This is a genomic window from Gordonia sp. 11cp (assembly GCF_057767225.1).
The window spans coordinates 57,672-115,342 of the sequence record NZ_CM173437.1 but is presented as its reverse complement, the minus strand read 5'-3'; the positions used below and the strand labels follow the sequence as shown (position 1 = coordinate 115,342).

General features: G+C 68.4%; 53 protein-coding genes and 2 pseudogenes (2 of these 55 cut by a window edge). 30 read left to right on the top strand and 25 right to left on the bottom strand.

Translation table 11 applies throughout. The annotated features are described in order from the left end of the window. The 5 genes from AC3B6C_RS00520 to ahcY all read left to right on the top strand — a co-directional run. Positions 1-313, top strand: partial view of an ESX secretion-associated protein EspG gene (locus AC3B6C_RS00520; protein WP_488374548.1) — the end only. It extends 539 nt beyond the left edge of the window; 313 of the gene's 852 nt are visible here — the last part of the coding sequence; the start codon falls outside the window, past its left edge; its stop codon occupies positions 311-313. 118 nt (positions 314-431) lie between these two features. Continuing rightward, positions 432-755 (top strand): WXG100 family type VII secretion target, encoded by a 324-nt coding sequence (locus AC3B6C_RS00515; RefSeq protein WP_014927790.1) that lies wholly within the window; start codon positions 432-434, stop codon positions 753-755. Between the two features lie 45 nt (positions 756-800). Further along, positions 801-1,103 (top strand): WXG100 family type VII secretion target, encoded by a 303-nt coding sequence (locus AC3B6C_RS00510; RefSeq protein WP_010842179.1) that lies wholly within the window; start codon positions 801-803, stop codon positions 1,101-1,103. A gap of 312 nt (positions 1,104-1,415) precedes the next feature. Next, the gene (locus AC3B6C_RS00505) at positions 1,416-2,975 is read left to right on the top strand and encodes an amino acid permease (protein ID WP_488374547.1); all 1,560 of its coding nucleotides are present in this window, start codon (positions 1,416-1,418) and stop codon (positions 2,973-2,975) included. A 108-nt stretch (positions 2,976-3,083) separates the two neighbouring features. After that, the gene (ahcY, locus tag AC3B6C_RS00500; RefSeq protein WP_010842176.1) at positions 3,084-4,553 is read left to right on the top strand and encodes an adenosylhomocysteinase; all 1,470 of its coding nucleotides are present in this window, start codon (positions 3,084-3,086) and stop codon (positions 4,551-4,553) included. A 109-nt stretch (positions 4,554-4,662) separates the two neighbouring features. On the opposite strand, the gene AC3B6C_RS00495 is transcribed toward ahcY, so the two are convergent. Both AC3B6C_RS00495 and AC3B6C_RS00490 read right to left on the bottom strand, forming a co-directional pair. Beyond that, complete coding sequence (locus AC3B6C_RS00495) at positions 4,663-5,487, bottom strand: hypothetical protein (protein ID WP_488374546.1); 825 nt, start codon at positions 5,485-5,487, stop codon at positions 4,663-4,665. A 64-nt stretch (positions 5,488-5,551) separates the two neighbouring features. Next, the gene (locus AC3B6C_RS00490; protein ID WP_488374544.1) at positions 5,552-6,205 is read right to left on the bottom strand and encodes a dTMP kinase; all 654 of its coding nucleotides are present in this window, start codon (positions 6,203-6,205) and stop codon (positions 5,552-5,554) included. Positions 6,206-6,294: 89 nt separating this feature from the next. Between AC3B6C_RS00490 and mtrA the strand changes: the two genes are divergently transcribed. Genes mtrA through lpqB form a run of 3 tightly spaced genes read left to right on the top strand, consistent with a single transcriptional unit; the run spans position 6,295 to position 10,390 of the window. Continuing rightward, entirely contained in the window at positions 6,295-6,981 is a 687-nt protein-coding gene (gene mtrA / locus AC3B6C_RS00485) for an MtrAB system response regulator MtrA (protein WP_091344371.1), read from the top strand. Continuing rightward, positions 6,978-8,654, top strand: a complete 1,677-nt coding sequence (mtrB, locus tag AC3B6C_RS00480) for an MtrAB system histidine kinase MtrB (RefSeq protein WP_055475595.1) — start codon at positions 6,978-6,980, stop codon at positions 8,652-8,654. The genes mtrA and mtrB overlap by 4 nt, the downstream gene beginning before the upstream one ends. After that, positions 8,651-10,390: an MtrAB system accessory lipoprotein LpqB gene (lpqB, locus tag AC3B6C_RS00475; RefSeq protein ID WP_055475594.1), complete on the top strand. Its 1,740-nt coding sequence runs from the start codon at positions 8,651-8,653 to the stop codon at positions 10,388-10,390. Before mtrB ends, lpqB begins: the two co-directional genes overlap by 4 nt. 61 nt (positions 10,391-10,451) lie before the next feature. Here the strand turns inward: lpqB and AC3B6C_RS00470 are convergent, their stop codons facing one another. Next, positions 10,452-11,123 (bottom strand): ComF family protein, encoded by a 672-nt coding sequence (locus AC3B6C_RS00470; RefSeq protein WP_488358103.1) that lies wholly within the window; start codon positions 11,121-11,123, stop codon positions 10,452-10,454. 388 nt (positions 11,124-11,511) lie between these two features. Here AC3B6C_RS00470 and hpf point away from each other — a divergent pair, with 388 nt between their 5' ends. From hpf to AC3B6C_RS00425, 9 genes are all read left to right on the top strand, one after another. Further along, a complete protein-coding gene (gene hpf, locus AC3B6C_RS00465; protein ID WP_010842170.1) occupies positions 11,512-12,333 on the top strand; it encodes a ribosome hibernation-promoting factor, HPF/YfiA family in 822 nt (273 codons plus the stop codon). Positions 12,334-12,510: 177 nt separating this feature from the next. Then, positions 12,511-15,330, top strand: coding sequence for a preprotein translocase subunit SecA (gene secA / locus AC3B6C_RS00460; protein WP_488374541.1), 2,820 nt, complete (start codon positions 12,511-12,513; stop codon positions 15,328-15,330). 107 nt (positions 15,331-15,437) lie between these two features. Continuing rightward, on the top strand, positions 15,438-16,091 hold the full coding sequence (locus AC3B6C_RS00455) for an Rv3235 family protein (RefSeq protein WP_488374540.1): 654 nt from the start codon (positions 15,438-15,440) through the stop codon (positions 16,089-16,091). 84 nt (positions 16,092-16,175) lie between these two features. Then, positions 16,176-17,663, top strand: a complete 1,488-nt coding sequence (locus tag AC3B6C_RS00450) for a wax ester/triacylglycerol synthase domain-containing protein (protein WP_488374535.1) — start codon at positions 16,176-16,178, stop codon at positions 17,661-17,663. Then, entirely contained in the window at positions 17,660-18,226 is a 567-nt protein-coding gene (locus AC3B6C_RS00445) for a DUF6912 family protein (RefSeq protein WP_035717168.1), read from the top strand. Before AC3B6C_RS00450 ends, AC3B6C_RS00445 begins: the two co-directional genes overlap by 4 nt. Before the next feature lie 75 nt (positions 18,227-18,301). Further along, a complete protein-coding gene (locus tag AC3B6C_RS00440) occupies positions 18,302-19,417 on the top strand; it encodes a ferredoxin reductase (RefSeq protein WP_010842165.1) in 1,116 nt (371 codons plus the stop codon). A 163-nt stretch (positions 19,418-19,580) separates the two neighbouring features. Then, the gene (locus tag AC3B6C_RS00435) at positions 19,581-20,642 is read left to right on the top strand and encodes a GNAT family N-acetyltransferase (RefSeq protein WP_488374532.1); all 1,062 of its coding nucleotides are present in this window, start codon (positions 19,581-19,583) and stop codon (positions 20,640-20,642) included. A 280-nt stretch (positions 20,643-20,922) separates the two neighbouring features. Continuing rightward, a complete protein-coding gene (locus AC3B6C_RS00430; protein ID WP_488374529.1) occupies positions 20,923-22,272 on the top strand; it encodes a fatty acid desaturase family protein in 1,350 nt (449 codons plus the stop codon). A gap of 72 nt (positions 22,273-22,344) precedes the next feature. Further along, entirely contained in the window at positions 22,345-23,544 is a 1,200-nt protein-coding gene (locus tag AC3B6C_RS00425; RefSeq protein ID WP_014927773.1) for a fatty acid desaturase family protein, read from the top strand. Positions 23,545-23,556: 12 nt separating this feature from the next. Here AC3B6C_RS00425 and rsgA read toward each other — a convergent pair whose 3' ends face one another. The 4 genes from rsgA to AC3B6C_RS00405 form a co-directional block, all read right to left on the bottom strand. Further along, entirely contained in the window at positions 23,557-24,606 is a 1,050-nt protein-coding gene (gene rsgA / locus AC3B6C_RS00420) for a ribosome small subunit-dependent GTPase A (RefSeq protein WP_035718233.1), read from the bottom strand. 22 nt (positions 24,607-24,628) lie between these two features. Next, positions 24,629-25,927, bottom strand: coding sequence for a 3-phosphoshikimate 1-carboxyvinyltransferase (aroA, locus tag AC3B6C_RS00415; protein ID WP_488374524.1), 1,299 nt, complete (start codon positions 25,925-25,927; stop codon positions 24,629-24,631). A gap of 103 nt (positions 25,928-26,030) precedes the next feature. Next, the gene (locus AC3B6C_RS00410; RefSeq protein WP_014927770.1) at positions 26,031-26,414 is read right to left on the bottom strand and encodes a VOC family protein; all 384 of its coding nucleotides are present in this window, start codon (positions 26,412-26,414) and stop codon (positions 26,031-26,033) included. Beyond that, positions 26,415-26,648, bottom strand: a complete 234-nt coding sequence (locus tag AC3B6C_RS00405) for a hypothetical protein (RefSeq protein WP_010844631.1) — start codon at positions 26,646-26,648, stop codon at positions 26,415-26,417. Positions 26,649-26,802: 154 nt separating this feature from the next. Here AC3B6C_RS00405 and AC3B6C_RS00400 point away from each other — a divergent pair, with 154 nt between their 5' ends. Next, a complete protein-coding gene (locus tag AC3B6C_RS00400) occupies positions 26,803-27,180 on the top strand; it encodes a cupin domain-containing protein (RefSeq protein ID WP_488374521.1) in 378 nt (125 codons plus the stop codon). Positions 27,181-27,208: 28 nt separating this feature from the next. On the opposite strand, the gene AC3B6C_RS00395 is transcribed toward AC3B6C_RS00400, so the two are convergent. Beyond that, positions 27,209-28,918, bottom strand: coding sequence for a nucleobase:cation symporter-2 family protein (locus tag AC3B6C_RS00395; RefSeq protein WP_055475587.1), 1,710 nt, complete (start codon positions 28,916-28,918; stop codon positions 27,209-27,211). Positions 28,919-28,994: 76 nt separating this feature from the next. Here AC3B6C_RS00395 and AC3B6C_RS00390 point away from each other — a divergent pair, with 76 nt between their 5' ends. Next, on the top strand, positions 28,995-29,528 hold the full coding sequence (locus AC3B6C_RS00390; protein ID WP_010844628.1) for an NUDIX hydrolase: 534 nt from the start codon (positions 28,995-28,997) through the stop codon (positions 29,526-29,528). Between the two features lie 35 nt (positions 29,529-29,563). Here the strand turns inward: AC3B6C_RS00390 and AC3B6C_RS00385 are convergent. The 3 genes and pseudogenes from AC3B6C_RS00385 to AC3B6C_RS00375 all read right to left on the bottom strand — a co-directional run. Then, positions 29,564-30,175: pseudogene (locus tag AC3B6C_RS00385) on the bottom strand (TetR/AcrR family transcriptional regulator); the annotation flags it as partial. A gap of 41 nt (positions 30,176-30,216) precedes the next feature. Then, positions 30,217-32,049: a hydroxysqualene dehydroxylase gene (locus tag AC3B6C_RS00380; protein ID WP_488374517.1), complete on the bottom strand. Its 1,833-nt coding sequence runs from the start codon at positions 32,047-32,049 to the stop codon at positions 30,217-30,219. A gap of 161 nt (positions 32,050-32,210) precedes the next feature. Further along, positions 32,211-32,402, bottom strand: coding sequence for a hypothetical protein (locus AC3B6C_RS00375; protein ID WP_488374516.1), 192 nt, complete (start codon positions 32,400-32,402; stop codon positions 32,211-32,213). Between the two features lie 112 nt (positions 32,403-32,514). Between AC3B6C_RS00375 and AC3B6C_RS00370 the strand changes: the two genes are divergently transcribed. Next, positions 32,515-32,781, top strand: a complete 267-nt coding sequence (locus AC3B6C_RS00370; protein WP_010844625.1) for a hypothetical protein — start codon at positions 32,515-32,517, stop codon at positions 32,779-32,781. 57 nt (positions 32,782-32,838) lie between these two features. On the opposite strand, the gene AC3B6C_RS00365 is transcribed toward AC3B6C_RS00370, so the two are convergent. Then, positions 32,839-33,270: a chromate resistance protein ChrB domain-containing protein gene (locus tag AC3B6C_RS00365; RefSeq protein WP_055475583.1), complete on the bottom strand. Its 432-nt coding sequence runs from the start codon at positions 33,268-33,270 to the stop codon at positions 32,839-32,841. Next, positions 33,267-33,743, bottom strand: coding sequence for a Chromate resistance protein ChrB (locus AC3B6C_RS00360; protein WP_010844623.1), 477 nt, complete (start codon positions 33,741-33,743; stop codon positions 33,267-33,269). Before AC3B6C_RS00360 ends, AC3B6C_RS00365 begins: the two co-directional genes overlap by 4 nt. A 172-nt stretch (positions 33,744-33,915) precedes the next feature. On the opposite strand from AC3B6C_RS00360, the gene chrA reads away from it, so the two are divergent. Further along, entirely contained in the window at positions 33,916-35,376 is a 1,461-nt protein-coding gene (gene chrA / locus AC3B6C_RS00355) for a chromate efflux transporter (RefSeq protein ID WP_488358087.1), read from the top strand. 9 nt (positions 35,377-35,385) lie between these two features. On the opposite strand, the gene AC3B6C_RS00350 is transcribed toward chrA, so the two are convergent. The 6 genes from AC3B6C_RS00350 to AC3B6C_RS00325 form a co-directional block, all read right to left on the bottom strand. Then, the gene (locus AC3B6C_RS00350; protein ID WP_488374515.1) at positions 35,386-36,891 is read right to left on the bottom strand and encodes a PH domain-containing protein; all 1,506 of its coding nucleotides are present in this window, start codon (positions 36,889-36,891) and stop codon (positions 35,386-35,388) included. Next, on the bottom strand, positions 36,878-37,408 hold the full coding sequence (locus tag AC3B6C_RS00345) for a PH domain-containing protein (RefSeq protein ID WP_055475580.1): 531 nt from the start codon (positions 37,406-37,408) through the stop codon (positions 36,878-36,880). Before AC3B6C_RS00345 ends, AC3B6C_RS00350 begins: the two co-directional genes overlap by 14 nt. 53 nt (positions 37,409-37,461) lie before the next feature. Continuing rightward, positions 37,462-38,223: an SDR family NAD(P)-dependent oxidoreductase gene (locus tag AC3B6C_RS00340; protein ID WP_488374514.1), complete on the bottom strand. Its 762-nt coding sequence runs from the start codon at positions 38,221-38,223 to the stop codon at positions 37,462-37,464. 64 nt (positions 38,224-38,287) lie between these two features. Next, positions 38,288-40,066, bottom strand: a complete 1,779-nt coding sequence (locus AC3B6C_RS00335; protein WP_488374513.1) for an acyl-CoA dehydrogenase — start codon at positions 40,064-40,066, stop codon at positions 38,288-38,290. Between the two features lie 151 nt (positions 40,067-40,217). After that, positions 40,218-41,387, bottom strand: coding sequence for a helix-turn-helix transcriptional regulator (locus AC3B6C_RS00330; protein ID WP_488374512.1), 1,170 nt, complete (start codon positions 41,385-41,387; stop codon positions 40,218-40,220). A gap of 33 nt (positions 41,388-41,420) precedes the next feature. After that, the gene (locus AC3B6C_RS00325; protein WP_488374511.1) at positions 41,421-42,803 is read right to left on the bottom strand and encodes an FAD-binding oxidoreductase; all 1,383 of its coding nucleotides are present in this window, start codon (positions 42,801-42,803) and stop codon (positions 41,421-41,423) included. Between the two features lie 628 nt (positions 42,804-43,431). Between AC3B6C_RS00325 and AC3B6C_RS00320 the strand changes: the two are divergent. Next, a pseudogene (locus AC3B6C_RS00320) lies at positions 43,432-44,349 on the top strand (DUF222 domain-containing protein); the annotation flags it as partial. 145 nt (positions 44,350-44,494) lie between these two features. Here the strand turns inward: AC3B6C_RS00320 and acmB are convergent. Next, positions 44,495-45,706, bottom strand: a complete 1,212-nt coding sequence (gene acmB / locus AC3B6C_RS00315) for a methyl acetate hydrolase AcmB (RefSeq protein ID WP_488374509.1) — start codon at positions 45,704-45,706, stop codon at positions 44,495-44,497. 14 nt (positions 45,707-45,720) lie between these two features. Continuing rightward, positions 45,721-46,917: a pyridoxal phosphate-dependent aminotransferase gene (locus AC3B6C_RS00310; RefSeq protein ID WP_055475568.1), complete on the bottom strand. Its 1,197-nt coding sequence runs from the start codon at positions 46,915-46,917 to the stop codon at positions 45,721-45,723. An 83-nt stretch (positions 46,918-47,000) separates the two neighbouring features. Between AC3B6C_RS00310 and AC3B6C_RS00305 the strand changes: the two genes are divergently transcribed. Together AC3B6C_RS00305 and AC3B6C_RS00300 are read left to right on the top strand one after the other, a co-directional pair. Then, positions 47,001-47,474, top strand: a complete 474-nt coding sequence (locus AC3B6C_RS00305) for an NUDIX hydrolase (RefSeq protein ID WP_488374507.1) — start codon at positions 47,001-47,003, stop codon at positions 47,472-47,474. Between the two features lie 101 nt (positions 47,475-47,575). Next, a complete protein-coding gene (locus AC3B6C_RS00300; protein WP_010843904.1) occupies positions 47,576-47,773 on the top strand; it encodes a hypothetical protein in 198 nt (65 codons plus the stop codon). A gap of 8 nt (positions 47,774-47,781) precedes the next feature. On the opposite strand, the gene AC3B6C_RS00295 is transcribed toward AC3B6C_RS00300, so the two are convergent. From AC3B6C_RS00295 to AC3B6C_RS00280, 4 genes are all read right to left on the bottom strand, one after another. Further along, on the bottom strand, positions 47,782-49,131 hold the full coding sequence (locus AC3B6C_RS00295; RefSeq protein ID WP_488374505.1) for a hypothetical protein: 1,350 nt from the start codon (positions 49,129-49,131) through the stop codon (positions 47,782-47,784). After that, positions 49,106-49,366: a hypothetical protein gene (locus AC3B6C_RS00290; protein WP_488374504.1), complete on the bottom strand. Its 261-nt coding sequence runs from the start codon at positions 49,364-49,366 to the stop codon at positions 49,106-49,108. The genes AC3B6C_RS00295 and AC3B6C_RS00290 overlap by 26 nt, the downstream gene beginning before the upstream one ends. Continuing rightward, a complete protein-coding gene (locus AC3B6C_RS00285) occupies positions 49,363-51,198 on the bottom strand; it encodes a hypothetical protein (RefSeq protein ID WP_488374503.1) in 1,836 nt (611 codons plus the stop codon). The genes AC3B6C_RS00290 and AC3B6C_RS00285 overlap by 4 nt, the downstream gene beginning before the upstream one ends. A gap of 71 nt (positions 51,199-51,269) precedes the next feature. After that, positions 51,270-51,911 carry a hypothetical protein gene (locus AC3B6C_RS00280; protein WP_488374502.1) on the bottom strand — a complete coding sequence of 214 codons (642 nt, stop codon included), beginning with the start codon at positions 51,909-51,911 and terminating at the stop codon, positions 51,270-51,272. A gap of 388 nt (positions 51,912-52,299) precedes the next feature. Between AC3B6C_RS00280 and AC3B6C_RS00275 the strand changes: the two genes are divergently transcribed. The 6 genes from AC3B6C_RS00275 to malQ all read left to right on the top strand — a co-directional run. Continuing rightward, complete coding sequence (locus AC3B6C_RS00275; protein ID WP_055475563.1) at positions 52,300-53,220, top strand: ParA family protein; 921 nt, start codon at positions 52,300-52,302, stop codon at positions 53,218-53,220. A 58-nt stretch (positions 53,221-53,278) separates the two neighbouring features. Further along, on the top strand, positions 53,279-53,731 hold the full coding sequence (locus AC3B6C_RS00270) for a lipoprotein LpqH (protein ID WP_010843910.1): 453 nt from the start codon (positions 53,279-53,281) through the stop codon (positions 53,729-53,731). Positions 53,732-53,911: 180 nt separating this feature from the next. After that, a complete protein-coding gene (locus AC3B6C_RS00265) occupies positions 53,912-54,190 on the top strand; it encodes a GlsB/YeaQ/YmgE family stress response membrane protein (RefSeq protein WP_010843911.1) in 279 nt (92 codons plus the stop codon). Between the two features lie 161 nt (positions 54,191-54,351). Beyond that, positions 54,352-55,005 (top strand): SDR family oxidoreductase, encoded by a 654-nt coding sequence (locus tag AC3B6C_RS00260; protein ID WP_014927741.1) that lies wholly within the window; start codon positions 54,352-54,354, stop codon positions 55,003-55,005. Then, the gene (locus AC3B6C_RS00255) at positions 54,986-56,428 is read left to right on the top strand and encodes an FAD-binding oxidoreductase (RefSeq protein ID WP_488374500.1); all 1,443 of its coding nucleotides are present in this window, start codon (positions 54,986-54,988) and stop codon (positions 56,426-56,428) included. Before AC3B6C_RS00260 ends, AC3B6C_RS00255 begins: the two co-directional genes overlap by 20 nt. Positions 56,429-56,507: 79 nt before the next feature. Further along, a protein-coding gene (gene malQ, locus AC3B6C_RS00250) for a 4-alpha-glucanotransferase (RefSeq protein ID WP_488376196.1) crosses the window boundary here: on the top strand, positions 56,508-57,671 show its 5' portion. The gene runs 969 nt beyond the window's last position; the window shows 1,164 of its 2,133 coding nt (coding positions 1-1,164); its start codon is at positions 56,508-56,510; its stop codon lies beyond the right edge, outside the window.

Here is a 57,671-nt window from a genome sequence, read left to right as displayed (position 1 = left end):
CGGCGTCGAGACGACCGACGCCCTGCACGCGCTGGGCGCCAACCCGGCCGACGCCGCCATCGTGTCGGCCGCCTTCGCGTCCTGCCGGACGCGCACCGAGATCGTCGCCTCGATGAACGAGGATGGACGATTCGCTCAATCTTCTGGAGCTGTGGCAATTTTCGACACCGAACGGGGTCGAATCGTGTCCAGTCCCAGCAAGTCCCCGGACGGTCGGGTGTGGACCACCTTCTCGCCGGGAACGGGTCATCGAATCGCACAGGCGATCAGCCTGTTGATAGAGACCCTGCCCGACGGGAAATGGATGCCATGATCCGCATCGGGGGATTCCGCGGAACAGACCGCCGCGGGAATCAACTGTCAGGGGTATCTGTGTCACGGATACCAACGGGGGCATCGCCAAACGGTGCCGTTACACAGGAGGAGCACTCATGCTGAACTTGCCCGGAGCAGGCGGCGGCGCCGGCGTCACCGTGAACGTCGCGGACGGACAGGCCACCGCGGCCAAGGTAGGCAGTCTTGTCGAGGACATGAAGGCTGTCATCAACCAGATCGCCCAGCACGCCGGCAATGCGACGCCGACATGGCAGGGCTCGGCCGGTGTCGCGTTCGACGGTACGCACACCGACTGGAACAAGGCCGCGCTGACGATGAACCAGCTGCTGGAACAGATCAAGACCCAGCTCACCAACGGCTTCGCCGGGTACGAGGACCAGGACGCGGCGGCGGCGCGCGGACTGAACACCAGCGTCTGACACCGGCCCGCATCCCGCACTTCACGTTCTGCGAAAGGAACCACCATGAACGGCTCGATCAACTACGACTTCGCCGCTCTCGGCGATCTCAGTGGCGGCCTCCGGGCTGCCTTCACCCGGCTCGAGGACCTCAACACCCAGCTGAAGGCGCAGGTCGCCGCACTCGACGGGAACTGGAACTCGCAGCAGGCGAAAGCCGCCTACGTCGACGCGCAGGGCGCATTCGATCGGATCTTCACCCAGTCCCGTGACTCGCTGACCTCGCTCGAGCATGGTGTCACCAACGCCAGCCGCGTCATGCAGGACACCGACGCCGCGATCGGCACGGGTTTCCGCGGTCTCGTCTGATCGACGGACCATCCCACCGTTCGACGCCGGACGGGGACCCCTCAGTGCTCGATGCCGTGGGGTCCCCGTTCGCATCGGTACCCGTCCGGTTCGGCGGCGTGCCGCCCCGCCGGGCTGTCCGGGGAGTTTCCGGTGACGGGTTTCCGGTACCGGGTCGATGGGAACAGAACCCCACTGCCGTCAGACACGCATTCGCGGATGCGCTTCGTTCCGAACATCGTTCGGATAGCGTAGGTACCCGCTTCGTGCGCGTTCGTCGCGAGGACCGCGGCGGGCAGTGACCCTGTTCCCGCCGGACCATGGGAGGACCCGATGACCAGCCCGTTCAGGCGCGTCAAGTCGGTCGAGCAATCGATCACCGACACCGACGAACCAGACACCAAACTCCGTAAAGACCTCACCTCGTGGGATCTCACCGTTTTCGGTGTGGCCGTCGTGGTCGGTGCCGGAATCTTCACCCTCACCGCGCGCACCGCGGGCAACCTGGCCGGACCGTCGGTCTCGCTCGCGTTCGTCCTCGCTGCGATCGCGTGCGCGCTCGCAGCGCTCTGCTACGCCGAGTTCGCCTCGACCGTGCCAGTGGCCGGCAGTGCGTACACCTTCACGTTCGCGACGTTCGGCGAGTTCATCGCGTGGATCATCGGCTGGGACCTCATTCTGGAGTTCGCCCTGGCCGCCTCGGTGGTCGCCAAGGGATGGTCGCTCTACCTCGGGAACATCATCGGCACGTCGGCGTCGATACAGATCAGCGATTCGATCAGTTTCGACTGGGGTGCGGTCCTGCTGATCGCGGTCCTGACAGTGCTGCTGGCCCTGGGTACCAAGTTGTCGTCGCGAGTGTCGCTGGTCATCACCACGATCAAGGTGTTCGTCGTGCTCCTGGTGATCGTCGTCGGCGCCTTCTACATCTCCGCGGAGAACTACGACCCCTTCGTCCCGCCTGCTGCCCCGCCCGCCGAGGGTGAGGCGGGTCTGCATCAGACGCTGTTCTCGGCGCTCACCGGTGCCGAGGGAAGCACATTCGGGTGGTACGGCCTTCTCGCCGCCGCGTCGCTCGTGTTCTTCGCCTTCATCGGTTTCGACGTCGTGGCCACCACCGCGGAGGAGACCAAGAACCCGCAGAAGGCAATGCCGCGTGGCATCCTCGGGTCGCTGGCGATCGTGACCGTTCTGTATGTGGGCGTCAGCCTCGTCGTGTCGGGCATGGTGCCCTACCCGGAGTTGGCCGACCAGACGGATCCGGCGACCGGGGAGGTGACCGGTTCGACCCTGACCACCGCCTTCGAGTACCACGGCGTGACGTGGGCGGGCTGGGTCATCGATTTCGGTGCCCTCGCCGGTCTGACAACGGTGGTGATGGTGCTGATGCTCGGTCAGACCCGCGTCGGATTCGCCATGGCACGCGACGGATTGCTGCCCCGGTCGCTCGCGCACACCGGCAAGCGGGGGACACCGGTGCGGTTCACCATCCTCGTCGGCGTCGTGTCGGGTGTGCTGGCGGCCTTCTTCCCGATGGGGACCTTGGAAGAGATGGTCAACATCGGCACGCTCTTCGCGTTCGTGTTGGTGAGTGTCGGAGTGATCGTGCTGCGCCGGACGCGGCCCGATCTCGAGCGCGGCTTCCGCGTACCGCTCGTTCCGCTGGTGCCGATCCTGTCGATCCTCGCGTGCCTGTGGCTGATGCTGAATCTCTCGGTGGAGACCTGGATTCGATTCGTGGTGTGGATGGTCCTCGGTGTGGTCCTGTATTTCGCCTACGGGTACCGCAAGTCGGTCTTCGCGCGACGCGAACGCGGCGAGCTCATCGGGCAGACCGCCGGGTCTGCCGGCGGGGAGCCCGCCGCCGAGGACAGTCCGTCCCGCGACGCCTGAGCTCCGACGCCCCTGCCCCTCGGAACCGCCAGGTCGTTCCGATAGCCTGGATCGAACGCATACGCGCCTGCATCGCCGGGCGCCCGACGCGAACGACAAGGGGATCAGATGACGACTGCTCAGGACGAGCTGAAGGCCGACAGCCGCAACGGAATCGACTACAAGGTGGCCGACCTGTCCCTCGCGGACTTCGGCCGCAAGGAGATCGAGCTCGCCGAGCACGAGATGCCCGGACTCATGGCACTGCGTCGCGAGTACGCAGACGTGTTGCCGCTGAAGGGTGCTCGCATCTCCGGCTCGCTGCACATGACCGTGCAGACCGCCGTTCTCATCGAGACCCTGACCGCGCTCGGTGCGGAGGTCCGCTGGGCGTCGTGCAACATCTTCTCCACCCAGGACCACGCCGCCGCGGCGATCGTGGTCGGCCCCAACGGCACCCCGGAGGAGCCGAAGGGTGTACCGGTCTTCGCCTGGAAGGGCGAGACTCTGGAGGAGTACTGGTGGGCGGCCGAGGAGATGCTGACCTGGCCCGGTGAGCCGGCGAACATGATCCTCGACGACGGCGGTGACGCGACGATGCTCGTGCTGCGCGGCGCCGAGTTCGAGAAGGCCGGCGTGGTCCCGCCCGCGGAAGACGATCATCCGGCCGAGTACAAGGTGTTCCTCGAACTGCTGCGCAAGCGATTCGAGACCGACAAGGGCAAGTGGACCGCGATCTCCGAATCGGTCCAGGGAGTCACCGAGGAGACCACCACAGGCGTCCTGCGGTTGTACCAGTTCGCCGCTGCCGGCGACCTCGCGTTCCCCGCGATCAACGTCAACGACTCGGTCACCAAGTCGAAGTTCGACAACAAGTACGGCACCCGTCACTCGCTGATCGACGGCATCAACCGCGGCACCGATGTCCTCATCGGCGGCAAGAAGGTGCTGATCTGCGGCTACGGCGACGTGGGCAAGGGATGCGCCGAGTCGCTCGCCGGCCAGGGCGCCCGTGTCCAGGTCACCGAGATCGACCCGATCAACGCGCTGCAGGCGCTCATGGACGGCTTCGACGTCGTCACCGTCGAGGATGCGATCGGCAACGCCGACATCGTCATCACCTCGACCGGCAACCTCGGCATCATCACCCTCGAGCACATGCGAGCGATGAAGCACCAGGCGATCCTCGGCAACATCGGTCACTTCGACAACGAGATCGACATGGCCGGACTCGAGCGGTCGGGCGCCAAGCGCATCACCGTCAAGCCGCAGGTCGATCAGTGGATCTTCGAGAACGGCAAGTCGATCATCGTGCTGTCCGAGGGGCGACTGCTCAACCTCGGCAACGCGACCGGCCATCCGTCGTTCGTGATGAGCAACAGCTTCTCGAACCAGGTCATCGCCCAGATCGAGCTGTGGACCAAGAACGACGAATACGACAACGAGGTCTACCGACTGCCCAAGCATCTCGACGAGAAGGTCGCGCGGATCCACGTCGAGGCGCTCGGCGGCAAGCTCACCAAGCTCACCAAGGAGCAGGCCGAGTACATCAACGTCGACGTCGAGGGTCCGTACAAGCCCGAGCACTACCGCTACTGATCCAGTAGATAGAAAGGGGAGCCCCACCGTGCCGGTGGGGCTCCCTTTTTCGGTTCGGTGCCGACAACCGAGGCGGCGATCGAGGTGCCGGTGATCAGGTACCGATGATTCAGGCGCCGATGTCGGGTTCGGCGTCGGGGCAGTAGATCCACGAACCCTGCTCCTTGAGGAACCGCTCCCGCGACTTCTCCGAAGCCGTTCTCTCCGTGCCCTTCTCGAGGTGGGATACGACCTCGGACTGGGCGACGTCGCCGTCGAAGACCGTGTCGAGGAACCCGTCGAGGACGATGTCTCCGCCGTCCGAGGGTGGTGCACCGGTGATCCGGTCCCGAGACTGGGTGCACACCGCGGCGCGCATTCGGCCGACGTCGCGCGCGTTGCGGGCGGTGATGTAGGCGAGGAGGGCCGCGCGGATCTCCGTCAGCGCGGCGGAATCGGCCGACTCCGGCTCCGACCCGGTCCCGCTCGGGGACGGGTCGCTCGACGTCGAGGTCGGGTCCGACGACCGGGTCGACGCACCGGCGACCACGGAGTCGTCCGACGACGACCTGGTCACGACGACCGTCACCACCAGTGCGATCACCGCCACCACCGCGACGCCGCCGAGCACCCACGCGACGATCACGCCGGTGTTGCGGGGAGGCCGCGGCGGAGGCCCGGGCGGGCCCCCGAAGCCAGGGCCCCCGGGCCCGTGCGGGCCGTACTGTCCGGGGACGAACGGGGGACGGCCATACGAGGCGCCGGGAGGCGGCACCGGTCCGCGGCCGGGTGGGCCGTACCCACCGGGTCCCGGTGGGCCGGGGTGGCGACGTCCGAATCCCTGCTGACCCGGACCCTGCTGACCTGAACCCTGCTGACCCGGCCCCTGCCGCCCGGGGCCTCGCGGACCGTACGGCGGCGGTCCGCCACCGGGTGGAGGTGGCTGATAGGTCATCGAACGCCTTCCGAGATCGTTGGCCCAAGGCTATCGAAACGGTGCGGCGAGAGCATCGAACGTGTCATTCGGTCGGTGCCGTCCGGCCGGTGCCGAGATCATCGGCCAAGTCGTCGATGTTCTCTCCGTCGAACCGGTACCAGGGCGACATCCAGGCGGAGTCGGCGAGCTCGCGGTAGACGGCGTCGACGCGGCGCTGGAGTGCGTCGTCGCGTTCGTAGGCGTCCCGGGCGCGAGTGGCGTCCTGCTCGGCGCGCGCCGCGGCGCGGCTCATCGCCACCTCCGGTGAGACGCCGAGCAGCACCTGGCGGTCGGGGACGGGCATGCCGAATCGCCCGAACTCCAGATCGACGACCCAGCGCACCACCTCACCGCCGGCGTCCTGCCCGAGCCGCGCCGCGTTGTAGGCGGCGTTGGAAGCGACATAGCGGTCGAGGATCACGATGTCGTGGGTCTCGGTGGCGGCACGGATGTCGTCGGCCGCGCCCGCCCGGTCGAGGGCGAACAGCAAGGCCATCGCGTACACGCTGTCGCGGAGGTCACCGTGCGAACCGTGGAGGGCTTCGGCGGCGATGTCGGCGGTCGCGGACCGGCCGTAGCGCGGAAAGGTGAATGTCGCGACCCGCAGTCCGGCCGTCGACCACCGGTCGATCAGACCGGTGACCAGAGTGTTCTTGCCGGCGCCGTCGAGTCCTTCGACGGCTATCAAATGACCCACGCGGGGGAGTCTAGGTGCGAGTGACCAATCGGGTCAGAAGGCCGGTCCCGGCGCGTCGATCACCACGGTTTCATCACGGTGATGTCACCATTGACAACATGAAGCCCCGCATCCTTGTCGTCGACGACGACGCCGCGCTCGCCGAGATGCTGACGATCGTGCTGCGCGGAGAGGGTTTCGAGCCCTTCGTGGTGGGCGACGGGACGCAGGCCCTGACCGCCGTCCGGGAGATCCGTCCGGACCTCGTGCTCCTCGACCTCATGCTGCCCGGCATGAACGGCATCGACGTGTGCCGGGTGCTGCGCGCCGATTCCGGTGTGCCGATCGTGATGCTGACCGCGAAATCCGACACCGTCGACGTCGTGCTGGGCCTCGAGTCCGGCGCCGACGACTACATGGTGAAGCCGTTCAAGCCGAAGGAACTGGTGGCCCGGGTGCGCGCTCGACTGCGCCGGACCGACGAGGAACCAGCCGAATTGCTGTCCATCGGACCGGTGGAGATCGACGTGCCCGCGCACAAGGTCACCCGCGACGGTGTGCCGATCTCGCTGACCCCTCTCGAGTTCGACCTGCTCGTCGCCCTCGCCCGCAAACCGCGGCAGGTGTTCACGCGCGATGTCCTCTTGGAACAGGTGTGGGGATACCGGCATCCGGCGGACACTAGACTCGTCAACGTGCATGTCCAGCGGTTACGCGCCAAGGTCGAAACCGACCCGGAGAACCCCGAGGTCGTCCTGACGGTGAGGGGGGTCGGCTACAAGGCCGGCCCGCCGTGATCGGGCGATCTCGACGACGGGTCAACAGCACTCTCGGACGCTTCACCCGCACCGCCGGCGCTGTCGGACGTGCCTTCGGGCACATCTGGCGGCGCTCGCTGCAGTTGCGGGTCGTCGTGTCCACGTTGGTGCTGTCGGTCGTCGTGCTCCTGGTACTCGGATTCGTGTTGGTCTCTCAGATCACCGACCGGTTGCTCGACGTGAAGCTGGCGGCGGCGACCGAGGAGATCGACCGCGCCCGCATATCCGTGGAGCGTGATCTCTCGAGCGGCGCGGGGAACATGTCGGTACAGAACCGCCTGCGCCAGACTCGATCACTGCTCACCGACCGGGATGCCGACACCGGCCAGGCGTCGGGCACTGTCGGCGCGTTCGACACCGTGCTGCTGGTGCCGGGCGGCTCGGACAACGGCGTCGCCAGCGGCGTCGGGCCGACCGCGGAGGTGCCGTCGAACCTGCGCGACATGGTGCGCGGCGGGCAGGTGGCCTATCAGTACACCCAGGTTCCCGACGGCACCGGCGGGCGGGCGCCCGCGCTGATCGTCGGCACGCCGACCAATGCGTCGGTCCCGGGCTTGGAGCTGTATCTGGTGTTCCCGCTGACCGCCGAGCAGAACACCCTCGACCTCGTCCGCGGGACCCTGCTGACGGGCGGCATCGTGCTGCTCGGGCTCCTCGCCGCGATCGCCTGGCTGGTCTCGCGGCAGGTCGTCATCCCGGTGCGTTCGGCCTCCCGGATCGCGGTGCGCTTCGCCGACGGGCGGCTCAAGGAACGAATGCCGGTTCGCGGCGAGGACGACATGGCACGCCTGGCCATGTCGTTCAACGACATGGCCGAGAGCCTGTCCAAGCAGATCACCCACCTCGAGGAGTTCGGCGGTCTGCAGCGCCAGTTCACCTCCGACGTCAGTCACGAGCTGCGCACCCCGCTGACGACGGTGCGGATGGCCTCCGACGTGCTCTACGAGGGCCGAGACGAACTCGACCCGGTCCGTAAGCGCTCGGTGGAGCTGCTCGACAAGGAACTCGATCGATTCGAGACGCTGCTCAACGAGCTGCTCGAGATCTCCCGCCACGACGCCGGTATGGCCGAACTGGCCGCCGAGCGAATGGACATGGCGATCCCGATCGACGGTGCGTTGGCCACGGTCGGCCATCTCGCCGAGGAGACCGGCACCGAGCTCATCCTCGACCTCCCGGCCGAACCGGTCCTGGCCGAGATCGACCCGCGTCGCGTCGAGCGCATCCTGCGCAACCTACTTGCCAACGCCATCGACCACGGTGAGCGGAAACCGGTCACGCTCACCATGCGTTCGGATGGTGACGCGGTGGCGATCACCGTGCGCGACCAGGGCATCGGCCTGCGTCCGGGGGAGGAGAAGCTGGTGTTCAACCGATTCTGGCGTTCCGACCCGTCCCGGTTCCGACGCTCGGGCGGTACCGGGCTCGGGTTGGCCATCAGCATCGAGGACGCCCGCCTGCATCAGGGTCGGCTCGAGGCGTGGGGCGAGCCGGGCAAGGGTGCGTGCTTCCGGTTGACCCTGCCGCTCGTGCGGGGTCACAAGGTCCTCGGCTCGCCGTTGCCCCTGAAGTCGGTGGGCACTGTGCAACGCACGTCCACCCCGAAGACCACCGGGCGCGCTCCGGCGGGGCCAGGAGTGGGTGCCGAATGACCCGGTCATCGCGCGGAGTTCTCGCGGTGGCACTGGCCGTCGCGGCCCTGCTCCTGGTCGCCGCATGCGGTGCGATCCCCAACGACTCCTCACCGCAGCCCATCAAGTCGTTCGAGCGGGAGGGCGCGACCAACGCGGTCCCGGTGCCCCAGTCCGACATGGATCCCGAGGCGCTGGTCCGGGCCTTCCTCAAGTCCACCGTCGACCCCGAGTCGGCGCATCGCGCCGCACGGGCGTTTCTCACCCCGGTCGCGTCCCAGCAGTGGGACGACCGCGGGGACGCGCTGATCGTCGACGAGATCAACACGTTCGTCGACCAGCGCAACGAGGACTCGGTGCGGATGCGGTTGATCGGCGACAACGTCGGGACCCTCAAGTCCGACGGCCAGCTGCTGCCCGCCTCGGGGCGCGTGGAGACCAGCATCAGCCTCACCCGCTCGGGAGACCAGTGGCGGATCGACGGACCGCTGCCGACCGGCACGATGATCGACCGCGACCAGTTCGACAACACCTATCGCCCGGTGTCGCTGTACTTCAGCGACCGCACGGGGCGCCGGCTGGTGCCCGACCCGCGCTGGCTCTACGCCGGACAGGCCACCGACCCGACCGTCCTGGTGAACCGGCTGATCGCCGGTCCCGCAACGGATCTCGCGGCGGCCGTGGACAGCGGCTTCCCCAACGACGCCGCACTGCGGGGCCCGGTGGTGGGCCTGGCCGGCGGCGGGGTGCGGGTGGACCTCGACGGTATCGGGAGCGCGCCGGCCCGCGACCGGACCGTGCTCGCGGCACAGATCATCTGGACCCTTGACGGCGCGGACATCTCCGGGCCGTATGTCATCGACGCCGACGGCGCCCCGCTGGCCGCCGAGCGCGCCTCGGGCTGGCAGACCGCCGACGTGCGCGCCTTCGACCCGAACTCCGTGCCGACGACCGACGTCGGACTCAACATCGTCGCCGGCGGGGCCCTGCGCGCGGTGACCGACACCGCGACCGTGGCCGTCCAGGGACCGTTGGGGGCCGCACGCGACGTGCGTTCGGCGACCATCTCCGACACCGGCGTACGGGTTGCCGCGGTCCGTGGCCCGTCCGGTCCCGACCGCAGGCTCGAGCTGGTGATCGGCGACTACGGCGGCGACGTCGGGCCGATCGTCGGTGGCTCCTCCATCACCCGGCCGTCGTTCGGTTCCGACGAGAACACCGTCTGGGTCGTCGTCGACGGCAGGCCGGTTCAGTGGCAACGCGACGACGACGGCACCCAGACGGTGCCCGTCGAGGCGTCGTCGATCCCGACGGTGGCGCGCGGGGCGATCACCGAGATGCAGGTGGCACCGGACGGTGTGCGCGCCGCGCTGGTGGTCGGCGGCCAGATCGTCTTCGCCGTCCTGTCGACCAACGCCGAGGGCCAGGTGTCGCTGACGAGCCCGCGGATCGCGGCCTACAACATCGGCAATCGCGCGGTCTCGGTGGACTGGGCGTCGCCGACGACGCTGATGATCGCGCGGGAGGCGCCGGAATCGCCGGTCGTGCAGCTGTCGATCGACGGCACCCCGGCGGTGGGCCTGCTGAGCGGGAACGTGTCGCCGCCGGTGCGCGCGGTGGTCGCCAACACGTCCACGATCTACGTGGGCGATCAACGTGGGGTGCTCCGGCTCGGCAGCAGCAACGGACAACCAGACCAGTACTGGACCGAGGTCGAGCCGGCGATGATCGAGGGCGCGATCCCGGTCCTGCCCTGAGGCGCAGGTCGCCCCTAGCGCGGATCCATGTCAGGTGGCGCTCCTGTCGCGCCGACGCGAGTCAGGCCGCCGCCAGCACGACGACGGCCACGACGTCGAACCCGTTCTCGGACAGCACGCGCACGGACTCGGCCGCGGTCGCGCCGGTGGTCAGCACGTCGTCGACCAGGATGGCGGCGGCCCCGCGGGTGGGTGCGACGCCCGCGCGCAGTCGCACGGCGCCGCGGAGATTGCGGGCACGCTCCCGGGCGTCGAGTCCGGCGGAGTCCCGTGCCGTCGCCGAGGTCCTCAGCAGCGGTGCCACCTGTACGCGTCGGCCGAGCGCCGGTGCCGCATGCGTCGCCACCGAGGTGACCGGGTCTCCACCGCGGCGTCGGGCGGTCATGCGGCGCGTCGGGGCCGGGATCAACAGCATCCGGTCGGCGTCGGGCAGCTCACCCCAGCCGGCGAGCACGCGGATACCGCGTGCGAGTGCGGCGCCGAGTGGCCGCGCGAGATCGCGCCGGTCGTGTTCCTTGATCGCGATGATCGCCTGCCGGTGCGGACCGCGGTACCGGCCCAGCGCCCACACCGCGACGCCCGCCTCCACCCGCGGATGGGCGGCGACCGGCACGTCGGACAACGCCGCCTCGCACCGCCGACACCACCCGGATCCCGGGCGTCCGCACCCGCCGCAGAGCACGGGGAACACCAGATCGGCACCCGCGTCGAAGACCTCCCGCCGCCATGTCACGCGCCGACGGTAGAACACCTCGCAACGGTGTGACGGGATCCCGGCTCGGGTGTGGACAACCGGCGCCGGGGCTCGGCCGGAGCACGAAACCGTCGCCGATCCGGATCGACTGAGACCCGGCGACCCCGATCGTCCCGACATGCCGACGCGGCACCGGCAAAACGTGGCCGATACCGGAACTTGCGGCTACGGTCGGGGGTACAGCAGGTTGCCGGTGGCCCTCGAGGCCGGTGCCGGCCACGACCGCTTCTGCCGGAGGTGATGCCCCTGTCGCCAGAGTGTCAGCTGTCAGCTGACATGGACACATCCTCGATGCTGTTCGAATCATCAGTGCGACAACAGATCACGATGGTTCAACCGGTTTCGGGACAATTCAGGAGGTAGTTGAATGTCCACAGTCATCCACCGCAAAGGCCAGCGCGAACCGAAAACCGCCGACCCACGACCGACCGTGGAGGAGGGCCTCGCGCCCGACCGCCGGCAAGCCGAGAACGATTCCTACGACCCAGAGTTCGCCTTCGTCCGCCCACCGGGAACGAAGGAATCCGACGATCCAGCCGAACCAACAGCGAAGGTCGTGTTCAGCGGCCGCAACGTCGAGATCCCCGACCACTACCGCATCTACGTCGGTGACAAGCTCGCTCGCCTCGAGCGATTCGATCCGACCATCTACCGATTCGACGTCGAGCTGAACCACGAACGCAACCGGAGACAGTCCAAGGTCTGTCAGCAGGTGGAGATCACCGCGACGGGCAAGGGGCCGATCGTGCGAGCGCAGGCCTGTGGCGAGAACTTCTACGCCGCGCTCGAGCACGCGCTGGACAAGGTCGAATCCCGACTACGACGGGTCAAGGACCGGCGGCGTGTCCACCACGGCAACCGCCGGCCGCTCTCCGTCGCCGAAGCCACCGAGATCGGTGCCCCGCCCCTGCGCGACAATCAGCTCTCCGTCGACGGCTTCGTCGGTGATCCCGGGGCCGATTCCGCACGTGCCGCCGATCAGTGGGACGACGGCGTTGAGGATCACACGCCAGGTCAGATCGTCCGCGTGAAGGAACACACCGCGGTACCGATGACCGTCGACGACGCGCTCTACGAGATGGAGCTGGTCGGTCACGACTTCTTCCTGTTCCACGACAAGGAGACCGACAAGGCGTCCGTGGTCTACCGCAGACACGCCTTCGACTACGGGCTCATCAGGTTGACGTGAACCCCGGGCGGGCACCCGTCGGCGGTCACCCGGTGGGCATCCGACGTCCACCTCGTCGACCCACCTGACGGTCCGATCAGGGTCTGCTCAGCTCACATCGCTACCATGGGATCCGGTCTGTGCGTTCGCGCGGGCCGGATTCCGTGTGTTTTCTACAGGTGAGGGACTCGATCCACGGTGCTGAACAAGCTGTTGCGTGTCGGCGAAGGCCGCATGGTCAAGCGACTCGATGCGATCGCATCGCACGTCGAGACGCTGTCCGATGACGTCGAGGCGTTGACCGACGCCGAGTTGCGTGCCAAGACAGACGAGTTCAAGGAGCGGATCGCCGACGGGGCGTCGCTCGACGAGCTTCTGCCCGAGGCGTTCGCGGTGGCCCGCGAGGCCGCGTGGCGAGTCCTGGACCAGAAGCACTTCCACGTCCAGATCATGGGTGGCGCGGCGCTGCACTACGGAAACATCGCCGAGATGAAGACCGGTGAGGGCAAGACGCTCACCTGTGTGCTCCCGGCGTACCTGAACGCACTCGCCGGGGACGGCGTCCACGTCGTCACCGTCAACGACTACCTGGCCAAACGTGACTCCGAGTGGATGGGTCGCGTGCACCGGTTCCTGGGTCTGGACACCGCGGTGATCCTGACCGGCATGAGTTCGGCCGCACGTCGCGAGGCCTACGCCGCCGACATCACCTACGGCACGAACAACGAGTTCGGCTTCGACTACCTGCGCGACAACATGGCGCATTCCCTCGAGGACCTCGTCCAGCGCGGCCACGCCTTCGCGATCGTCGACGAGGTCGACTCGATCCTCGTCGACGAGGCCCGCACGCCGCTGATCATCTCCGGCCCGGCCGAGGGGTCGAGCAAGTGGTACACCGAGTTCGCACGGATCGCGCCGCTCCTCGAGCGCGATGTGCACTACGAGGTCGACATCAAGAAGAAGACGGTCGGCGTCCACGAGGCCGGCGTCGAGTTCGTCGAGGATCGCCTCGGCATCGACAATCTGTACGAGGCCGCCAATTCGCCCCTGGTCAGCTATCTGAACAACGCGATCAAGGTCAAGGAGCTGTTCCAGCGCGACAAGGACTACATCGTCCGCAACGGCAACGTGATGATCGTCGACGAGTTCACCGGACGTGTGCTCGACGGGCGTCGCTTCAACGAGGGCCTGCACCAGGCCATCGAGGCGAAGGAGGGCGTCGAGATCAAGGCCGAGAACCAGACGCTGGCCACGATCACGCTGCAGAACTACTTCCGCCTCTACGAGAAGCTGTCCGGCATGACCGGTACCGCCGAGACCGAGGCCGCCGAGTTCGACCAGATCTACAAGCTCGGGGTGCTGCCGATCCCGACGAACAAGCCGATGATCCGCAAGGACCAGGGTGACCTGATCTACAAGACCGAAGAGGCGAAGTTCGCCGCAGTGGTCGACGACGTCACCGAGCGCCATGAGGCGGGCCAGCCCGTCCTGATCGGTACGACGAGCGTCGAACGTTCCGAGTACCTGTCACGCCAGCTCAAGAAGCGCGAGGTGCCGCACAGCGTCCTGAACGCGAAGTTCCACGAGCAGGAAGCGCAGATCATCGCCGAGGCGGGTCGGCTCGGTGCGGTCACCGTGGCCACCAACATGGCCGGTCGCGGCACCGACGTGGTGCTCGGCGGCAACCCCGACATCATCGCCGACACCCGGCTGCGCAAGGCCGGACTCGACCCGGTCCACACCCCGGACGAGTACGAGGCGGCGTGGGACGAGGCCATCGAGGTCGCCCGCAACGATGCTGCGAAGGACGCCGAGAAGGTCCGCGCGGCGGGCGGGCTCTACGTGCTCGGCACCGAACGCCACGAGTCGCGCCGTATCGACAACCAGCTGCGCGGTCGCTCCGGCCGTCAGGGCGACCCGGGCGAGTCACGGTTCTACCTGTCGGTCGCCGACGAACTCATGCGCCGGTTCAACGGCGGCGCGCTCGAGGCGATCATGAACCGCCTTCCCGACGACGTGCCCATCGAGGCCAAGATGGTCACCAAGGCCATCCGCAGCGCTCAGACGCAGGTCGAGCAGCAGAACTTCGAGATGCGCAAGAACGTGCTCAAGTACGACGAGGTGATGAACGAGCAGCGCAAGGTCATCTACGCCGAGCGCCGCACGATCCTCGAGGGCGAGGATCACCACGAGCAGGTCAAGGAGATGGTCTCCGACGTCGTCGGGGCCTACGTCGACGGCGCGACGGCCGAGGGCTACGCCGAGGACTGGGATCTCGACGAGTTGTGGTCCGCCCTGCGCGCGCTGTATCCGATCGAACTCGAGCCGAAAGATGTCGTCGGCGAGTCCGAATACGGTGAGCGCGATGACATCTCGGCCGAAGAGTTGCGGGAGAGGCTCGTCGCCGACGCGCGCGCCGCCTACGACGCCCGTGAGAAGCAGATCGACTCGATCGCCGGTGAGGGTGCGATGCGCCAGCTCGAGCGCAGCGTGCTGCTGAGCGTGCTCGACCGCAAATGGCGAGACCACCTGTACGAGATGGACTACCTGCGCGAGGGCATCCACCTGCGTTCGATGGCCCAGCGCGACCCGGTCGTCGAGTACCAGCGCGAGGGCTTCGACATGTTCCACGGCATGCTCGAGGGCCTGAAGGAAGAAGCGCTGACCATCCTGTTCAACGCGCAGGTGCAGACCGAGCAGCCGGCCCAGCAGCAACCGCTCCCGAGCGCGGCGGATCTGCGAGCGGCAGTCGGCGCGGGCGCCCCGGCGCCCGTCCCCGCGGCCCCGGTCGCGGACTCGGGTGCGCAGGCCCCGGCCGCCCTGCGGGCTCCGTCCCAGTCCGGTGACCCGGCGGTCACGTACTCCGGTCCGGGGGAGGGCGGCGGTACGGTCGTCCATTCCGAGGAAGAAGAGCTCTCGGGCGCGGCGGAATCCGCCAGCCGCCGTGAGCGTCGCGCCGCGGCCCGCGCGAAGGGGGCACGGCCCAAGCCCCCGAAGTCGAAGAAACAGCGCCGCTGACGAGCAGTCGGCCGCCGGTGGCCGGTCCCGGATTCTCCGAGGGTCGACCGCCGGCGGTTTTTTCGTACTTGATGGAACCGGGACGACGCCTGGTGCGTCCAATCCCCATGCGTCCACTCCTCACGGGTCCTGAACTCGCCCACACAGGCACATCCGGGCCACACGAGCCCCGGCCGATGCAGACACCGCGGGTCCGGGTTCGTCCGGCCCCGCCGTACGAGCCCGACGGTCCGGTGGTGACGGCAGTCCGCACGGCTGCCCATGTCCCCTCGCCCCGTCCGTATCCGGCAGCCGCCCCCGGCACGACGTCGGCACGCAAGACCGCGTCGGCCGCCGCCGAGGCCCGCCGCTTCACCGTGGCGGTGTCCCGGGTGCTCTTCGAGGTGCTCGACCGACGCCGCTCGATCACCCACCTCGGCGATGTCGTGGCGCCGGCGGTCGCCGACCAGATCGCGGCGCTCGTGCGGCACGACGCCTTCCGCATTCCCGAGGCGTCCGTGCCCGGTGCATCCGGGACCGGCCCGGCGCCCTCGACGACGCAGGTCCCGACCGGCAACGTGCTGCGGCGGGTGCATGTCCAGCTGTGCGATCCCAGCGCTGCCGAGGTGTTCGGGTCGTATGAGGGCGGTGGACGGACCCGGGCGTTCGCCGGACGTATCGAGCGCAAGCCGATCCGGGTCCGAGGTGCCGTGCCCGTGGGCCGGCGCTCGCTGGTTCGCGTCGAGTACCGCTGGCAACTGGTCGCGCTCGAGTTCAGCTGACAGTGCGCGTGGCCGAACGTTCATGGCGCGGCCATCGCGCTGCGCCGACCACGAAACCGAGCATCGGCGATTAGGATCGGCGACGTGGTCACCCGTCTGTCGCCCCGCGACGCGATGTACTACTTCCTCGACGATTCGCGTTCGACGACCCACCTCGGGGCATTGCTGATCGTCGATCCCGTGGCCGAGCGCGACACCGCGAGCGGTCCCGAGCCGTCCGGCCATGCGGCGCGCGAGTCGATGTTCGACTACTCGCGTCTGGTGTCGCTGGTGGAGAACCGTCTGCAGCTCATCCCGCGGTACCGCCAGACGGTTCGCGAGGTGACCCTCGGACTCGCACGCCCGGTCTGGGTCGACGACCGCGACTTCGACATCAACTTCCACATCCGTCGTGCCGGCCTGCCCCGTCGAGGTGAGAGTGTCGACCTCGACGACTTGGTCGCCCGCGTGATGTCCCGGCCCCTCGACCGCACCCGACCGCTGTGGGAGATGTACCTCATCGAGGGTCTCGCCGACGGCCGGCTGGCGATCCTCACCAAGTCGCACCGATGCCTCATCGACGAGCACGGGAGTCGCGAGATCAGCGAGGTCATCTGCGACGGCGCCGAGGCGGCCGAGCCGCTGCCCGAGGAGTTGTGGATGCCCGGGTCGCCACCGGGGGGCACCAACCTCGTCGTCGGCGCGCTGGCCGAGGCGCTCGCGCGGCCGGGCGACCTGGTGGACACGATGCTGCACGGCAACGGGATCGTGTCCGAGATGCGCGCCGCGATGGGCACGACCGTGCGACGCGTCGGAGATGTGGTGTCGCAGCTGAGCGACTCCGCACCGCGCAGCCCGCTGAACAATCCGGGCACGACGACCCGGTCCATCACGACCGCCCGGTTGCCGCGTCGGGGATGTGCGAAGGTCGCCGAACACCACGGGTGCACGATCAACGACGTCGAGCTCGCGATCATCTCCGGGGTCATGCGCAAATGGATGCTGTCGTTCGATCCGGCGGAGGTACCCGCCGACACCGTGCGCGTCGTGGTCCCGTTGTCCGCGCGCGATCCGGGAGTGGAGCGCACCGCCGAGCCCGAACCCGGGTGGATCGGCGTGGGCAAGCCGAGTTTCGTGACGGATCTGCCGGTGGGAGAGAGCAATCCGGTGGTTCGGCTGTCCCAGGTGGCGGGACTGGCGGATCGGTACGCGCAGTCGTCACGACGGATGACCCTCGGCCCGAGTCCGTTGTTCCCGGAGCTCGGTGCAGTGCCCTTCCCGGAGTTCAGTTCGCGGGCGTTCCGGTCGCTGAACAGTCGTGCCTACAACGTGCCGGTGGCGATGAGCACCGCCCCCGTCCCGGACCGGTTCGTCCTCGGCGCACCGGTGTCGCAGATGTTCTCGATCCCCACCCTCGTGTCGCAGCGTGCACTGGCGATCAGCATCGTCGAGTACCGTGACCAACTGCACTTCGCCTTCGTCGCCGACCGCGGTGTCATCGCCGATCTGCCGGCGATGGCCGATTACGTGTACGAGTCCTACGAAGAGCTGACCCAGCCCTACCGCGAGCCGACAGGAGCAATCGACGAATGAGGGTGTACCTGCCGGCGACGTTGGCGATGGTGTCGCGACTGACCACTGACGGCGAGTTCCGTCCGCTCGGTGGTACCGGCTTCGCGCTGACGCCCGCGCTCCGGGAGGCCTTCGTGTCCGGGGACGACGAGGAGCTGTCCGAGGTCGCGTTGCGCGAGGCCGCGCGGGCATCGCTGCGCCTGCTCGCCGGGGAGGCGCCGGAGCCGGGCGATGTGGATGCCGACGCCGATCTCGCCGCCGACGAGGCGGTCACCTCGCCGGGCGACACCCCGCGCCTGCCGCCGCGGCGGGTGGTCGTCGCGGCCGATGTCGAGGACGTGACACCGCGTCCCGATCTCGACGACGCGGTGGTCAAGATCTCCGGTGCCGTACCGCTGTCGGCGATCGCGTCCGTTCACGTCGACGTCGCCGAGGCGGAGCCGAAGGTCCGGGCCGCGGTCGTGGTGATCGACGCCGCCGACATGGGTGACCTCGATGCCGAACTCGCCGTCGGTGACGTCGAGGACTTCGACCTCGCGTGGTACGCCACCCAGGAGCTGCCTTTCCTCCTCGAACTGCTCTGAGCCGGCACGCCAACCTACGGTTCCGTAGGTTACTGTGTGTCCGACACGCTCCCGACGTCGAAGGCGGTTAGTGAGATGGGCTTGCTCGAGCGATTCGAGGAACCGGTTTCGGGGGTCGCGGCCCGCAGCCGCGGCGCGCAATGGGCGCGAGCCGCGCTCACCCGGATCACGACGCCGCTGCTTCCCGACGACTACCTCCACCTGGCGAATCCGCTGTGGTCGGCCCGCGAACTGCGCGGCAAGGTCGTCTCGGTGACCCGGGAGACCGAGGACACCGCGACGATCCGCATCCGGCCGGGATGGGGCTTCTCCTTCGACTACGTGCCCGGACAGTACGTCGGCATCGGCGTGCTGATGGAGGGTCGCTGGGCATGGCGGTCCTATTCCCTCACCTCGACCCCCGATTCGTCGGCGAACGACAAGACGATCTCGATCACGGTCAAGGCGATGCCCGAGGGATTCCTGTCCAGCCACCTGGTCAACGGCCTGACGCCCGGTACGGTCGTTCGTCTCGCCGCACCTCGCGGCGAGTTCGTACTGCCCGACCCGCTGCCGGAGAAGGTCCTCTTCGTGACTGCGGGAAGTGGTCTCACGCCGATCATCTCGATGCTGCGCACCGTCCGGCACCGGGGCCAGCACACCGACATCCGGCTCATCCACTCGACGCCGACTCCGGCCGACCTGCTGTTCGCCGACGAGCTCGGTGGCCTGGCGGCCGACGGCATCGTCGACCTGCACGTGCAGTACACGCGCTCGGACGGGCAGATCACGCCGGAGGTCCTGCCGTCCCTCTGCGCGGACTGGCGCGAGCGCCAGACCTGGGCGTGCGGACCCGCCGGGTTCCTGGACGGCTTGCAGCGCCTGTACTCGGAGGCCCATCTGGCCGAACGCCTGCACATCGAGCGGTTCGCGCTCGAACGCGGCGTCGTCGGGGCCCAGGGCGGCACCGTGACGTTCTCGCGGTCGGGGAAGTCGGCGGCCGTCGACGGTGCGACCACACTGCTCGAGGCGGGGGAGTCGGCGGGCGCGATCATGCCGTTCGGGTGCCGGATGGGGATCTGTCAGAGCTGCGTGGTCATGCTCGACAAAGGATGTGTGCGCGATCTGCGTTCGGGCGTCGAGCATGTCGAGGGCGAACGGATCCAGACCTGCGTCAGCGCCGCGGCGGGGGATTGCACCCTCGACGTCTGACCGGGGAGTTCGTCGCGAGCCGCTCGTACCGACCGGTGACCCGGTAGGGTGAACGACGTGCGTGGCGAGAGGACACCGGCCCGTGGAAACGCCGGCGAAGGCACCCGTGAGAGCTGAGGCTTCGGTCCCCAGCCAGATCCCCGTCCTGAGTGACGGTGGGGTCATGTTGCGGCCGCATGAGCCCCGCGATCTCGATCGCATGGTGGAGCTGGCGGCAGATCCGGCCATGATGCGGTGGACCCCGATCCCGGCACCGTACAGCCGCGCGGCGGCGGAGCGGTTCGCGCTCGACTATGCGCCCCGGAGCTGGTCGGACGGAACCCGGATGCTGTGGGCCGTCGAGTTCGACGGCCGGTTCGTCGGCACCGTCGACATCGAGGGCGAGGGCCCGCTCACCCGACTCAGCTACGACCTGCACCCCGACGCCCGGGGATGGGGCGTGATGAAGCGCGCCGTCCTGCTGGCCGTGAACTACGCGTTCGGTGAGGCCGGCAAAGAGGTCGTCCGCTGGACGACGGTGGCCGGCAACATCGACGCGCTGCGGGTGGCCCATTCGTGTGGATTCCGCCTCGACGCCGCGGTACAGAACGGTGTCGAGGTCCGTGGTCACATCCGCGACGCCTGGGTGGGATCGCTCCACGCAAACGACCCGCAGCACCCGAAAACCGACTGGCGGACAGACGTTTTCGAGACCGATCGGTTCCGTCTCCGGCCGCTGGCGGAGACCGACGACCCGCGGATCCGGGAGACGCTCGACGACCCGGCATCGCGCAAGTACCTGTTCGCACGCCCCGATCCGTTGGAACTCGAGCATGCCGCCGCCGAGCGGCTCCGCAAGTGGTGGACCGCCGCGCAGGGTACGACGTGCACCTGGGCGGTGGCCGACCGCGAGACCGACGCCTATCTGGGCGACATCACGCTGCTGCACATCGACGAGGTCACCGGGGCCGAGGCCGGCTTCTACACGCATCCGGAGGCTCGGGGGAAAGGTGTTCTCGCCGAGGCATTCCCGGCTGCGGTCCGGTACGCCTTCGACAAGCTGGGCTTCCGTCGCCTCACCCTCTTCGCCGCAGACAGCAACGAGGGCAGCAAGAAGCTCGCCCGCAACGCAGGCTTCCGGGAGTTCGGCACCCAGAAGCTCGCCGCCCGATCCGCAGGCGTCTTCGAGGACCTCATCGGCTTCGAGCTGTTCCGCGACGATTACGAGGCCAACCGCAACAAGTGACGGCCCCTGCCTGAGGCCCCTTCGTCGACTGGGCGTCGTTTTTCGTTGACTGGGCGTCGATCCCCGTCGACTGTGCGTCAGTTCGCGTCGACTGGGCCTTGACCCGTCCCGCGGCCGGATGTCCCGGGCCGGCTGAGCCCGTCGAAGCCCTCGTCACACTCACTGGACACATCGCCGTCGCTAACCTACGCTTGCGTAAGTTACGGAAACGTAGGCGTAGGCAGCGGTCACCGGCGCACCTCGAATGCGCGCGACCGACCACCGGCGAAGGGAACCACACATGGCGATCTCCGACATCCCCGAATACGCACATCTGACCGAATCCGACGTGGCCGCTCTGGGAGCGGAGCTCGACGCGATCCGCGCCGACATCGAAGCCGACCGCGGCGAGCGAGATGCGCGATACCTGCGCAACACGATTCGCTTCCAGCGCGGCCTGGAGGTCGCCGGTCGTGCCCTGCTCTTCGGCTCGACCCGTCGATCGGCGTGGTGGGCGGGTGCCTGCACGCTGGGCGTCGCCAAGATCGTGGAGAACATGGAGCTCGGGCACAACGTGATGCACGGGCAGTGGGACTGGATGAACGACCCGGAGGTGCACAGCACCACCTGGGAGTGGGACAACACCGACCCGTCGGCGCACTGGAAGCACACCCACAACTACATCCACCACAAGTACACGAACGTGCTCGGCATGGACGACGACGTGGGCTACGGTCTGCTGCGCGTCACCCGCGATCAGCGGTGGCGTCCGTTCAACTACGGAAACCTGGTCTACAACACCATTCTCGCGCTGGCCTTCCAGTACGGGGTCGCCGTGCAGCACCTCGAGCTGGGCAAGAAGCGCAAGACCCCCGAGGCGCAGGAGGAGTTCCGGCGCAATCGCAACGATGTGCTGTCGAAGATCGGCAAGCAGGTCGCCAAGGACTATCTCGCGTATCCGGCGCTGGTGAGTGCCGCCACCGGGCACAAGGTCGGGTACGGCCGCGCGTACGCCAAGGCCGCGACCGCGACCGCGCTCGGCAACGTGATCCGCAACGTGTGGAGCAACGCCGTCATCTTCTGCGGACACTTCCCCGACGGCGCGGAGAAGTTCACCAGGCAGGACATCGACAACGAGACGCAGGCCGAGTGGTACCTGCGCCAGATGCTCGGCAGCGCCAACTTCGACGCCGGATTCGCCCTCGCCTTCATGAGCGGCAACCTGTCGTACCAGATCGAGCACCACATCTTCCCGGACCTGCCCAGCAACCGGTACGCCGAGATCGCGGTGCGGGTGCGGGCACTGTGCGACAAGTACGACCTGCCCTACACCTCGGGACCGTTCCCGGTGCAGTACGCGAAGGCATGGCGGACGATCGCCAAACTGTCGCTCCCGGACAAGTACCTCTCCGCGACCGCAGACGATGCGCCCGAGACGGCGTCGGAACGTCGCTTCAAGCAGGGGCTCCCCGACGGTGCCCGACTGCAGGCGACGGTCGACGAGACGACCGGCGCCCGCCGCGGGCTGCGCTCGGCGATCGACAGCCTGCGCTCTCGTCGACGCGACAAGCTGGTCCGCTCGCTGCGCAGCCGTCCGGGCCGTGTCGATGTGTCCGAGGACAACGTCCGCCGCGACGACGAGGCCGCCTGATCCGCGCAGGTCAGACGGTTGCAGTTGTCGGACGAACCGCTTGTGCGGACGGCGAGGGCATAATGAGGCGTAATGGCAATCACTGACATCAACGAGTACGCGCACCTGACCGACGCCGACGTGGAAGCACTCGGCGCCGAGCTCGACGCGCTCCGTCGCGAGATCGAGGCGGACCGCGGGATGCGTGACGTCCGATACCTCCGGCGGACGATCTTCGCGCATCGCGCCCTCGAGGTCGCGGGTCGCGCCGCGCTGCTGGGCAGCCGCTCCCGGCCCCTCTGGCTGCTCGGTACCGGCGCCCTCGCGCTCTCGAAGATCATCGAGAACATGGAGCTCGGGCACAACGTGATGCACGGGCAGTGGGACTGGATGAACGACCCGGAGGTCCACTCGACCACCTGGGAGTGGGACATGGTGTGTGCCTCCCCGCACTGGAAGCACTCGCACAACTACATCCATCACAAGTACACCAACGTCCTCGACATGGATCACGACGTCGGGTACAAGACGTTGCGCGTCACTCGCGACGAGCCCTGGCAGCCCAAGATGCTGTTCCAGCCGCTCACCAACATCGTGCTCGCCGCGTTGTTCGAGTGGGGCATCGGCCTGCACGACCTCGACCTGAAGGACGCGCTCACCGGGAAGAAGTCCCGAGAGGTGGCTCTCCCGCAGCTGAAGGTCTTCGCACGCAAGGTCGGTAAGCAGCTGGCGAAGGACTACCTCCTGTTCCCGACGCTGTCGGGCCCGAACTTCAAGCACACGCTGACGGCGAACCTCACCGCGAATCTGATCCGCAACCTGTGGGCCTATGTGGTGATCTTCTGCGGGCATTTCCCGGACGGCGCGGAGAAGTTCACCGCGGACACGCTCGAGAACGAGACGCAGGGTCAGTGGTACCTGCGGCAGATGCTCGGCACGGCGAACTTCAACGCCGGCCCCGCCATGGCGTTCTTCAGCGGCAACCTGTGCTATCAGATCGAACACCATCTGTATCCGGACCTGCCGAGCAACCGGTACGCCGAGATCGGCGTCCGGGTGCGCGAGCTGTGCGACAAGTACGACCTCCCGTACACGACCGGATCGATTGTCGTGCAATATCTTCAGACGTTGCGCACGATCAACAAGCTCTCGCTGCCCGATTCGTTCCTACGCGCGACGCCCGACGACGCGCCGGAAACCGCGTCGGAGAAGCGTTTCGCGGGGATGACACCGCGCGCGAACGGCCTCAAGACCGCCATCCGCGAGCTGCGCGCCCGTCGACGTCGGCGCTGACGGCTCGCACCGTCAGTGCGGCTGCTGTGACTCCGGGGACCGGGGCTCCTCGACCGGGTCACCTTCGCCGCCGCTGACCGCCACCAGTAGGTGGCGCACCGCCATGGCGCGTCGGTACGAGTGACCGGTGAGCTCGTCCAGTCTGCACTCCGGGTCCGCCGGCGGGCCCAGATGGGTACAGCCCCTGGGGCATTCGGCGATGGCGGACTGCAGATCATCGAAGGCGGCGACGATGTCGTCGGGTCCGACGTGCGCGAGTCCGAAGGACCGGATGCCGGGTGTGTCGATCACCCAGCCGCGCGGGCCGGTGTCCTCGGGCAGTGCCAGTGCCACCGACTGTGTCGAGGTGTGCCGGCCCTTGCCGACTCCCGACACCACGCCGGTCGCTCGATACGCATCCGGCACAAGGCGATTGACCAGTGTCGACTTGCCCACCCCGGAATGGCCGATGAACGCGGTGATCCGGCCGCGCAACGTCGCGAGGATCTCGTCGAGCGGGTCGTCGCGACCCGCGCACACCACCGGTAGGTCGAGATCGGCGAAGGCCGCGGTGAACTCGGTCGGATCGGCGAGGTCCGACTTGGTCAGGCACAGGATGGGGGACAGGCCGCCCACATACGCCGCTGCCAGCGCGCGTTCGACGAACCCGGTGCGCGGCGGCGGATCCGCCATGGCGGTCACGATGAGGAGCTGGTCGGCGTTCGCCACGACGATCCGCTCATAGGGATCGGAGTCATCTGCGGTGCGACGCAACACAGTTCGACGATCAGCGACCCGGACGATCCGCGCCAGCGAGTCGGGACGGCCGGACAGGTCGCCCACCACGGACACGTCGTCGCCGACGACGATCGGCGTGCGCCCCAGCTCGCGAGCCCGCATGGTGACGACGCGTCGGGCCGGGTCGCCGCCGAGTACCACGCCCCAGCGGCCGCGATCGACCGACACCACCATCCCCTGCTCGGCGTCGTCATGCGAGGGCCGCTGTTTGGTGCGCGGCCTGGTGCCTTTGCCCGGACGGACCCGGACATCGGATTCGTCGTAACTCGCGGCCCGGCGACTCACCGGGAGGCCCGTTCCCGTCGGGTCATAGGCCCTCGATCATTTTCTGCCACATGGCCGGGAAGTCGGGCAGCGTCTTGCTCGTCGTCTCGATGTCGGCGACGATCACGCCGGGCGTCACGAGGCCGATGATGGCGCCCGCGGTCGCCATCCGGTGATCGGCATAGGACTCCCATGTGCCCCCGTGTAAGCGGGCGCCGGCGGTGCCGGTGATGCGGAGGCCGTCGTCGGTCTCGGCACACGTCCCACCCAGGCGGGTGATCTCCGTGGTGAGTGCGGCGAGCCGATCGGTCTCGTGCCCGCGGAGATGGGCGATCCCCGACAGCACCGACTGCCCGTCGGCCAGCGCGCACAGCGCGGCGATGGTGGGGGTGAGCTCGCCGATGTCACGGAGGTCGAGGTCGACCGCCTTGAGTACCTCGGGTCCGCGAACCGACAGCGTGCCGTCGAGATGCTCCACGGCGCAACCCATCGCGGCCAGCACGTCCGCGATCCGCGCGCCGGGTTGGGTGGTCACGGCGGGCCAGTACGGCACCCGGACGGTTCCGCCGGTCACCGCCGCCGCGGCGAGGAATGCGGCGGCGTTCGAGAGGTCGGGTTCGACCGTCCAGTCGACGGCCGCGATCGGTCCGGGTGCGACACTCCAGACATCGGGTCGCGAGGTGTCGACGACGACTCCGGCCGTCGCCAGCATGTCCACGGTCATGTCGATGTGCGGGGTCGACGGGACGGCCGGCCCGACATGCCGGACCACGACGCCGGCGTCGAACCGGGCCGCCGACAACAGGAGTCCCGACACGAACTGCGAGGACCCGGACGCGTCGATGGTGACCTCGCCGCCGGGAACGGTCCCACTGCCGTCGATGGTGAACGGCAGCCGATCACCGTCGACGGCGACGCCGAGCCGGCGCAGTGCGTCGAGGATCGTGGTCTGTGGCCGCTCGCGCGCATGAGGGTCGCCGTCGAAGAACACTCGGCCGGTGGCCAGGGCGGCGGCCGGAGGTAGGAAACGCATCACGGTCCCGGCGAGGCCGCAGTCCACCGCGGCACCGTGGAGGGGTCCGGGTACGACAGAGACGGTGGTCTCGCGGGCGGGGTCGATCCTGATCTCGGCGCCCAGTGCCTCCAGCGCGGCCAGCATCAGATCGGTGTCGCGGCTCCGGAGCGTTCCGCGGACGGTGGACGGTCCATCGGCGAGGGCGGCGAGGACGAGTGCACGGTTGGTGATCGACTTCGAACCCGGCAGCTCCACCGTCGCGTCCAGGCCGCGTCCGGCGGGCGCATCGTGTCCTCCGGTGACCGTCGGCGCGTTCCAGGAACTCATGGCGTCCAGTCTGTCATGGTGCGTGCGCGGCCTCGGTCGCCGATCGACCCGGAGGCCCGGGTCCGCCGGACGTCCTGCCGCGTGCGGTGAGCGGTGTGGACGGCTATCGCGTGTCCTTGCGCAACGGGTGATCGGCGGGGATCTGGACGACGATGAGGGTGCGGCCGTCCGGATCGCTCGCGTGCATCTCGATCAGACCCCAGGGCTCGGTGCGCGGTTCGCGGGTGACGGGGACGCCGCGCTCCCGAAACTGCTCGGCGACGGCCTCGGCGTCGCGGACTTGCAGCCAGAGAACGGAATCGCTCGTCGCAGGGGGTGCGTCGGTCGCCATGTGTGTCGAGATCTCGATGAGTCCGTTGCCCGCGAAGAAGACGACGCCACCCGGATACTCGCGGTGCACCGGCAGCTCGAGCCGGTCGCGGTAGAAGGACTGCAGGCGTTCGGGATCGGCCGAGAGCAGGAGCACCCGGCTGGACAACACCTCCATCTACTGCCCCTCGGTGCTGCCGGCCGAACCGCCGAGCGCGTGGCCACGATTGACGTCGCTTCCGTGACTCGCCGCGTCGTAGGCCGCGCGTTCGCGAGCGAGTCGGTCGGTCTCGCCGATCGGTGCCGAATCGCCGAACGCGAACGCGGAATCGTGGGGCCACTCGTGCGGGAGATCGGGGTCGACGATGTCCGCATCGTCGTGTGCCGGGTCGGGATCTTGTCTGGAGGACATGGCTTCCACGATAGGCCGAACCGGAGCCCTCGCGGGGGATCCACGACCGACGTGCTTCGATGCGCGATCGTGCGGTCGTCGCAGTACAACCGCAAGGTCGCGGGCCTAGCGTTGTCCTGGTCGGGCGTCCAGCACGCGATCACCGGGAGGGATCATGACCAGCACCGAGCACCGAACCGAACACCGAGCCTTCGCCGAACCCGACGAGGTACGCACGTTCGGGCACGGCCAGATAGACATAGTCAGCGTGGGGCATTCGGACATCGGCCGGATGACCCTGCAGCCCGGCTGGAGGTGGTCGGTCGACGTCAAACCGATCGCCGGCACCGAGCTCTGCGAGGCGCCCCACTTCCAGTACCACGCTGCCGGCGTCCTGCACGTCGTGATGGCCGACGGAACCGAGTTCGACGCGGAACCCGGGGAGATCACGTCCCTGCCCTCCGGTCACGACGCCTGGGTGGTCGGCGACGATCCCGTGGTCCTCGTCGACTTCTACGGCGCCAGCAACTACGCCAAGCAGCAGCACGGGTGACGCCCGTGCCTCGGGGGACGAAGCCGGGTCAGGACCCGCGCCGGGAGAATCCGCCTGAGGTGTAACCGTCCCAGGTGTCGAAGAGCCGCAACACCTTCGGGTCGCCGAGGCTCTTGATGTGGTCGGCCAGGTCCTTGGGCGTCGCCGGATTGGTGACGATGAACGGGTGCAGCGACGGGTCGTGTTCGGCCAGATAGCGGAGGGTGTCCGCCGGGGTGTCGGGGTCTGCGGCCGCCAGCGCGTCCCGGGGGTCGAAGGCGGCGGCACGAACGCCGTCGGCGCCGGAGAGGTCGGTTGTTCCATCGGGAGTGCCGACCACCGCGATGTCCCCGGTGTTGTGGTAGTCGACCGGATCGGCGGAGACACTCCGCGTGTTCAACAGGAGGTTCAGCACGATCGCGGTGAGGGCGCCGGCGGAGATCCCTGAATGGAAGATGGTCTGGAACCAGTCGGGGAACTGGGCGTACAGATCGAGGACGACGTTGACCGGCTCCTCACCGAGTTCGCGGTCGGTGTAGTAGATCTTGGCCTCGGTCAGCATCGCCACACCCACGGAGATGGCGACGACCAGGATGTTGGTGTTGTTGAGCTTCGCCTTGGCGAGCGTCCGGATGCCGCTGGCCGCGACCATGCCGAACAGGGCGACCCCGGCGCCGCCGAGCACCGGCAGGGGTATGCCCTCGATGACCGCTGCCATCTTCGGCAGGAGGCCGAGGACGACCAGGATGATGCCCGCGCAGGTCGCGACGTGGCGGGTCTTCACGCCGGTGATCGCGACGAGGCCGACGTTCTGGGCGAACGCCGTGTACGGGAAGGTGTTGAACACGCCGCCGAGCGCGGTGCCCAGGCCGTCGGCGCGCATGCCGTCGGCGAGCTTGCGGGGTGTGATCTTCTTGTCGACGATCTCGCCGACGGCGACGATGTCCCCGGTGGTCTCGGTCATGATCACGACGCCGACGATGATCATCGAGACGATCGCGCTGATCTCGAAGGTGGGTGCGCCGAACTGGAACGGCTGCGGGATGCCGAGCCAGGGGTACTCGCCGACCTGATCCCAGTGCGTCATCCCGAACGGGATCGAGATCAGGGTGCCGGCCGCCAGGCCGAGCAGGATCGACACCCGCCGGATCGCCGGGGGCGCGAATCGCTCGATGCCGATGATGACGGCAAGGGTGAGGAAGCCGAAGGCGATGTTCTTCGGGTCGCCGAAGTCGGGACCCGCGGCGGTGCCCCCGCCGAACCAGCCTGCCGCCACCCGCATCAGGGACACCCCGATGATGAGGATGATGGTCCCGGTGACCAGCGGCGGGAAGAAGCGGATCAGTCGTCCGACGATCGGTGCGACCGCGATCATGAACACGCCGCACGCGATCACCGAACCGTAGATGGCGGTGATGCCGTACGACGTCCCGATGGTGATCATCGGTCCGACGGCGGCGAAGGTCACACCCTGCATCAGCGGGAGGCGCACCCCGAACCGCCAGAAGCCGACCGCCTGCAGGATCGTCGCGATGCCGGCGACGAAGAGGTCGGCCATGATCAGGTGCACGATGTCGCCCTGTTGGAGCTGACCCGCGCTCACCATCGCCCCACCGACGATGAGCGGTACCGCCACCGCTCCGGCGTACATGGCCAGCACATGCTGCAGGCCGAGGGGGAAGAGACGAACGAAGGGTGGGATCTCGTCCACCGGATGCGCGGCGGTCTTCCCGTTCTTGATGACGCCCAGAACCGACATGGGTCGATTTCTACGGCTCGCAGGTTTCCGGAATTGAGCAGCCGTGTATCGGCGGCGTTTCCGGCAAGATATATCGGTGACCGCAACCGCTTCCCGCCGCAGCGCGGGCATTCTGCTCTATCGCCGGGCGCCCGCGGACCGCGCCGGCGTCGAGGTCCTCCTCGTGTTCCCCGGTGGCCCGATCTGGGCGCGCAAGCCGGATGCGGGGTCGTGGTCGTTGCCCAAGGGGCTCGTCGAACCGGGGGAGGACGAGTGGGCCGCCGCCCGGCGTGAGTATGCCGAGGAGATCGGGAGCCCGGTACCGGATGGCCGGCCGATCGAACTCGGCGAGGTGACGCTCAAGAGCGGCAAGCGGGTGATCGGTTTCGGCGTGGCGGGTGACCTCGACGTCGCGTCTGTCGTCAGCAACACGTTCGATCTGATGTGGCCGCCCCGGTCGGGCCGGATGCGGGCGTTCCCGGAGATCGATCGCGCTGAGTGGTGTTCGACCGATCTCGCGCGGACCAGGCTCAATCCCGCTCAGGTCCCGTTCGTCGACCGGCTGCTCGAGGCGCTGGCATCGTCCGGGGACGTGGCGGACTCGGGGGACCCGGCGGCCCCGGCGGACTGAGGCGACGACTCGGCGGACCGGGTGGCCCCGGCGTCGCCGAGGAGGTACACGCGGGTGAGGTCCCGCCACAGGGGGAGGTGGGGATCGGTCGTCGGGTCGCGCCGGTCGATGAGGTAGGTCGTCGCCGCGCCGCGCATGCTGGTCAGGAGCAGCGGATACAGATCGGCGTAACGCGGCGACGCGGTGAGCTCGGGACCGAGGAAACCGGCCACCGCGCGTCGCACGGTCTGGCCGATCTCACGCTCGGTCGGTAGCAGCGCCGTACGCAGATTGGCATTGGTCCGCGCGGCCACCCACAGTTCCATCGACGCGACGAAATACGGCTGGTGGAAGGTCGACCACCCGACGTCGGTGGCCAGCGCGATGCGCTGGATCGGATCTGCCGGCCAGTCCACGCGACTGGGCAGTTCGGCGATCCGGGTACGGGCGAGGTGTCCGACGGCCGCCATCAGCAGCGCGTCGCGCGAGGGATAGTGGTGCAACAACCTGCCCCGGCTGACGCCCGCCTCGTTCTGGATCGCGACCGTACTGGCGGCGGCGTACCCGCTGTCGACGAGGACGCGGATCGCGGCATCGAGGATGCGGGTCTGGGTGACCCCGCTGCGTTGCTGCCGCGCGCGCCGGGCGGCGCCGGGGGAGGTGGTCACGGAGGCATCGTAGTTCGGAGCGTCGCTGATTATCGACGGCCTCAGACGTCGAGGATGTGCGGGAGTCCCGCCCGGTAGCGATCGCGATCGATCTGTTTCAGCGGCTCGAGCATCGGCAGCTCCCAGAGCGGGAACACGGTGGCCGCGCGGGCGGGGCTGTCGGCGGCCGCGATGATCGCGTTGGTCACCCGACGCCCGGATTCGTTGGCGCCTTCCATCGTGGCGAGATCGATGTTGCTCCGGACGTGGTCGCCGCCGATGAACAGATTCGGGATGGATGTGTAGGCGTTCGGCCGATTCGTGTACGAGCCGGCGGTGTTCACCATCAGCGGGGTGGCGTTGGCGATCGACGGCGACCAGGTGATGCCCGGGTCGAGGGACCAGGTGACGATCTCCTCCGACCGCAGGATCTTTCGCGACCCGGAGTTCATCGCGCGGCTCATCTGTGCCCACACCTCGCGCGCGATCTCGTTCCGGGTGCATTGCCTGGCGGGTTTGCCGTAGAGGATGCCCGGCTTCTCCCATTCCGAGATGTCGATGGACAGACAGTCGTTCACCCGGCCGTCCCCGTAGGTACGCGCGAAGTCGACGTTCCACGGACGGGCCTGGAAGAGCCCGGTCAGCGCCCACGGAGTACCCAGCGCCGCGATGTGGCTCGGCGGCATGTCGGCGCGCCGGGAGAGGAAGTACTGGATGCCGACCATCCAGTCGTCTTTCAGGGCATGAATCCCGGCCAGCGACGGGTCGGCGCTGATCAGCTCGGGCGACAGCAGCGGACGGAGCCGGTCGATCGGCATCGCGGCGACGTACCAGTCGGCATCCACCGACGCGCCCGAAGCGAGTTGCGCACCGCTGATCCGGCCGCGGGCGAGAGTCAGCCGCGCCAGACCGGTCCCCATCTCGAACCGGACGCCACGACGGCGGAGGTGGGCGACCCAGGGATCGATCCACGCATGGTTGGTGGGGCGGTTGAGGATCCGGTCGACTCCGCCGTGCACGAGCCCGGCGTCGTAGCCGCTGACCAGTCCGGTCGCCGACGTGGCGAGGGCGAGTCCGATCTGGCCGATGGTGCGGGCCGACGCGGTGTCGGGTTTGGCCGCGACGAGTGCTCGCGTGAGCGCTCCGACGAGGTATCGCTGGTAGGCCCGGGACTTGCCCTTGGACTTCACGAACTGCATCCAGGACTGGTTCTCCCACTGGCCGATCCGGCGCTCGGTGCAGCTCGTCGCGATGATCAGCTCGCGGGTGACGAAGAAGGCGAGTTCGGGAGGCGGGACATCGACGACGAACTTCAGCCCCGTCATGAACGCGTTGCGCAGGTTGTCCAGCGTCACTATCTCGGACGCGTGTTGGACGAAACCCATGATCGATGCCGGGGCGGTGGTCGGCGCGTATCCGGCATCGTCGAAAGCGATCACCGCCGACTCGACGTCGACGAGATGACGATCCCGAACATTGCTCGCGCCCAGCGGAATTCGCTCCATTGTGTCCGGCACGTGCTGGTAGCAGCCGGGGAAGAAGCGGAAACCGTGCTCGCCGGGGAGCGCGAGGCGCTCGCCCCGCGCGGTGCCCGGGACGTCGTGGCTGTAGGCCTTGCCCCCGAGCCGGGACGGTTCGTAGACCGTGACCGCGAAGCCCCGTTCGACGAGATCATGTGCCGCGGACAAGCCGGCCATCCCGCCGCCGAAGATCGCGACGTCGCGACCGCGCCCGCGGCCGTGACGTGGCACCGCCCGTGCGGTGGGTACGCCGACGCCCGGCAACGCCACCGCGGTTCCGGCGAGCACCGCGGCGGCCGCCGACCCGCGCAACACGGATCGACGCGGAAAACCGTTCGGAGAGTTGAGTTTCGAGTTGGAATTGGCGTCCGTCATCCCCACGACCCCTTCGTCGACACGATCTCGGCCGACCGAGAACAGTCAGCGTTGACTCATCTGGTGTGATGTCTACCACAGCGCGAAAGCGGGTCGGACGGTTTTGGCGAATCGTCTCAGTCGGTCGGTGTCGGCGTCCCGGCGGTGGGATCGCGGTCGGCCTACGCCGGCGGCTGGTCGCGCACGATGGTGAGGTGCGGCCGGGTTCCGGCGGTGGGTGCCGGGTCGGTGTCGATGCAGTCGGGACAGAAGTCGGTCAGGCCGGTGGTCGACCATCCGGCCGCTCCGAGCACTGCGTCGATGCGTGCGGCGCGCTGAACTGCGGATATCCCTCGTCCGCCGGTGATCCTCACCGATATCTCGGCCCCGCATCCGTCACAGCGCACCCGTAGTGTTTCCCCCATGAATGCAGGATGGCACACTAGAAGATGCAGTTGATCGAACTTTTCGGGGGAAGAGAGCGCGATGTTCGTCACCACGCCGGCCGAGATCTTCACGGCCGCAGACCGGTCACGAGTGGCCGCGGCTCAGCGTCGGCGGCCGGAGGTGCGTCTCGACGGGGACCTCTGTGCGCGCATGCCGGCCGCCGCGTGGGCGGTCTATCTCGAGGCGCTGGACCTGCCGGACCTGGCGCAGCGGGTACGCACCCGGCTGCCCCTGTCCTACTCGGACCTGGCCGACCCTCCCGATGCACGGCGAGCAGGGTCCACGAGGCACCGGCGGGCATCGTGAGTGCCACTCGGAAGCGGTCTGTGCATCTACCACGACCGCGCCCCGTGGAGCACTCGCTCACGACGGTTCGCGGCCGGTGAGGGTGCGCTGGCGGTAGTACTCGTACAGGCCGTCGAAGATGGCGTCGGCGACCTGGAGTGTCCGGGTGTCGTCGCCGGAGAGTGACAACCCGCGGAGGACGACGTCGAGTCCCGGTGCCTCCGGGGCGTCGTACCGGTCGTCTTCGATGTCGGCCTCGTGGACGATCTCGGCGATCGCCCACAGGACGGGGTCGCTCAGGTCGTGCCTGCGCAGGATTGTCTCGAAGGTGCAGTCGCCGTCGTGATGGCCCAGCTCGACCCCGCGCATGTCGAAAGGGGTGGCATCCGAGGGGATTTCGGTGGGATCGGTGACGAAGACGAACTCCGCGGCGGGATCGACGTAACGGCGGATGAGCCATGCGCAGGCCGCCCGGTCGATGTGGACGCCGGCGCGCGTCGCCCACCTCATGACGGCCGCGCCGGTTCGGCCTCGACGACCTGGTCGGCCAGGGTGCGGAGCGCTTGGCGGGCGGTCTCGCGCGATTCGGTCGGAAAATGATCCCGGCGGGTGATCTCGCGGAACCTGCGACGCAGCGCGCCCAGCTGTTTGGCTGGGTCGGCGTGCTCGGCCACGTGTTGTGCCTCGGCCACGATCTCGGCGTACTCGGCGCCGCGCGCCTCCTGGAGTTCGGTCCGGATCCGTTCGAGCTCAGCCGGATTGGTGGGCGCGGCCTCCCAGACCTCGCCCGAGCCGCCGGCGCTGACCGCGTCCTCGGCCACCCATTCGAGTTGTTCGCGGGTTCGGGGGCTCGCGGGCAGCAGGACCACCCCGTCGGTCAGCTGGTATGCGCCGTACCTGCGGAGTTTGCGCCAGATCGCGATTCGCGGCGTCGACGGCTCCCGCGGTACCCGGTACACGAGCATCACCCAGGCTTCGGTCACCGATCACCTCCTCGACATGTCCATCAGATCATGCAACGGCAACCGATGTCGTGACCCGTCGCTCACCGTGCATCAAAACCTGGACAACTCGATTGTAACCGTGGTTGCATCTGCTGGAGTTGCACGACGGCCGTGGCACCAGAAGCCCGCGGCACGCGAGAGAGGGTTGGGTGTGGCGATGTCGGAGAGATCCGGTCTGCCCGGAGGTTCGGATTCGTCGAGGCGGTCGGAGGTGCCGTCGGAGCCGGTGGCCGGTGAGTCGGCTGCCGGTGGGACGGGCGCAGTGGTCGACCCGTCGGCGGGTGTGTCGTTGCGCACCGCGACCTGGGCGTGGTTCCTGATCTCGCTGCAGACCTTCGGAGGCCCCGCGGGCCAGATCGCGGTGATGCAGCGCGCGCTGGTCGACGACCGGCGCTGGATCGGTCAGCGCCGGTTCCTGCACGCTCTCAACTACTGCATGCTGCTGCCGGGACCCGAGGCGCAGCAACTCGCCATCTACGTCGGCTGGCTGCTCAACGGCACCGCCGGGGGATTGATCGCCGGCATCCTCTTCGTCTTGCCGGGCGCGATCGCGATCCTGGGACTCTCGGCCGTCTACGTCGCGTTCGGGGCAACCACCATCGTGGCCGCGCTGTTCGCCGGTATCGGCCCGGCAGTGCTGGCGATCGTCGCCCAGGCGGTCACCCGGGTCAGCAAGCGGGCACTCACCGGGCGTATCCAGATCGCCATCGCCGTCGCCGCATTCATCGCGCTCGCGGTCTTCGCCCTTCCCTTCCCGATCGTCATCGCGGTGGCCGGCCTCGTCGGCTGGTTGACCGGCCGCCACCATGTCACCGCCCGTGCCGAGACATCGGACGACGGGCCGGCGCCGGTCATCGCCGACGACGCGATCCACACGGCGTCCCCGAGCTGGCGTCGCGCCGCGATCGTGCTCGGCGTCGGTGTGCTGGCCTGGGTCATCCCGATGGGCATCGTCGTGGCAACCACCGGGACGGGCAGTGTGTTCACCCAGCAGGGCACGTTCTTCACCTGGACCGCCCTCATCACCTTTGGCGGTGCCTATGCCGTCCTGGCCTACATCGCCCAGCAGGCGGTCGACGTCTACGGCTGGGTCACCCCCGGTGAGATGGTGCGCGGACTGGGACTGGCCGAGACGACGCCCGGCCCCCTCATCATGGTCGTCCAGTTCGTCGCGTTCCTCGGCGCCTACCGCGATCCCGGCGGACTCGATCCCTGGGTCGCGGCGACCATCGGCGCGCTGTTGACCACCTGGGTCACCTTCGTGCCGAGTTTCGTGTTCATCTTCCTCGGTGCACCGTTCATCGAAAAGCTGCGCAACAACCGGCATCTCACGTCCGCGCTGAACGGCGTCACCGCGGCGGTGGTGGGCGTGATCGCGAACCTCGCCCTCTACTTCGCCCTGCACACGCTCTTCCGCGACACCACGGTCGTCACCGCCGGACCGCTGCACCTCGCGGTTCCGCACCTCGACACGCTGCGGCCGCTCGCGGTCGTGATCACGGTGATCGCCTTCGTCCTCATCTATCCGCTCAAGCAGTCCGTGCTCCGCACCCTCGGCGTCTGCGCGGTGCTCGGATTGCTCGCCGCCGCGGCCGGCCTGCCCCTGTACTGACCGTCGAGGTCAGCGTGTGAGGAACGGGCGGATCCAGTCGGGCGAGACGTCGTGGGCCACGGCCGCCGCGGTCTCCTCCTCGACGTCGACGAGCGCGTAGTGCTCGGCGCCCGCGGCCGTGGCGAGGATCAGCGTGGTCACGCCGCCCCGGCGTTGGAAGAGCGACGTGCGGCTGGCCCAGCCGATCACGCCGTCCCGGTCGACGACCACGCGTTGCCGGGCGACGCTCGGCGGGGCGATGACCACCGAGCGAGCCGTCAACCGATGTCCGAGATGACGGGCGCGGACGACGCCGAGTGCGGTCGAGGAGAGGACTGCGACGACTCCCACCACGAGCCAGGGTGCCGGGATGGCGCGGGTGACGACGGCGATGCCGATGACGACGAGTGCGGCGGCCCCGCACAGGAATCCGCGGTTGAGGCGGCGCAACCGGGCGGTGGTGCCGTGTCCGACGAGCGGTGTGGTCAGCTCGGCCCGTTCGTGGGTGACGAGTCCCGCGACGCGCATGGCCTCGTCGATGGGTGCCGGCGGGAGCAGCAGCGGGTGTTTGGTGCTGCCGGTGGCGATCGCCTGCAGCCGAGCACCTTTCAGTGGCCGCATGAGTACCGGCTCGGTGAGGTGACTGCCACGGATACGCCGCTCGTCGAAGCTGATCGCGTTGGTGGTGAGCAGTCCGCGTTCGGTGCGCAGGGTCCCGTCGGGGTGGCGGAGGAGCCGAAAGTTCCAGTAGTTCAGGACGTACCCCAGGACCGACAGGACGCCGCCGACGATGATCACGAGGAGGCATGCCCCCAGGACGACGAATCCGATCGCGGTGTCGCGCACCGCGTCGACGGCGTCGCGCGCGATGCCGATCCCCTCGTCGAAGACCCCGGCGTCGTTGGCGATCTGCGCGGTGAGGCCGGCCGCGCCGGCGGCCAGCGCGAGCCCGGCGACCGAGAAGGGGGAGTAGCGCAGCCAGGAGGTCTGGAACCGGGCCAGCACCTCGGCTTCGGGTTCCGCGGCGGCCGGATCGTCGGGATGTGTCCCGTCGGCCGGCGATGACGGTCCCCGGTGGGTGCGCGTCGCCATCAGGTTGTCGTGCAGTGCCCGCGCCTGGTCCACGGGGAGAGCGGTGAGGACGACCGTCGACGACTCGTCGTCACCGCCGGTGCCGATCTTGACCTTCTGCAGTTTCAGCACGCGGTGCACCGGGGAGGCCGTGAGGTCGACACTGCGGATCCGGTCCCGGCGCGCGGTCGCGACCTTGCGGGTGATCAGTCCGCTGCGCACCCGGACGTGTTCATCGGTGACCTGGTAGCGCGTGGTCAGCCAGGGCACCACCGTCACGAACGGCACGATCACCGCCGTGGCGATCAGGGTGAAGAGCGGTGCGCCCGAACCGGCGAAGACCAGCGCGATCACGACCGGCACCAGTGAGGGCAGGAGTTCGACGGGTTTGACCGCCATCATCCACGGCGACAACCGGTGCCAGTCGTCGGGCCCGTCGACGGCGAACGGCTCAGGTCGCGTCATCGGTGAAAGCCTGTGTGCGGATGGTCAGGTCGGCGGCGGTCGTCCGCGCGACCTCGGCGTCGAGGCCGGCGATGTGGATGGTGCCGGCCGATGACGCCGTGGTGACGGTGAGCGTCGCCAGCCCGAGGAACTGCTCGAACGGGCCGGCCTCGGTGTCCACCACCTGTATTCGGGCGATCGGGATGATCACGCGGTGCCGGACGAACCAGCCCGATTGCGAGTACACCGCGTCGTCGCTGACCTCCCACCGGTGAAAACGGTAGCGCCACACCGGGACGACAGCGGTGTAGACGACGGCGAGCACGGCGATGAGAATGGCCCCGAGCACCGCGGCCCAACGCGCCTCGTCGACGACCACGGCCACGACGACGGCGGCGACGACGCCGAGGGCACCGAGGACGAGAGGGCCGATGCGCCACAGGGTCTTGGCGCGCGGATCGACCCGGTTCGCCGGCTCGCGCAGGGTCGGGTGTACCTCGGAGTGCGCCGGCAGCGGTGGATCAGATGAGGGGTCCATTGCCGTCAGTCTAGGTGTGGAAAAGCCGGTGTCGCCGTCGGACCGACGTCGCGCTAGGTGACCGTGATCCCGCCGTCGACGGGGAGTGTCTGGCCGGTGACGTATCCGGCGGCGGCCGAGGCCAGCCAGATCGCGGTGGCCGCGAGCTCTTCCCCGTGTCCGGTCCGGCCGAGCAGGACCCGTGGCATCTGGGAGTCGAGGTACCCCGGCTGATAGGTGTCGGTCATCTCGCTCTCGAAGAAACCGGGGGCGATGGCGTTGACGCGAATGCCCTTGCGCGCGCCCCACTGCTGGGCGAGATCGCGGGTGAGACCGATGACTCCTGCCTTGCTCGCGGCGTAGGCCGCCTGCGGCAAGCCGGCCGTGGTGATGCCCAGGATCGACGAGATGTTGATGATCGCGCTACCCGGCTGCATGACCCGCCCGCAGGCCTGGGCCATCCAGTAGGAGCCGTTGAGGTTGACGTCGATGACCCCGCGGAACTGTTCGGGTGTCTCGCGGGTCGCGGGGAATGCCGTCCCGACACCGGCGTTGTTGATGAGCACATCGACCCTGCCGAAGGTTTCCATCGCGGCGTCGACGACGCGCTGACACTGGTCGGGGTCGGCCACGTCGGCGGGCACCACCAGCGCCTTGCGTCCCAGCGCCTCGACCGCCGCGGCGGTGTCGGCGAGCTTCTCCGCCCGTCGGGCGGCGAGCACCACGTCCGCGCCGGCCTCGGCGAAGCCACGCGCGAACGAGACCCCCAGCCCGGACGAGGCGCCGGTCACGATGACCACCTTGCCGGTGGTGTCGAACAGATCCATCACGGACATCGTTGTCTCCCTTGGGTACTCGGCAAGACGTCCGACGCGGTGCGCCGGCCGGCAGGAAAAGGCGTCAGAACCAGGCGGGTTCGACGTCGAGAGTCGTGCGGTCGAGGGCGGTCAGCAGGTCGAGCTGGGGACCGGTCTTGGGGAGCTCATACCGGAAGAAGTACTGCGCGGCAGCACGTTTCCCGTCGTAGAAATCGCCGGTCCGGGTGCCGACCGCGAGGAGCTGCTCGAGCCACATCCAGGCGATCACGATGTGTCCGGCCGTCTCCAGGTAGACGGTCGCGTTGGCCAGTGACAGTTTGGGGTCGCCTGCCGACCAGATGTGCGCGGTCACCTTCATCAGGCGGTCCACCGCGGAGTGCAGCGCCTCGGCGTGATCGGCGAGTCCGTCGACCCCACGTGCGCGTCCGACGGTGGTCTCGATGGTCTGGGCCAGGCCGGCGAGTCCGGCGCCGCCCTGCATGATCACCTTGCGCCCGAGGAGGTCGAGTCCATGGATGCCGTGTGCGCCTTCGTGTATCGGGTTGAGCCGGTTGTCCCGGTAGTACTGCTCGACGTCGAATTCGCGGGTGTAGCCGTAACCACCGTGGACCTGGATCGCGAGGCTGTTGGCCTCGAGACACCATTGGGAGGGCCAGCTCTTCGCGATCGGGGTGAGCACCTCGAGCAACAGGTTCAACCGATCGCGTTCGGCGGGGTCGGCCGCGGTCGCCGCCTCGTCGACGAGGGTGCTGCAGTACAGCCCGAACGCGAGAGAGCCCTCGACATAGGACTTCTGGGCGAGCAGCATGCGGCGCACGTCGGCGTGTTCGATGATCGGGACCGGCTTGGTCGAGGGGTCTTTCTGGTCGACGGGCCGGCCTTGCGTGCGCACTTTCGCGTACTCGAGTGAGGCCCGGTAACCGGCGTAACCCAGTGCGGTGGCGAGGAATCCGACACCGATGCGCGCCTCGTTCATCATGTGGAACATGTAGGAGAGGCCGCGGTGCTCCTCGCCGACCAGGTAACCAACAGCGCCGGATGTCGGGTCGGCGGCGAACGTGCCGTCGCCGAAGTTGAGCAGGGTGTTGGTGGTGGCGCGGTTGCCCATCTTGTGGTTGAGGCCGACGAGCGCGACGTCGTTGCGGGTCCCGTCGGCGAGGTACTTGGGCACGATGAACAGTGAGATGCCCTTGACGCCGGGGCCACCACCGGGGATCTTCGCCAAGACGAGGTGGACGATGTTCTCGGTGAGTTCGTGGTCGCCGGCCGAGATCCACATCTTGGTGCCGGTGATCCGGTAGGTGCCGTCGCCTGCGGGTTCGGCCTTGGTGGTGATGTCGGCCAGCGACGACCCGGCCTGCGGTTCGGACAGGCACATGGTGCCGGAGAAGCGGCCTTCGACGAGGGGACGGACCCAGGTCTCGCGCTGCTCCTCGGTGGCGTATTCGGCGAGCAGGTTGGCGTTGCCCATGGTGAGGAAGTTGTACGACGACATGGCGGCGTTGGCGGCCTGGAACCACACGGCCGATGCCTGGCGGATGACGGTCGGCAATTGCATGCCGCCGAGTTCCTCGTCGAAGGAGGCGGAGATCAGGCCTGCCTTGCGGTACTCGGCGAGCCCGGCGACGATTTCGTCGGGTAGCACGACCTTGCCGTCGTCGCCGATGTAGGGCTCGTTGGCGTCGCCGATCTTGTTGGCGGGTGCGAAGCACTTCATCGCGATGTCGGCGCTGAGTTCGAGTACGGCGTCGAAGGTCTCGCGTGAGTGCGCGGCGAACCGGTCGCGCGAGGTCAGGGACTCGACATCGAGCCATTCGTACAGCAGGAACTCGAGGTCCCGGCGGGACATGGGTGTGCTCATCGCAAATTCCTCGTCGATCGGGCGGCGGGCGCCGGTATCTGAATGTCCGCCGCTCGTCCATCATGCCCCGGCCGGACCAGGACACGACGACACACCCCGGCTCGGCTCGGCGGCGGGCTGCGTGCGGACCGACGACGCGGTGCCTGGACGGCTACTGCACGCCGTCAGTAGACGCGAACGACCCGGACGGCAACAGCGGATCGTTGAGGCGCTGGGCGTACTGGTCGAAGTAGATCCGCGCGATCAGTTCGCGTCTGCTGCGGACGCCGGCCTTGTCGAAGATGGATTTCAGGTGATCCTGCACCGTGTAGGCCGACACGTGCAGGGCGGTGGCGATGTCCTTGGTGGCCACACTCTGCAGCACCATCTGGGTGACGTCACGCTCGCGGGCGGTGAGTCCGAACGCCTCGACGACCAGCGGGATGATCTCGGGCGGACGCGCTTCCTCGATCGTCACCACGACCTCGCCCACACGGCCGTCGGCCGACGACAGGGGAGATGCGTGGATGACGAGCCACATGCCCGAGGCGCCCCGCACCCGCAGACGCGGCGGAACGGTGGACTCACCCGAGCCGTAGCGGCGTGCGGCCCCGATCAGGCCGTAGATCGGGTTCATCACCGCCGCGCCGTTCGGGCCGGACGCGAGGTCGGCGATGCGTTCCTGACTCCCGGCACTCATCTGGACGATCTCGTTGTTGCGGTCGATGATGAGCACCGCCGGGCCGTGACCCGCCGCCGGTGACACGCTCGGTCCGCTTCGCTCGGGCCCGCTCACCACACTGCTCAACAACCCCACGCGGACGCCGTAGGCGAGAGTGCGGGAGAGCGATCCCAGGAAGGCGACCTCGTCCGCATCGAACGGCCGGCACCCCGCGCCGCTGCGGAACATCGCGATCCCGGCCCACGCCCGATCGCCGTCCCGCAACACGAGCCGGGCCTCGTCGTGGAAGCAGTATTCAGGAATCATCAACTGCGACATCCGGTTCGACCGTTCGGTTGCGCCCCGGTTGAGCAGATTGAGTCCGACCGCGTCACGCTTGGCGGAAACCATCTCCCGGAACGCCGACGGCTCGACCTGCCCGTATTCGAGGAGCCCCCAGTCCGGATCCCGGTGATCCTCGCCGAGAAGCGAACCGTATTTGCGGGCGCTGGTGAGCAGCACGGTGTTGGGATCGAAGGTGCCGATGCAGACCGCGTCGACCGGCACCGCGCGGCGCAGCGACGCGACGGTTTCGGCGAAGAAGTCGTCGAGACCGAGGCCGGCGTGGGCCACGACCTCGATGTCGCGACGCACACGCTCGGCGGTCAGACTCGATGTCATCCGACAATTGTGGCCGTGAGCTGCGGCGGATGTCTATCCCACAATAGTGGGGTCGCCCGGTCGGAGGACGCCGGTCGGATCGTGCCGCCGGCGGATGGTCTCCAACCGGGTTCGCTGGTCTGCCGACCAGAGCGCGTCGCGTTCGGCGGCGGTCCGCCCGGAGAGGTTCAGCAGAGCTCCGCACGAGTGGGCGGCGAGCGCCTGGTTCACGGCGGCGAGATGCTCACCGACCTGGTCACCCAACGGGCCCGCGGGCACGCCGATGGCGATGACGGAGAACGCGCCGTCGCGACCGACGACGGCGTTGGGCACACGCTGCGGCGCCCGCAACCGGCCGCCGAGGAGTCGGATCTCGACGATGGCCAGCGGGCTCGCCACCTGGGGGCCGGCGACCGCGAGCAATGCGTCCACGGCCGACGCCGGGAAACCGGTGAGCAGGCAGCCGCGTTCAGCGCTCGGCATCGGGCCGGGCGGGTCCATGTGCACCGCGTCGAGCGCGGCTGTCGGCAGGACGTCGACGTTCTCGAGCAGGACCGGCCCCGCCGATCGCATCGGCGCCAGCAGCGCGGCCGCAGTGGCCGGGTCGCCGGTGTGCGTGTAACGCACGTGGACGGCGAGTTGGCCCTGCAGGGGCGGGGGCAGGTTGGGGTCCGGCGGAAGCCGGAGGATGGCCACCGAGGTGCCGGCCTCCTCGGGCAGGGTCGGTGCCCACTCACGCCACGCATGCAGGACGTCGCCCGCCGACGAACCGGCGAAGAAGATCCCGCCGCCGTAGACCGTGGGCAGATCGAACAATTCGAACTCGAGTGCGGTGACGATGCCGAAGCCGTCGCGTCCGCCGAGCAGTGCCCAGAACAGGTCCGAACCCGCGGACGCGTCGACCGTGCGGACGATTCCATCGGCCGTGACGAGCTCGATCGACCGGACATGGTCGGCGGCGTAACCGAATTGCCGACCGAGGGGACTCAGGCCACCGCCGAGCGTGTACCCGACGACGCCCACCGACGACGAGGAGCCGACGAGCCCGGTGAGGCCGTGTGGCGCGGTCGCCGCGGCCACGTCGCGCCACCGCACGCCGGCGCCGACGCGAGCGGTCCTGGTGACCGGGTCGACGCTGATCTCGGTCATCCGGGAGGTGGTGACGACCACCGTGCCGCGGCCCTCGATGGGCGAACCGTGCCCGGTGGCCCGCGCGCTGACACGCAATCCGTTGGAGCGCGCGTACCGCACGGCGGCGGCGACGTCGGCGGCATTCGTCGCACCGACGACCACGTCGGCCGCCGGGATCGCCGCGAGGTTGAAGCCGGACAGTTCGCCCGTGTAACCCTCGTCGGCCGCGGTGAGGACAGGGCCGGCGACCGCGGACAGCAGGGCGTCGAAGTCGGTGGAGTCGATGGGTTCGGAGGTGATGGACACGATGGTTCCTTCGGGATCGGGGCGTGGGGATGAACGCTGTGCGTGTGTCGGTGGAGCGCCGGGACCGGCTGCTCCATGGGACTCAGAATGGCTGAGCCCCTTTTGTTCCCGCCATCCCTCGAACGCGGGAAATCCGCGCGCCAGAGTTCTGGGCCCGCGAGCGTCCCAGAATTCTGGGGGGGGGCGGCGGTCAGTCGACCCGACCCCGATGGTTGAGCCGGTACCGAGCGAAGCGACCCCCGCTGGTGAGCTGCCGTCGAACTCCCGCTGGTTGAGCCGGCATTCGACCCCCATTGGTCGAGCCCGCGCCCGACCCCCCGCTGGTTGAGCCGGCACCGAGCGAAGCGAGGAGCCGAGTCGAAGCCACTTGGTGACGTGACTCCCAAACCGGTAACTGTCTTACGTCCGACTGGCCACTGACTCGCCCCAGAAGCGATTCCCCACCAGTTCGAGCGAACCCAGAATCACCACTGTTCACCACATTTTCCGAAAACGAATGTGACTGGAGTTCATCACGGTCAACGGTCAAGGCACAGTCAACGAAATACACCGCACAGTCAACGGAATATGCTGCACAGTCAACGGTTTCGCGACATCTCGCCTGTGGAGATCCCTCGGAATCGAACGCATGTTCCGGTACCTTGGAGTCATGCCCGAGCTAGTCACTCTCCTCGATCAGCTCATCGAGACCACCCCGCCCGCCGACGACCCCACAGGCAGAGCGACATTCGACGCCCTTGAGACCCTGCGACTGATCCGGAACCTAGTCGATCACCAGATCGTCACCCACACAGCACAACTCGACAGCCTCGGCGTCGCACAGGGAGCCGGAAGCACCACCACGAAGTTGCTGATCGAGACCGGCCACGCGCCCGCCGCTGCCCACCGCACCATGCGAAGCGTCAACGCGCTGCCCGCGCTACCCACACTCGTTCGTCATGCTGCCGACGGAAGACTGGCCTGCGAGATGGTCGACGCCATCGTCCGCGGCTTGAACGAGATGGAGAGACGACGCCCCGAGCCCATTTCCGAAGACGAGCGCGCCCGGTACGAGATCGAACTCCTCGGCCAAGCACTCTCCGGTGCGACGCCGACGCAAGTGCTCAAACATGCTCGGGCCATCGGCAACAGGCTCATCGACGCCACCGACACCGGTATTCCCGCCGCCGACGACTCGTCGTTGAACACCGTCAACGTCCATGCCGCCGACGACGGCCGCATCGACATCCGCGTCGACGTCACTCAGATGATCGGCGAGAAGTTCTTGTCGATGATCGACGAACGCTCCTGCCCACGACCCGAACCCGACGGAGCCGACGACCGACGCACCGCCGACCAACGACGCGCCGACGCCTTCGAACTCATCCTCGACCAAGCCGCGTTGGGTGCGAGCATCGACAGCATCGGCTCCCCGCGGACGCAACTCATGCTGACCATCCCCGCCACTGGCGCCGACCCAGCAAACTTGCCGTGGACCGGATCTGTCAGCCATGCCAGCGCGAAACAGATGTCGTGCGACGGGTCGCTGACCGAAATCGTCCTCGACGCCGCCGCCTGACGCCACCCCCCCAGACCGCCAGACCTTTGCGTAGCACCTTCCGCACCCGGACCTCGTTCGGGACCGCAGTGGTCCTTTGACAACTCCACAGTGACGACTCGTTCCGATTCGGCACAGAAGTCGCCCCGCGAGGTCAGTCCGTCAGGGCCCGGTACGTGGCGGCTTCGAAGTCGAGGTATCCGTCGACCGACGCAGGATCGAAGAACGGGAAGATCTGCGTCGCCCAGAAGCCGCCGAGCCGGGTGTGGGGATCGATCCAGTAGTAGAGGTTGGCCAGCCCGGCCCACGACTGGGACCCGGCCGGGCGCCCGGTAGGCGCGTCGGCATCGTTGATCATGAACGGGTACGACCACGATTTCGGTGTGCCGGGGAAGAATTCGACGTCGTGGCTCAGCGGCGGTATCACTCCGGGGAGTCGTCTGACGGCGAGGTCCCCGATCTGATTGCGTAGCGCGAGCTCGACGGTGTCGGGGCGCAGGATCTGCTCCCCGCCGTCGGATAGGCCGCCGCGCAACCACATCCGCAGGAAGGTCAGATAGTCGGGGACCGTCGACCAGAGGCCCTGCCCGCCCATGTCGATCTCGGGGTCGGCGGGCTGTTCCCAACGGTGGTTGGGCACGAGCTCGCCCCGCTTGCGCATGTGGAGGACGGCACGTCTGCTCCGGGCGTCGTCGGAGAGCGCGAAGCCGGTGTCGGACATGCCGAGTGGGGCGAGGACCCGCTCGTGCATGGCCTCGCGGAGTCGACGCCCGGCGACGGCCTCGATGACCTGTCCGACCCAGTCCAGGCCGGAGCCGTACTCCCAGTCCGTGCCGGGGTCGAACAGCAGGGGGGTTCGCAGTGACGCCCCGGTCGCCGTGGCGACGGCGGGCACGCCGTGGTCCGAGGTCAGTCGGCGGTAGGTCTCGTTGAAGAAGTCGTAGCCGAAACCGGCGGTGTGCGTGAGCAACTGGTGTGTCGTGACATCGGAGGCCGGCGGGCGGAGGCGGGGTTGGCCGTCGTCGTCGAAGCCCTCGATCACCTGCAGCTCGCCGATGTCCGGTACATAAGAACGCGCCGGTGCGTGGAGGTCGAGGTCCCCGTCCTCGACGAGCTGCAGCGCCACCGTCGCGGTGACCGCCTTGGTCGCGGAGAACAGTGCGAACACCGAGTCGACGGTCATCGGCTGGGGGTCGTCGAGGGCACGTACGCCGGCCGCGCCCAGGAACACCGTCTCGTCGTCGGTCGTCACGCCCGCGACCACACCCGGGACCCGCGGATCGCCCTCGGTGCGCGCCGTCAGGATCGGAGCCACCGCCTCGGCGAGGAGGTCGGAACGGACGGTGCCCGGGAGTCGGGTGTTCATGTGACGGCTTCTCCTCATCGACGTGGTTCGCGACCGGCGCCGACGAACGTGCGAAGCCGTTCGAGGGCGAGGGACAGGTCATCGGTGGATGCGGCGTAGGACAGCCGGACGTATCGGTCCGCGGCCGCGACCCCGAAGTCATTGCCCGGGGTCATGGCGACGTGGGCTTCGGCGAGCGCCCGGTCGCAGAACTCGGTCGACGTCAGCCCGGTGGAGCTGACGTCGAGATAGACGTAGAACGCGCCGTCGGGGATGACCGGCACATCGAGACCGATGTCGGCGAGTCCGTCGACGACGAGTTGCCTGCGCCGCGTGAACTCGCGGCGGTTGTGTTCGGCGACCGCGAGCGAGTCCGGGGTGAAGCACGCCAACGCCGCGTACTGCGACGGTGTCGGTGGGCACACGTAGAAGTTCTGCGCCAGCCGTTCCAGCACTCCCACCAGTTCGTCGGGGACGATGCACCATCCCAGCCGCCACCCGGTCATCCCGAAGTACTTGGAGAAGCTGTTGACCACCACGGTCTGGGCGATCCCTGGCGACTCGGTGGCCAGGACGCTGCGCGGCGGCCGCCCGTCCGCGGCGGGATCGGACAGGCCGAGGTAGATCTCGTCGACGATCGACCATCCGTCCCGCGCGGCAGCCAGGTCGCACATCGCCACGAGTTCCTCGTAGGGCATCGACGTGCCGGTGGGGTTCGACGGCGTCGCCACGATGACCCCGCGGGTGGAGTCAGTCCACGCCTCGTCGACCTCGGCGGTGGTGAGCTGGAACCGATTGGCGGGGGTCGTCGGCAGGAGCCTCACCCGCGCGCCGAAGGCGTGCGCGAACTGGCGGTTGCACGGATAGGACGGGTCGCCGATGAGGACCTCGTCGCCCGGGTCGATCAGTGCCGCGCAGGCCATCAGGAGTGCCGCCGACGCGCCCGCGGTGACCGCCACCCGCGCCGGGTCCACCGGGGCCCCGAAATGGTGGCCGTAGAAGTCCGCGATGGCCTCCCGCAATTCCGGTAGTCCGAGGGCGCCGGTGTACGCCAGCGACCGCCCGGTCGCCTCGCGGGCTGCGGCGAGGACCGCAGGCGGCGCCCCGAAGTCGGGCTCGCCGATGTTCAGTTTCACGACGGAATGACCGGCCGCCTCGAGTTCGGCGGCCCGTTTCGCGAACTCCATCGCCTGGAACGGTGCGATCCCTGCGGCGCGTCGAGAGATCCTCATGCGTCACATTGTGCGCGGCGCGGAATTCGCGGTCCGACCCGCACCACCCGGCGATCTCCGACCTCGACGGGCAGGATGTGGGGGTGCCCATCCCCGAATTCATCCGCGATCTGCGAGTACAGGTCGGTCACCGCGAACTCTGGCTGTCCGGCGTCAGCGTCGTCGTCCTCGACGACTCCGGGCGGGTGCTGCTGACCCGGCGCGTCGACAACGGGCAGTGGGCCGTCGTGTCCGGCGTCCTCGAACCGGGCGAGGAACCGGCGCGGGCCGCCCTGCGCGAGGTACGCGAAGAGACCGCGGTCACCGCCGAGATCGTCCGACTGACCAGTATCGACGTCACCCCGCTGATCACCTACCCGAACGGCGACCAGACCCGCTATCTCGACGTCTGCTTCCTCGCGCGGTACGTCGACGGCGATGCCCGGCCCGCCGACGACGAGAACTCCGACGTCGCGTGGTTCGCACCCGATGAACTGCCGTCGGATCTGACCGACACGTCCGCGCTGCGCATCGAGAAGGCCCTCAGCGGCAACGCCGAGGCCTGGTTCGCGCGGTAGGGGTTCCACCGGTAGGGGCTCCCTCAGGGAAGTCCCTGAAGTTCGCCCCAGAAGTGCCGCCGACCATCGCTTTCCGTCTTCGGCGAGCGCAGACTGGGCCCATGAGCACATCGACGAACACCACCGGCATGACCTTCTGGAAGGTCCTGGGAGTCATCGCGGTCGCGCTGATCGCGCTGGCCGTCCTCGGCCCGCTACTCGAGGGACTCTTCTGGATCGCTCTCATCGCACTCGCCCTCTACGGCGGCTACATGCTGTTCCGTTCGAACAAGAAGGGCACGCCGCCGACCGCCTACTGACCTCGGCCCTATCCCCCGAACAGCAGGTACAGGCCGAGGAACGTGTAGCTGACCATCGTCACCATCATGGTGAGCTGTCCGGTCAGCTGGTGCCGGCGGGGTAGGAGCCGCAACGACGCGTCGTGCGCCGCGGCGACTCCGAGCAGGTGTCCGCCGAGCACGAACGCCACCTTGAGTGTCACGGTGACGGTCGGGTGATCCGACATCACATAGACCGGGTGGGCATCGGTGAGCCACAACACATTCCAGCCCCGGCCGAGCGGATCGCCCAGCGCGAGGACGGCCTCCTGGCCTTGCTCGACCAGCGACTGCAGGTAGTGCGCGAGGATGTAGCCGATCACGATCGGGACGAGCGAGTGCGCCATCAGTCCCGGCAGGCGGCGTCGGAGGTCCGGTTGCACGCCGCCCACCGCACGGGCGGCCGTCCAGAACGTCACCGCGACGACACCGACGAACACCAGCAGACCGGCGGTCGCGTACAGCGTGGCGATCATCTGACTGCCGTCGGCTCCCTCGGCGACGAGGTCCTGCCACAGCGGGATCGCCGAGAAACTGTCGAATGCGGTGGAGCCGAGCAGGATCGCGAGGACCGTCACGGTGCCCGGGAGCACCGGCAGCGTGGGCAGCGAGTTCATCGGACTCCGCGCGATCACCCGGCCCTCGCTGTTCCGGGCGAATGGCGAGAGTCGCGACGCCACTGTGCTGTACACCGCGAACGGGTCCGCGTCCGCTGTCCAGCGCAGCCCGTAGACGACGCCACCGGCGAGCGTGATCACGAGATAACAGATCAGCCAGATCCGCACCGACGACACCGAACTCGGGTCGGGGGACGCCAGTTCCAGCCAGACGAAGGCGAACAGGCCCGCCGCCGCAGGCCACCACCCCAGCCGGCGCGGATAATCCGTGAGCCCGACGACTCGTGGGCCGGCGACCTTCCGGACCACCCGCAGAACGGTCCGGACCGGCGACAGCAGTCGCCAGACCGGTCCGAGAAGCGCCGACAGCACGGTCATTCCGACCCAGAGCAGCACATAGAATGCGCCGGGCAGGGGATTGTCGTCGGTGTCAGGCCCGAAGGCGGACACGATCAGCCACACCGTGAGAACCAGGGCGATGCCGCTGATCACGCCGCGAACCCAGCGGTTGTCGACGGTCCTCGTCACCCATGGCGGCAGCTCTCGACCGGCGTCCGGTCGCCCGTAACGTGGTGTGCGCCAGGCGAAGGCGATGACCGCGAACGAGATCGTCAACGCCCAGGCGCCGCCGATCAACACCGCGGTCAGCGGAACCGGCAGGTACTCCGAACCACCCAGCCCGTGGGCGAGCAGAGCGTCAGTCGGCCTCGCGGGCGGGGTCATCGGCCTCGTTCCGGGTCGGGGGAGCGGTGGGCTCGGGGTGGGTGGCGCGATCGGCAGCGGTGTCGTCGGGTGCGTCGTCGTCGGTGTCGTCCTCGTCCCCTCGGCGGCGGTCGATGATCGCGATCGTGACGATGACACCCACCACCAGGAACGCGGGGATCACCGCCGGCAGGGCCAGCACGAGTGGATGCGTTGCGAGGTGGTGGACGGCGGGGCCGGCCGCGGAACCGATCACGGCTGCGGCTGGAGTTCTGGCTTCCGCGCGCCCGAGGTCGCCTCACGCGCGTTCACCCGGCCGGCTCCCCAGGACAGCGCAGCGATGAGCAGGAGTGAACACACGAGCACCACCAGGGACGCGGCGCCGAACAGCCACGACGGGTAGTCGAAGGTGCGCTCGCGCTGCAGGATCGAGATCTCGGCGACGAACGGTTTCGTCGACGATTGCTGCGCGGGTTCACCTTCCGCACCGATGGCGGGGTCCGCCGGCAGGTACACCGGGACGCCGGCCATGGTGGTCCCGTCCTGCACGCGCAGGATGGTCTTCCACGAACCCGACACCGGCATCGGTTCGGTGGACCGGAACCGGTTGGGACCCACGCGCTCGAGCCGGTCGATGACGATGCCGCGGTCGTTGTCGATCCCGCCCTGCCAGGACATCAACGTGACCCACTCGGGGTCGTCGCTGAGCGCATCGGTGGGCTCGAGGAAGACCTCGGCCGTGACGTTCTGGTCGGCCGCCGCGTTCGGGCCGGCCGGGGTCAGGACGATGCGTGCAGTGGTGTCCGCGGGGACGGAAACCCGCAGTCCGTTGGCGACGGCGCCGCCGATCACCAGCACCGAGAGCACGACGGCGGTGACGCTGATCCAACGGCGAGGGAGTCGCTCGCCGACGCTGACGATGCCGAGCATTCCGCCGCACAGACCGGCGACGACGCCCACCGGGACGGCCATCATCAGTGCCTCGCCCCACATGCCGGTGACCCACGGGAACGGATAGGCCGCGGCGATCCACCAGGACTCGATCCAGAGTCCGAGAGTCGCGACGCCCAGACCGGCCACCGCGCCGAAGAGCACCCGGCGCTTGAGCAGCGGGGTCAGCGCAAGCAGTTCGACGACCACCGCCGCGCCCAGGTAGAGCGGGAACACGTTGATCGGCGCGCCCAGAGCCGGTCCGACGACGACGGCGACGACTCCTCGCAGCAGGATCGCGAACACCGCCGCGACGAGTGCCGCACCCGGCCCGAGGCTGATCCGGGCGGCGACGAGGGCGAACGCCCCGGCGCCGGCGATCATCATGGGCTGCAGGACGAGGCGGAACTGCTCGACGCCGAAGTCGTATTCGATCTGGAAGACCGACATGCCGATCACCAGGCCGCCGAACGCCAGGCAGCGGACGAGCCACTGACCCCGTCCGTCCTGCGGCGCATCCGGACCCATCGCGGCCCGGCCCTCACGGTCGAGGATCACGACAGCGATGAGCGACAGACCCGCACCACCGATCAGCATCAGGTGCGTCGGGCCCCACAGCGTGACGTCCTGGCCGAAGATCCGGTGCCAGACGTCGTCGAGCGGGAATCCGAGCAACGCGTAGAAACCGCAGCCGGCCAACAGGATTCCGCCGACCGGGGCGTACCAGTTGCGGGTGATCCGGATCGCCGAGCGGCCGGGTTTGTCGAACGGCAGGAACACCGACAGCATGCCGGAGATGAACAGCAGGAACAGGCCCACCAGGATGAAGTAGTGCGCGGGGTTCGCGAGCGGCCCCTCGTCGCGGCCGTCGCCGATGTGCAGGCTGACGTCCCAGAGAAAGCCGAACAGCGCGCAGATGATCGTGCTGGTGAACAGAAAGATCGGCAGGGCAGCCCACGGCGGGCGGTTCACGCGGCGCCCGGCCCACTCCGACAGCGTGGTCAGCCAGGTGATCTTACGAGTGCGGTGCAGGTAACCGATCCAGAGCAGACCGATCGACACGACGGCGGCCACCGCGGACATCAGGAAGACCTGGTCGAGAGCCGCCCCGCCACCTTCGGCGGCGAGATGTAGAGGCGTGACATCGGTTGTTGACATGGTCGAAGTATGCACAACCGCACCCGGGTACCGGAAGTGCTATGCCCAAACCGGCGGTCACGCCGGGCGGGTCAGCCGATGGGAACGCAGGACGAGGTCGTGCAGATCTCTTCCGGCAACTCGATCTCGGGGAGTCCGGGGATGGCCGGCAGTCCGGGGATGATCGGCTGACCGGGAGTCGCCGGTGCATCGGGACCCGGGGCCGGGGGTGTTGCCGCGCCGCCCGGCACCGTCACCCGGATCGGTGCGGCGACCGTCGGGGTCATGCCGGTCAGGGGCGGGTTCGTGCCCCAGAACTCCTCGGTGGCGCCCGTGCCCGGCGGCAACGTGATCGTGGTGCAGCCCCAGTAGATGTCGTAGGTGCCGTCCGGGATCGTCGTCGATCCGATGGGGGCGGGTGGCGTGCCCTGAGAAATTCGCAGCGGCAACGACTTCGACGACCCGGGGGTGATGAGCGCGCCGAGCTCCTCGGGGGTCTGGTACCCGAAGACGACGTTCGTCGGGGCGCCGCCCGCCGGGACGCCGACGATCTCGCAGCCGATGCGTTTCGCGGCCTTGTTCGTGACCGTCAGGGTGACCGAGTTCCCGGCCGCGGACGCTGTCGCGGTGACGTCGGTCGGCGCGGCCACGGCATCGGGTGTGTGGGCGGCGCCGATCGCCGCCGCGGCGCAGACCGCCAGGCCGGCGGTGACCTTTCGGACTCGGATGCTCATGCGGTTGTCCTTTCGCGTGGGTTCTGAGCCCGGGCCGAGCTCAACGTGCGGGGTGATCTCGGTCGAGACAATCGAGATGCATGGTCGTCGGTGTTCGCGGGATATCGCATTCCGGCGAATTCTCATGAATATGTGTCGAGTGAGTTTCTCACTGTGCTTCTGAATCGGCCGACCCATTTCATGGATATCGCCGGTCAATGCTCACCGAATCATTGTTACAGATCATCGGAATACCCGCAGAATGAGGGTGTACATCGAGATGGTCGTCTATTTCGCACGTTGCGGGTACGTCGACGTCGGATGGCGCGGAAGCGAACACCCGGTGGCCTCGGCACGGGATCGGTAATCTGACTCGCGACCCAGGACGACCGAACAGACCGGGGACACCATGCCGACGGTGATCGCGACCATCAGCCTCAAGGGCGGGGTCGGGAAGACCACGCTCACCGGGGGCCTCGCCGACTTCCTCGCCGGTGTCTTCGGCAAGAAGGTCCTGCTCGTCGACCTGGACGCGCAGACCAATCTGACGACCATGACGATCGGCCAGGAGCGTTGGCTCGCGTGCAACGCCAGGCGTCAGACCGTCGCCACGCTGTTCGCCGATGTGCTCGACGGCACCCGGACCTTCGATCTCGAGGGCAGCGTGCAACGCGATGTCTCGACCGTGAGTGGACTCACCGGAATCGACCTGCTGCCGTCCTCGCTGGACCTCATCGAGCTGGCCGAGGAGCTGAGCGCCCATCGGGTCACCGCCGACGACCACCTGGCGGCCGTGGAGGTCCTGCGGAGCGCGCTGGAACCGATCGCCGGGAATTACGACTACATCCTCATCGACTGTCCGCCCAATGTCGGACCGTTCAGCCTCAACGGATTGGCGATGGCCGCCGGCTATCTGATCCCGACCATCCCGGATGTGCTGTCCACCTATGCGATTCCGCACATCCAGCGTCAGGTCGCGGATTTCGGTGCCGAACTGGGACGCGACATCGTCGAACTGGGGGTCGTCATCAGCAAGTACCGGGCGTCGTCGGCTCTCCATCAGGACACGGTGCGGCGACTGCGGCGGGATGCCACGATCCAGAACGTCCTGCCGACCTATGTGCACGAGGGCAATGCGATCGGCGCGGCAGCCGACTTCACGTCCTGGCCCAGCCTGCACGCGAAATACGGTTACCACGGACACTACGAACAGCTCCGCGACCTCACTCGCGCGGTCATGGTCGAGGCCGGCGCCAAACTCTCCGCGACCCTCCCGAGTTCCCGCGTCCCATTCGGTCAACTGACGCCGAAGCCCAGCTCAAGCGTCTAAATTCGTCTCAGCCGACCGACCGGGCGGCGTCTCGATTCCTCCTCAAGGGGTTCCCACCATGCGTAAAGTCCACATCACTTCGGTTCTCGGCGCCGCGGCACTGGCCGTCGCCCTCACCGCGTGCGGTTCCGACGACTCGGACTCGGCATCGGCAGGCACCGACGCGGAGGCGACGGTGACCGTCGACGGTCAGGAACTGGAACTGGCGGACAAGACGGTCGGGTGCACGGACGCCGCCGGCAAGGTGACGATCGGGATCGGTGCGGGCTCGGGGGCCTCGGGTATCGGGGTCGTGCTGACGTCGGGCGATTCCCCCGAGGTGGAGTCCGTGGGTCTCGGCTCACTCGACGGAGTCACCCTGGGCTACCAGAAAGGCGCAGGCGGCGGCAGTGCAGACGTCACCAAGGACGGCGACACCTACACGGTGACCGGCGAGGCATCCGGTGTCGATCTCGCCAACCCGACCGAACCGGTCACGAAGTCGTACGAGATCAAGGTGACCTGCCCCTGAGAAGGATTCCCCGGTGCCGGGTCTCGATCCGGTGACAGGACCGGTCTCGATGTGTACACGTTTCTCTCGGTGCCGGTTTGAGCGTCGCCGTTCTGGGTACGTTGACGGATGTAGCAGATCGAACGATCTTGCGATCGGATGATTCGCTCATCGGATCAACGACGACCTCAGGAGGCAGTAATGCTGGGAATTGGCATCATCGCGTGGATCATCATCGGCGGATTGGCCGGCTGGATCGCCAGCAAGATCATGAAGACCGATGCACAGCAGGGGATCATCCTCAACATCGTGGTCGGTGTCATCGGCGGGCTCCTCGGCGGCTGGCTGCTGACCCTGTTCGGGGTCGACGTGGAAGGTGCCGGTTGGATCTTCAGCTTCATCACCTGTCTGGCGGGTGCGTGCATCCTGCTGTTCCTCGTCAAGTTGGTGACCGGGCGGCGCGGACACACCCGCGTCTGAGGTCACCCGGACCCACACCGCTCGACTCCGCCCCGGCCCGCGTTCCCTCGGAACGCCGGCGCCGGGGCGGAGTCGTGTCGGTGCCCGGTGCATGTGCGTACGTTGGATTGGGTACGAGGACATGGCGACCGCACAAGTGAGCAACCGAAAGTGAGCATCCAGTGACTCGAGTGGCGATCATCGGCGGACACGGCAAGATCGCACTGCGGCTGGCCCGGATACTGACCGCCCGCGGTGACGAGGTGACCTCGATCATCAGGAACCCCGAACACGCCGAGGACGTCGCGGACACCGGCGCCGTGCCCGTGGTCGCCGACGTCGAGACGCTCGACACCACCGGGATCGCCACCGCGATCTCCGGCCACGACGCGGTGGTGTGGACCGCGGGCGCCGGCGGCGGGGATCCGGCACGGACGTACTCCGTCGATCGTGATGCCGCGATCCGGTCCATGGACGCCGCCGTCCGCGCGGGGGTGCACCGCTACGTGATGGTGTCCTACTTCGGCGCGGGCCCCGACCACGGCGTGCCCGAAGACAATTCGTTCCACGCCTATGCGGAGGCGAAGGCGGCCGCGGACACGTATCTGAAGTCCACCGAGCTCCGGTGGACGATCCTCGGACCCAGCCGGCTGACCGACGAAACCGGGACCGGCAGTATCACTCTGGGTGGCGATCGGGTCGAGGGGGACGAGGTGAGCCGTGACAACGTCGCCCAGGTGGCGGCGGCCGTCCTCGACCATCCCGCCGCCGTGCACGAGGTGATCGAGTTCAACGACGGCGACACCCCGATCCTCGATGCCTTCCCGCGATCGTGAGGACCTCGGTCCTCCTGGGATCGGTTCCGGCCCGCGACATCCGGCGGACATCTCCGGCGTCCTGACCTCCCTTCGCGAGATCGTCGGCGATGCGAATGTCCTGACCGACGCCGACGCGACGGCGGGTTTCCTGACCGACTGGACCGGCCGGTACCGCGGTGAGGCCGACGCGGTCGTCCGGCCCCGCACCACCGGCGAGGTCTCGCGCGTGATCGCCGAATGCGACCGCTCGGGCATCCGGATCTGCGTGCAGGGCGGTAACACCGGGCTCGTCGGCGGTTCCGTCCCGCCGCCCGGTGACGGGACGACCGATCCGCGGATCGTGCTGTCGACGGTGCGGATGACCGACATCGACGAAGTGGACACCGTGGGCCGGTGCGTCGGCGTCCAGGCGGGCGCGACCGTCGAGTCCATCGACCGGCGTGCGGGGGAGTCCGGTCTCTCCTTCGGCATCGATCTCGCCTCGCGCCAGAGCGCGACCGCGGGCGGGGTCGTGGCGACCAATGCCGGTGGGACACGGATGATCCGCCGGGGCAACGCGAGGTCGCAGATCCTCGGGATCGAGGCGGTCCTCGCCGACGGCAGTGTTCTCCGCCGGTGGACCTCGCTGGTCAAGGACAACGTGGGATACGACCTGCCGTCCCTGCTCGCCGGCAGCGAAGGAACCCTGGCGGTGATCACCCGCGTCCTGTTCAGGCTCGTCACGCCGCCGACGGCCGCCACGGTCGCGGTCGCGTCGGTCGAGCGGGTCGAGAACGCCATCGACCTGATCGGCGCCGCGTCATCGGCGGGGCTGACCGTCGAAGCCGCCGAACTGATGACCGAAGCGGGTGTCGCACTCGTCTCCGACCACGGGCACCGGCGGCCGACCGCCACGCCGGGCCCCTACTACATGCTCGTGGAGCTGTCGGGGACCGGTGACATCGAGTCGGCGGCAGCCGAACTCCTCGCCGCCGCCCCCGGGATCATCGACGCCGTCCTGGAACCGGCGCCGGCCCGCGCGCTCTGGGCGGCCCGCGAAGGCCACACCGAGGCCATCGCCCGGTCGAGTTCGACGCCGGTCGTCAAGCTCGACATCTCGGTGCCCATCAGAGCACTGCCCGAGGCGTTCGCGGAACTGTCCCGAGTCGGTACGGACGGCGCGTTCCCTTGCCGGCCAATCCTCTTCGGGCACGTCGGGGACGGCAACATCCACGTCAACCTGCTCGACGTTCCGCCCGAGCACGCGACCGCGGTGACCGACTCCGTGTTCGGGATCGTGGCCGCCAACGGGGGCAGCATCAGTGCCGAGCACGGAATCGGGCGCGCGAAAGTGGCCTGGACGCACCTCGGCCGCGACGCCACCGACCTCGCGACCATGCGGGCGATCAAGGCGGCGCTCGACCCGCGGGGTCTGCTGAATCCCGGGGTGCTGTTCGGGTGAGCGCCGTGCCTCGGGCGGGAACCGCGCGGCGCGCACGGCGAGCGCGTGGAAATGCTGCGATCATGCACGGGTGGCTGATGTGAACCTCGATCGGTTGACCGCACTCGCTCACCGCTACGGCGTCGCCACCAGCTACGTCGGCTGGGGCGAGAAGCATCACGACGTGGACCCCGAGACACTGGTCGCGGTCCTGCGGGCGCTCGAGGTGCCCGCAGGGTCGCCCGAGGAGATCGAGGAGTCGATCCGCGAGATCGACGAACAGCCGTGGCGCGAGTTCGTCCCGGCGGTGACGGTCGTGACCGAGGGCTCGGGCGCCACGTTCGCCGTCCACGTCCCGCACGGTCATCTGGTGAAGGTGTGGATCGTCAGCGAGACCGGCGAGGACGTCGCGGCTCCACAGCTCGACGTCTGGGTCGAACCGCGCGAGGTCGACGACGCCCTCGTCGGCCGCGCGACGTTCGCCGTGCCCGATGACCTGCCGCCCGGGTATCACCAGATCAAGGCACTCGACCTCGACGACTCGTCGGCGTCGAGTGCGCCGCTGATCGTCACGCCGCGTCGCCTGCACACCGCGGACCGGTTGATCGGCCGCAAACGGTGGGGACTCGCCGCGCAGCTGTACTCGATCCGATCGGCGGATTCGTGGGGCGTGGGCGACTTCGCGGATCTCGCCGGCATCTGCGAGGTGGCCGCGAGCGCGTACGGCGCCGACTTCGTCCAGGTCAATCCGCTGCATGCGGCCCAGCCGCAGGCGCCGATCGAGGCGTCCCCGTATCTGCCGGTGACGAGGCGCTTCGTCAATCCGCTCTACATCCGGATCACCGACATCCCCGAACTGGACGGGCTGTCGAAGTCGCAGCGCAAGTGGGTCAAGGCACTGGGTCGCAGTTTCCTCACCGAGAACACCGCGACCGACAAGATCCGGCGCAACAAGTCCTTCCGCGCCAAGATGGAGGCGCTCGAACTGATCTACGGCGTCCCGCTCGCACCCGCGCGTGCAAGCGCCTACCGCGACTTTCGGCGTCGGGAGGGCAAGGGCCTCAAGCGTTTCGCGACGTGGTGCGCACTCGCCGAACGCTACGACGCCGACGACCCGCGCTGGCACGGAAAGTTCCTCGACCGCGCGTACGTGAAGAAGAAGCGCCGAAAGCTGGCCCGGCGCATCGACTTCTACATGTGGCTGCAGTGGATCTGCGACGAACAGCTCGCCACCGCCGCGCATGCGGCGCGCTCCGCGGGCATG

Bases quoted from the DNA above. Each gene is read 5' to 3' on its own strand.
- AC3B6C_RS00515 (WP_014927790.1), top strand. From the start codon at position 432: ATGCTGAACTTGCCCGGAGCAGGCGGCGGCGCCGGCGTCACCGTGAAC.
- AC3B6C_RS00510 (WP_010842179.1), top strand. From the start codon at position 801: ATGAACGGCTCGATCAACTACGACTTCGCCGCTCTCGGCGATCTCAGT.
- AC3B6C_RS00505 (WP_488374547.1), top strand. From the start codon at position 1,416: ATGACCAGCCCGTTCAGGCGCGTCAAGTCGGTCGAGCAATCGATCACC.
- ahcY (WP_010842176.1), top strand. From the start codon at position 3,084: ATGACGACTGCTCAGGACGAGCTGAAGGCCGACAGCCGCAACGGAATC.
- AC3B6C_RS00495 (WP_488374546.1), bottom strand. From the start codon at position 5,487: ATGACCTATCAGCCACCTCCACCCGGTGGCGGACCGCCGCCGTACGGT.
- lpqB (WP_055475594.1), top strand. From the start codon at position 8,651: ATGACCCGGTCATCGCGCGGAGTTCTCGCGGTGGCACTGGCCGTCGCG.
- hpf (WP_010842170.1), top strand. From the start codon at position 11,512: ATGTCCACAGTCATCCACCGCAAAGGCCAGCGCGAACCGAAAACCGCC.
- AC3B6C_RS00455 (WP_488374540.1), top strand. From the start codon at position 15,438: ATGCGTCCACTCCTCACGGGTCCTGAACTCGCCCACACAGGCACATCC.
- AC3B6C_RS00445 (WP_035717168.1), top strand. From the start codon at position 17,660: ATGAGGGTGTACCTGCCGGCGACGTTGGCGATGGTGTCGCGACTGACC.
- AC3B6C_RS00440 (WP_010842165.1), top strand. From the start codon at position 18,302: ATGGGCTTGCTCGAGCGATTCGAGGAACCGGTTTCGGGGGTCGCGGCC.
- AC3B6C_RS00435 (WP_488374532.1), top strand. From the start codon at position 19,581: ATGTTGCGGCCGCATGAGCCCCGCGATCTCGATCGCATGGTGGAGCTG.
- AC3B6C_RS00430 (WP_488374529.1), top strand. From the start codon at position 20,923: ATGGCGATCTCCGACATCCCCGAATACGCACATCTGACCGAATCCGAC.
- AC3B6C_RS00425 (WP_014927773.1), top strand. From the start codon at position 22,345: ATGGCAATCACTGACATCAACGAGTACGCGCACCTGACCGACGCCGAC.
- aroA (WP_488374524.1), bottom strand. From the start codon at position 25,927: ATGAGTTCCTGGAACGCGCCGACGGTCACCGGAGGACACGATGCGCCC.
- AC3B6C_RS00410 (WP_014927770.1), bottom strand. From the start codon at position 26,414: ATGGAGGTGTTGTCCAGCCGGGTGCTCCTGCTCTCGGCCGATCCCGAA.
- AC3B6C_RS00405 (WP_010844631.1), bottom strand. From the start codon at position 26,648: ATGTCCTCCAGACAAGATCCCGACCCGGCACACGACGATGCGGACATC.
- AC3B6C_RS00400 (WP_488374521.1), top strand. From the start codon at position 26,803: ATGACCAGCACCGAGCACCGAACCGAACACCGAGCCTTCGCCGAACCC.
- AC3B6C_RS00395 (WP_055475587.1), bottom strand. From the start codon at position 28,918: ATGTCGGTTCTGGGCGTCATCAAGAACGGGAAGACCGCCGCGCATCCG.
- AC3B6C_RS00380 (WP_488374517.1), bottom strand. From the start codon at position 32,049: ATGACGGACGCCAATTCCAACTCGAAACTCAACTCTCCGAACGGTTTT.
- AC3B6C_RS00370 (WP_010844625.1), top strand. From the start codon at position 32,515: ATGTTCGTCACCACGCCGGCCGAGATCTTCACGGCCGCAGACCGGTCA.
- AC3B6C_RS00365 (WP_055475583.1), bottom strand. From the start codon at position 33,270: ATGAGGTGGGCGACGCGCGCCGGCGTCCACATCGACCGGGCGGCCTGC.
- AC3B6C_RS00350 (WP_488374515.1), bottom strand. From the start codon at position 36,891: ATGACGCGACCTGAGCCGTTCGCCGTCGACGGGCCCGACGACTGGCAC.
- AC3B6C_RS00345 (WP_055475580.1), bottom strand. From the start codon at position 37,408: ATGGACCCCTCATCTGATCCACCGCTGCCGGCGCACTCCGAGGTACAC.
- AC3B6C_RS00340 (WP_488374514.1), bottom strand. From the start codon at position 38,223: ATGTCCGTGATGGATCTGTTCGACACCACCGGCAAGGTGGTCATCGTG.
- AC3B6C_RS00335 (WP_488374513.1), bottom strand. From the start codon at position 40,066: ATGAGCACACCCATGTCCCGCCGGGACCTCGAGTTCCTGCTGTACGAA.
- AC3B6C_RS00330 (WP_488374512.1), bottom strand. From the start codon at position 41,387: ATGACATCGAGTCTGACCGCCGAGCGTGTGCGTCGCGACATCGAGGTC.
- acmB (WP_488374509.1), bottom strand. From the start codon at position 45,706: ATGAACACCCGACTCCCGGGCACCGTCCGTTCCGACCTCCTCGCCGAG.
- AC3B6C_RS00310 (WP_055475568.1), bottom strand. From the start codon at position 46,917: ATGAGGATCTCTCGACGCGCCGCAGGGATCGCACCGTTCCAGGCGATG.
- AC3B6C_RS00300 (WP_010843904.1), top strand. From the start codon at position 47,576: ATGAGCACATCGACGAACACCACCGGCATGACCTTCTGGAAGGTCCTG.
- AC3B6C_RS00295 (WP_488374505.1), bottom strand. From the start codon at position 49,131: ATGACCCCGCCCGCGAGGCCGACTGACGCTCTGCTCGCCCACGGGCTG.
- AC3B6C_RS00285 (WP_488374503.1), bottom strand. From the start codon at position 51,198: ATGTCAACAACCGATGTCACGCCTCTACATCTCGCCGCCGAAGGTGGC.
- AC3B6C_RS00280 (WP_488374502.1), bottom strand. From the start codon at position 51,911: ATGAGCATCCGAGTCCGAAAGGTCACCGCCGGCCTGGCGGTCTGCGCC.
- AC3B6C_RS00275 (WP_055475563.1), top strand. From the start codon at position 52,300: ATGCCGACGGTGATCGCGACCATCAGCCTCAAGGGCGGGGTCGGGAAG.
- AC3B6C_RS00270 (WP_010843910.1), top strand. From the start codon at position 53,279: ATGCGTAAAGTCCACATCACTTCGGTTCTCGGCGCCGCGGCACTGGCC.
- AC3B6C_RS00265 (WP_010843911.1), top strand. From the start codon at position 53,912: ATGCTGGGAATTGGCATCATCGCGTGGATCATCATCGGCGGATTGGCC.
- AC3B6C_RS00255 (WP_488374500.1), top strand. From the start codon at position 54,986: ATGCCTTCCCGCGATCGTGAGGACCTCGGTCCTCCTGGGATCGGTTCC.